Source organism: Priestia endophytica, assembly GCF_026790145.1.
GTDB classification, from domain to species: Bacteria; Bacillota; Bacilli; order Bacillales; family Bacillaceae_H; genus Bacillus_I; species Bacillus_I endophytica_A.
The window spans coordinates 437,658-495,328 of the sequence record NZ_JALAMS010000018.1 but is presented as its reverse complement, the minus strand read 5'-3'; the positions used below and the strand labels follow the sequence as shown (position 1 = coordinate 495,328).

Genomic DNA, 57,671 nt, shown 5'->3' with positions numbered 1-57,671 from the left:
GAATTTGGATTCTATTATGAAACCGAAATTTTCCGGAACTGATGCACAAAAAGTTAAACAAGAAATTCAAAAAGATGTAAGCGAAGGCCAAGGAGCAATAACTTCCCGAGAAGCAGGAGCAATGCGTGATTAAAAAATCACTCAGAGTGGTTTTGTTCTGTTTCAAGATTAAACACGTTACATCTCTCATTTAGATTTGAACGAGATGCTGCAAATTTAATAATTAGGCAAGGTTGGTTTGAAAGACCACCTCAAGCGATTGGCCGTAAATATCTAGAAACAATCTGTACCATTTTTATAAAGGTGTTACTCCACAAACTGGCCCGATTGTTGAATAAGAAGTTAAAGGGTGATACATATTAGTCACGTATAATATGCATCACCCTTTATTTTCTAAGACTTTTTTCAATTTAGATCTTGATAAAATTTTACCAGGTAGATTCTCTTCTTTTTAAATCCTATTTAAGTCTAAATTTACATATTTATCTTCTCTTTCATATAATTATTTGTTACTTCAACTATGGTTTACTCGAATAAAAAGGAGAAAGAAACAGAGAATAAGGGAGAATTTTTAATACAGGATAAGAAAGGAGATGCGAAATGATGAAAAACAATATTCAAGTGTTACCTATCATTGCTTCTGTTGGTATTGGAGCAGCTGCTTACAGTATGATGACAGGACGTGGTGGGCAACTTCAAAATGTAATGCCACATATGTTAAACATGAACCCTCAAGGAAGCAATCAAATGATGGGACAACAAACGGGGCAACAAACAAATCAACAAAACCAATAATACATCTTTTACGCTTCCAATCTCCCTCCAAAGTTCGACATTTCCCTTCTTTCCTAACGGGGAAAGAAGAGAAAAAATCCTCTATTCCCCCTGAATAGAGGATTTTTTGCCCATGGTCACATTCTTCTCATAATAAGTATCATTAGCTTAATGATGTTTTAATCTTTCTCAACGCATATTCTGAAATTCTTATTAATGACAAAGTGACCTAATGACAACTTTCTCCCCCTAAAAACGATATACGCCTATTACAGAATCATTTTCCTCATTATGCCCTATTCAATTATAAAAAAATACAAATTCTAAATTCTTTAGGGAGGAAATATCTATTCACTCTTTATGAATTAATATATAATTGAATGTATAATAATTCATAAAGGAGCTGTTTATATGGGCTTAGTTCTTCAATCTACTAACCCTCATGATTACTTAATTTCTACCCCTGAAGTGAATTTCACGCATCCTTCTCTTATGAAAAAAGCAGATGAAATTTATGCAAATTCCACGGATAAGCTCCATTATGCTAAAGAAGCTTATGAATTTGTAAGAGATCACATCGCTCACTCATGGGATATCCGAAGTCACCGTGTGACAAGAACCGCTTCTGAAGTATTGGCGTATGGGGAAGGAATTTGCTATGCAAAGTCTAACTTACTCGCTGCCCTTCTTCGTGTAAAAGGGATTCCAACAGGCTTTTGCTACCAAAGACTCACATTGTTTGATACACCTGAAGATGGGTATTGTATTCATGCTTTAAATGCTGTGTATATTGATGCTGAAAACAAATGGATTCGCCTTGATTCGCGTGGAAACAAGCCTGGAGTGAATGCGCAGTTTTCCCTTTATGAAGAAAAGCTCGCCTTCCCTGTTCGTCCCCATTTGGATGAATTGGATTACCCAACAATTTATGTACATCCTCATGAGAAGACAATGAACATTTTAAAAGAACATAGCGATGGTAGAGAAATATACATGAATGGTTTACCGAAAAACATTTAAAAAATACGGCAGAGAGACACTCGAGTTTTTAAACATTGACATATCGGTATACAACGATTAGTATAAAAGACATGAATTCAATCGATATTTTCAAAGCACTTTCAAATGAGATACGTCTAGACATCTTGACGTGGTTAAAGGATCCTGAGAAACACTTTAATACGCCTTCTGCGTACATCGAAGAAAAAGGAGGCGTATGTGTTGGAGATATTCAAGAAAAAGCTAATTTATCTCAATCGACAATATCTCATTATTTATCGATGATGCAGAAGGCAAAATTATTACAATCAGAGCGTCATGGAAAATGGACGTATTATCGTCGTAATGAAGAAACAATCAAAGAATTAGAGAAATATGTGAGAGAGAAACTATAAAAGTTTTTTTCTCCGCTTTTCATTTCTATAATTCTAGATATATAATTATTTAATTATTAGGAAGGAGTATTATTATGCGCTATGTCATCTACATCATTGCTTTACTAGCTGGCGCTTCACTAAGTCTTGAAGGAGCCATTTATGGAGAGCTTGGCAAAGTGATTGGAGAGCTAGAAAGCAGCTTTTATAACTTTGCTGGTGGTTCTATCATCATGGGACTATTATGGATTTTCTTTGGAAAAGGAAAATTATCATATACAAGAGAGGCGCCGAAATGGACACTCGTTGGCGGGCTTTTGGGCCTTATATATTTAACTTCGATTGTGATTAGCGTCCCTTTTGTTGGAGTTGGCATTACAATGGTAGCGATTGTTATTGGCCAAATGGTCATGAGTATGTTTATTGAACACTTTGGCTGGCTTGGAAGTCAAAAAATAGCGGTCAACAAAGAAAAAGTTTTCGCTCTTATTTCGATGGTTATTGCCCTTATTTTAATTTACTAGGAGGTTTAAGCTATGGCAATTGCAATGGTTATTTTTACGTTAATCGGCGGAATCGTTCTAAGTGCTCAATCCTCTGTGAACGGAACACTTAGTCGAAAAGCTGGAACAATTGAAACCACTCTTTTCACTTTTATTACAGGTTCTCTATTTCTTGCTCTTATTATTTTATTCTTTGGTCAAGGAAACATTTTAGCGATTATGGAAGCGCCAAAATGGCAGCTAAGTGCCGTCTTTTTAGGTGTTGCTTATCTTTTATTAACTGTCATTGCAGTACCTCGAATTGGCGTTATCGCAACAAACATCGGAACAATTATCGGTCAGCTTATCACAGGTATGATTATTGACCATTTCGGCTGGTTCGGCGGTCTTGAAATTCATATTGATGGCAAACGTTTAGCTGCTTTAGCGTTTATGTTGCTTGCTTTATACTTTGTGTATAAAAGCAATAAACGTGTGAAACAAGAAAGAGTATAAAAAAAGGAGCGAATGCTTAGAAAAGCGTTCGTTCCTTTTTTATTTTAGTATGATTTTAGATACTGCTCTTCTAACAGTGGAATGCTATGCTTTTTCTTATGGTACGCTAAGATTTCCTTCCGGAGATTCGGATATAAAACAATCGTATGAAGCTCATCTAACGGTACCCACCTTACTCCTGTTTGGTTTTGGTCCCGTTTCTCCGGTAGCTTAGGATTTTCTCCCTCTCGTACCGAGCAGTCAAAAATGGTTGTTACCGAATGCACAGGACCATATTTATTATGATTTAAATGTGGAGCATACTCATAAAGAAAAGCTATTTCCCCAACTTCAATATCTATAGAAGCCTCTTCCCTTGCTTCCCGTTTCACGGCTTGTAAGAGCGACTCACCATGTTCTACGCCTCCACCAGGTAAATTGTAGTGAAGACCGTTTTCATCATGAAACTCAATTCAGAGAACCGCTTCATTTTTAATAATCAATGCGCTTCCTCTCACTCTTAGTGGATACATTACCTTCCCCCTGCTATTTCAATCTTTTACTCATGTTATACCAAACCGCTCCACCGTGAGCAGAATCTGATACACCTATGTTGTTGTATCCGTGTTTTTCATAGAACGAAATTAAATCTTCTTTACACGTAAGCGTAACCGTCTCACGAGTCCGTTTACGCGCTTCCTTTTCCAAATGAGCTAACAGCTTTGCTGAGATTCCTCGACTTTGGAAATCTGGATGGACTGCTAATCCTAGAATTGTCTGATGACCACCGAATGGAGGATTTGCCGTAATATCTTCAAACAAATCGTCTGTAATGAACTTTTGTTGGATTACAGGTCCATTCACTAATCCTGCAATTGTTCCGTCTTCTTCAGCGACAAAGAAACTGTCACGGATATGTTGGAGGCGCTGTTTTGTTGCCCCTGGAGTTGCTGCTTCTTCTTTGGAGAAACAGAGTTTTTCAATTTCAATGAGTCTTGGGAGATCTGATAGAGCAGCGTTTCTGATTTTTAGCATGTAGTGGTTCCTCCTAAAAATGTTAAAAATGGATATTACTATTTTATAATAGGATATATTTCTTTTCTATACAGAAAAACAGAGACAACTATTGTGTCTCTGTTTTTCCAAACCAAAATGTCTATTCTCTTTGTTATACCTAATCCTCATTGTTTACTGTTTAACTGCGTCCATTTCCATCATTCTCGATGTAGTTCCTTCAAGGTTATAGCACTCTACATAAGTATTTAAAGACCGCTTGATTCGGTCCACTACAAACCGATCACCATCAATATTGTTTTCTTTCAAGTTATAAAAGAGTTGTTTAATTCCTTCCTTCACTTCTTCATTATTAAACGTATAGTGCCCCGCAATATCTAAGATTTCCTCAGCAAGGTTTTCATCTTTAAAAATCTCGTCTACTGTTGCATCCTTTTGTTCACCAACCATCCACTTTCTCCATCGTTCACTTTTAATCGCATGTTCTAACAGGATGTTTCGGATATTAGACGTTTTACTAAAAAGACCTTCTTCTTTTAACTTTTCTTCCACTTTACTTAACGACAAGTAAGCTCTCGTTTCTTCTGTACCATATTGAGGAGCAACATTTGTTGCTGTAATTTGAGCTGGTAGGTGTGCTAGAAGAACATCATCCTCAATGTAATCTCCGTTATGTTCCTTCAAACCAACTCCGTACTTTTTAGCCACTTCAGCTAAATCTTTTGCATTTGAAAAGTTAAACGTTCCAACGTTCTCTGTTTTCTTTACAAGCGTACCTGTCTGTCCAACAATAAATGTTGGCTTTGGCAATCCTTTTCGTTCTAATTCGTTTGTAAGTTCAATGATAAAGGATTCATATGTTTCAGTAGACGTTAACCCGCCGTTTGTTTCTTCTGTTCCAACCTCGTAGCCAATTTCAGGGAGGTTCCTTTTTTGCCTTTCTTGCTCACAATATTCAATAAGTTCAACTGTTCGTTTTAACACTGTCTCGAGTGGAATGACTTTTCCCATTTCAAAAGGATCTTTCGTAGGATCAATGTGAAGTAAATCAAAACCAGCTTCAATATCTGCTACGTATGATTTCTTCCCTAGTTCCATTGCTGTTTCTTCATCTAAATGATCGTTTCTTTCCTTATCTCGTTGCCATGGACCCCCATGATCTCGGCATACATAATATAGACCGTTAAAACCAACTTGTTCAGCTGTTGAACGGATAGCTTTCATAAACGTTTGTTGATTCCATCCGTTCACATATCCTCCTCCAAGTTCTTCAGCGTCTACTTGGTTTCGGCTTGCGATAAATAAAAGGGGAAAATCTTTTTCTTTAGCAAGTTCAAAACTTGCACGAAGCAGACGACCTGACATTGGCCCAATACCTAACAACGTAGACCCTTTTCCTTCTTCCTGTAAGTCTAGCAAAATATCTACCGCTTTTTTAATTGGTAATTTAGTCATCTTTTACACTCCCCATTTATTTATTATTGTTCCTGAAGCTTTTGTTCTAACTTTTTAACAATTAGGTCTGCTTTTCTAATGGCATTTCCTGCTGTAACGCGTACAATTTGTTTTCCACTAAATCGTTCCTCTCCTTTAATCGACACATCTTTGGTTAGAATCACAAAGTCTGCTCCTTCAATATCTGTCTGTGTGATCTCACCTTCAATCCCTACAGAGCCTTGCGTTTCAACAGAAATGGTGTGCCCTCCTTCTTTAAACGCTTTTTCTAACGCTTCAGCTGCAAGATATGTGTGAGCAACTCCCGTTGGACAAGATGTAACAGCAACAATTTTCATTTCTTAATCACTCCTTTTTATTAATCAAACTCTAATTCAAAATCATCATCTTCTTTATATACAGATTGCTTTGTTGTACTTTCGACGCTTTGTTTAAAGAGCCCAACCATACAAGTTGTAACAGCTGTTCCTACAATAATGGCGATAATATAGCTTAATCGTCCTTCAACTACAGGTAAAACAATAAGTCCACCCCATGGAGCGAAATTAGATGCCCCAAGAAGCAAAGAAGTGACAGCTCCTGCTGCTCCTCCTACCATAATGGAGGAAATCACTCTTAAAGGATCAGCTGCGGCAAATGGAATGGCTCCTTCTGTAATACCAATGGCGCCCATAATATAAGCTGCTTTTCCTGCTTCACGTTCTTCGACGTTAAATTTGTTTTTAAATAAAGTAGAAGCAAGCGCTAAGCCAAGCGGTGGTGTACACCCTGCAACAGCTACGGCTGCTAGGAGCTGTGGATACGTATCCATTACGGCTACGGCGAAAAAGAAAGCCGTCTTATTAAAAGGACCTCCCATATCAAATGCCATCATTGCTCCTAAAATAATCCCTAGCATAATTTTGGAGCTGTCTTGCATGCCAAGTAGCCATTCGCTCAAAGCTTCCATCAAGTTTGCAACAGGTTGACCAATAAACAGGACTACAATCATTCCTGAAATGAACGTTCCTAAAAGAGGAATAATAAAGATTGGAATAACAGTTGCAACTGTTTTTGGTCCTTTGATTTTCTTTAAATAGTAAACAACAATTCCTGCCACAATCCCCGCGACCATTCCACCGAGAAAGCCGCCTCCTAGCTCATACGCAAGATACGCAGAAATAATCCCAGGTCCTAATCCTGCTCTGTCTACCATCGAGTACGCGATGAACCCACCTAATATGGCCACATAAAGAGATAAACCTGCTGTACCAACTTGGGCGAGTGCTCCTAAAAATCCTTTCTCAGGTACAGAAGCTTGCCCTGAAAGCATTACAGAAATGGCTAGCAATACACCTCCTGCGACCGTAAACGGAATCATATAAGAAACGCCTGTCAAAAGATGTTTTTTCATATTTTTCATTAATTCCACCATAATCATCTGCCCCCATTGCTCTTAGTATCTCTTTAGCTTTGAACAGCTTCCGTTAATAAGTCGTATAGATCTTCTTTAGAAGATGCTTGCAGCAAACTTGAACGGAATTCTTCATCAATTAACTTTCGGCTAATGTTTGCTAAGATTTTCAAATGAACGGTTCCTTCCTGCTCTTTTGGAACACCTATAAGGAAGACTAACTTTATTTCTTCTTCATTGTTATCCCACTGAATAAACGGCTGTGGACGGGCAAAGGCAACAAAAGGCCTTTTCACACTTTCTGATTTGCCATGCGGAATAGCGACCGAAAAGCCAATTGCTGTTGAACATTCTTCCTCCCTTTTTAAAACAGATTGCATATAGTGAGAAACCTGACTTACTTTCCCTAATTCATTAGCTTTTTGAGACAGAGAATAAATTAACTCTTCTTTATCTTTAAATGCTTCATCTACAACAAGCAGCTCTTTTTCAATCATCCTCTTTTCCTCCTAAAATGTGCAAAATATCGTCTTTACACCTCGCACGTTCCATCATTTGTAATATCCTTTTAGAATCCAACACTTGATAAAGCTCCCGTAGGATTGGTCTCATACTTTGCTTGTTTTCTACTTTCAAGACGATAAAAAACACAATGGAAACTTTACTTTTCCCCCACCTAATTGGCTCTTTGAGGGTTACAACGGAAATACAGGACTTTTGTACAAACTGATTTTCTCCATGAGGAATGGCCACCTTATTTCCTAAATCTGTCGAAGCCTTCTGCTCCCTGTTGTTCACAGATTCATAGAATTGATCTGTCACATAGCCTCTTTTTTGTAGACTTGTTGAGACAAATTCAATCACTTCATCTTTATTTATCATGTCTAGGTTGGTAAAAATCAAGTTGCGGTCAATAGCTTGAAGGAGTTTTTCATGTCGATGTCTGATTTGGTTTTCGTTTTGAAAAATATAATCAAGATAAAAACTATTAAGCTTCTTAGCATCGTTAACATCCATCATCGGAGAAACTAACACAACTTTCTTATTTATATTTTGAAGAGGAATTGTGGAGATGATGAAATCAATATCCAATGCTTCTACATTTACATCTAAAAGCTCTCTATATGAATAGATAGCGGTTACATAAATTTGGGGAACCATTCGTTTAATTCGATTAGCAATCAGCTGTGATGTTCCAACTCCGCCAGGACATACGACAATTACCTTTTTAATGCTAACGTTTCGTTCAAGCGCAGCTTGAAAGTGAATCATGAGAAAACTGACTTCGTGATCATTGAGCTTTAAACCCGTTTCTTTTTCAATAAAAGATCCTAAAAACCATGTAAATCCAAACATTGCTGAATAATTTTCTTTAATATCATCCAAAAGTGGATTTTGTACAATTAATCCGTGTTTTAATCGATATAACATTGGTTTTAGATGAATAAGAAGCCCATTGTATAATGTTTCATCATGAATGTTAGTTTCAAATGCTTCATCTGCCATCGTGCATAACTCTGTCACAAGCTTCTTTAACATATCTTGATAGTAAAGTTCAACATTTGCTCCAACATGACTTAAGCGTGCTCCTAAAATACTGCTATTTAAATATTGAATTTCTGACTGAGGAATTTCTGTGATGGATAATGAACTAAAAAGATGAAGGGCTTTTTGTACAACTCCATACGTACGCAGGGCATGAAATTCTTCTAACCTCAAGTCTTCTGTAGAAGTGACTGTAAAGCCATTTGAGATTCGGCTCAGCATAACCCCAACAAGCCTTGTTAAATGCTCATAATATTCTTCGTTAAATTTATAGCCAAGTTCTTCTTCAATGTACTGAATGATACACTGCGATTCTTTCATATCAGGAACCTCTACGGCTGTTTCATCATTATGCCGTCTTTAAATAAGGAGCAAAGAGCTTTGCGAATATCTTCTTCATTCCCTTTAATTTCTGTCCCCACATTCGATTTAACAAGGGATAAATGAAATGGTGCTAACCACTCTTTAATACATACAAGATCATTCGTAATCGAGCTTATACTTACAAAATATTTCTCTGCTAACTTTCTATAGCTGGTAGCGGTTTCATTATAGAACAGAGAAAAAAGGATTTCTTGTCGTCTTCCTTCAACAGATTCTTCTCTAGTCTTTTCTCTCTCTAAGTCGTAAAGCAATTTTTCATTATCTTCTCCAACAAGTTTAATTCCAACGCCTGCTTTTTTTGTTACTTTTGAAGAAAACGATTCTAGAAATAGATCAATAGCTTTCAAATCATTATGAAGGGTACGGCTCGAAACTTCGAGCTCCTTAGCAAACGATCCAACAGAACGATACTTCTTGCTTACAATCAATTTCTTCAACAGTATTTTTTGACGAGAAACTAACTCACTCACTTTGATCAACCCCAATCCGGATTGGTTATTCTTATAATAGCACTGTTGAAGCCTGTTGCATGTACCAAACAATTGCAAGGTAGTTGTTGAAAAAATGAAACAGCAAAAAAGAGCCATGTTGAAAAATAACATGGCTCTTAAAATATTCTTAATGACAGCTATAAAGATAAGCTCGGCATCACAATCTTTCCTTATTATCCACCGTGGCGACGCTGATACCGCCCACCTTCTACAATTTTCCGGCGGCTTCGTTCTCCGAGCGCTTCTTCTTCTCTGTCATATTCATTTGCTCTTCTTTCTTCATCATAATCCATGTATCGTTCGTCTGCTCTTCTTCTCTCATCATAATTCATGTATCGTTCGTCTGCTCTTCTTCTCTCATCATAATCCATGTATCGTTCGTCTGCTCTTCTTCTCTCATCATAATCCATGTATTGTTCGTCTACTCTTCTTCTCTCATCATAAGCAGGGTATGGTTCCTTTGGTCTTCTTCCCTTATCGTAAGCAGGATATGGTTCCTTTGAAACAGCAGCTTCTCTTCTCAAACTTTTCAAAGGATTCCTGAATAGTTGCAGTTTCTCTTTCCATCCTTGACCTTTTGCTTCATAACTTTCTCGAGGATGATCATAAGAAGAATGTCTTTGAGAATCCTTTTCCCCTTTTTTCAAAAATAAGCTTGTTAGTCCCCCAATAATTAATGTAAACAGAGCAACAAGGAGAAGTAAAAGGGAAGTTTCTCTCCATATACTTGTCGAATAAATTGACAACAATTTATCCACCAATGAAAGATTTGTTTGAAAGCTTTCCTTAATATTTAAACACCATCCAATAGTTAGAATGGCTGTTGGATACGTAGAATTTACTTTATACTTATGAGCTACAAAACCAAACGCTAAACCTACAATTACACCTAATAAGATTCCTAAAAGAAAGTATCCTATCCCAAAGCCAAGCAATAGCCAAATTGCACTATTACGGCTAAGGTACTCTCTTTTTACTCTCCATTTCTTTTTTTCTCCTGATATCATAACCATTAACACCATATATCCGACAAAAAACCAAGCTGTTTCATTGATTGGATTATCTCTATTCATAAAGAAGGCTGCAGCTAACGTAAGAACGTACGGTAACCCAAGCCACAGTAACACTTTGTCCAGTGGTCTCATCCAACTTACAAACATTTTATTTTTCTCTCCCTTCACCAATTCACCAAGGGAAATCTCTTCCCTTGGATAGCGAAATTAATTCCTAGACATATTACGAATGAACACTCTCATTAGTTTCAATTTATTTGTTGAAAAATAAGTATTTTTGACTTTTCTTTGGTGTATTAAGAAGGTCGCGTTTTGAACGGGAATGCTAATGAAAAATGTTATCTTAGTTATACACCATTAATTTCTCTCCTGTGATCCATATTATCATAATAAAAGTCGAGATATCTATAGACCTCGACTTTTATCCTTTATATACAAAATTATGTATTAAAACCCTCGACTGTGCCAACCACCTCTATGCATTCCGTTAATAAATCCGTGTAAAAAATCAGGGAGTTCAAATATGGCAAGGTAAGCAATGATGGTTAGTGTGATGGATATTTTTAGAAAATCGTATTTCGTCAATGGTGTCACCTTTTCAGTTAGTCTAGTTCTTTTACCTTCTCAATACTGACCAGGTATTAATATATGATATATTTTCCATTTAATCAATACTTTTATATAGCTCCTATAGATTATTCATACAAAAAGAAGCCTTCCCTTTTCCGTTAACTATATTTTTATTACTAAATCAAATTGATTCCTTTCAAGTCTCTCCTCCTTTAAAATAAAAGAAGAAACTGAAGAAATGAGGAAACAGCATGAGATGCGGATCAAAATGTTTCATTGTTGAAATAGAAGTCGGAGGAGAAAAACAAACAAAGTCAGTAACGGCTAAAACACCAATAGAAGCTAGAAAAACGATTAGAGGAGCCTACGGAACAAAAGCTCATATTTTATCGGTTATTGAAGATAAAAAGAAGAACCTTTGATTAAAAATCAAAGGTTCTCATTCGTTCCGTACTCTATTATCTATGTAACTCTGAATTCCTATACCATAAAGCCAATTATTCTCTAACATACTAGAGAAAATTCCTATCAACTATAAACAGGTCCTCTTTCACTCAATCCAAGCGCCTTCGATGTTGAAGTATGAATCTCTTTGAAAAGCTTTGGATTGTCCGCTAATGATAGTCCATATGACGGAACCATTTCCTTAATCTTTGGTTCCCAAGCATTTATTTCATCTGGGAAGCATCTTTTAATAACCTCAAGCATAACATGAACAGCGGTAGAGGCTCCTGGTGAAGCACCAAGCAATGCCGCAATTGAGCCGTCCGAGGCACTAACAACTTCCGTACCGAACTGAAGGGTTCCTTTGCCACCTGCTTCAGTGTCTTTAATCACTTGAACGCGCTGACCTGCGACAACGAGTTCCCAGTCTTCGCTTCTTGCTTCTGGAATAAACTCACGTAGTGATTCCATGCGTTTTTCTTTTGATAACATAACTTGACCGATTAAATATTTTGTTAGCGACATTTCTTTTACGCCTGCTGCTAACATTGTTAGCACATTATTTGGTTTCACAGAAGTAATCAAATCAAACATTGAGCCATTTTTTAAGAACTTTGGTGAGAACCCAGCAAATGGTCCAAACAGCAATGACTTTTTATTGTTAATATAGCGTGTATCAAGATGTGGAACAGACATTGGAGGAGCGCCAACTGGAGCTTTTCCATATACTTTCGCATGATGCTTTTCCACAACTTCCGGGTTGTTACAGACCATAAATAGTCCGCTTACAGGGAATCCTCCGATGCCTTTTCCTTCAGGGATACCTGATTTTTGGAGTAAGTGAAGACTTCCTCCACCACCGCCGATAAAGACAAATTTAGCGTTATGGCGTTCTGTTTTACCGCTTTCCATATTTTGAACTTTTACTTCCCATGAACCGTCTTTTTTACGATTAATATCTTCTACACCATGTTTATACTTCACATGAACGTTTTGATTTTTTAAATGATCAAACAGAATGCGTGTTAATGCTCCAAAGTTTACATCTGTTCCAGAATCAATCTTTGTCGCTGCAATTGGATCTGTTGATGTACGGCCTTCCATAATTAACGGAATCCACTTTTCGAGCTCTTCAGGATTATCAGAAAATTCCATCCCTTCAAATAGAGGATTTTTCGTCATGGCGTCGAAACGTTTCTTTAAGAACTCAACGTTTCTTCCTCCTTGCACTAGACTCATATGAGGCAATGGCATGATAAATTCCTGTGGATTTTTAATTAAACTTTTTTTCACAAGATAAGACCAAAACTGTCTTGAAATTTGGAATTGTTCATTAATACGAATTGCTTTACTAATATCTATAGATCCATCCGGTTTTTCGGATGTGTAATTAAGCTCACAAAGTGCCGCATGCCCTGTGCCAGCATTATTCCATTCATTAGAACTTTCTTCCCCTGTTTTTGCGAGCTTTTCAAATACTTTAATATTCCAACCTGGCGCTAATTCTTTTAGTATTGACCCTAATGTTGCACTCATAATACCAGCACCAATTAAAATAACGTCTGTTTGTTCCTGTCTGTTATTCATAATACCCTTCCTTATCCCCTTGTATTTGCAAAAAAGATGTAGTGACTCCTATCCAGGGATCACCAAACCCAAGCGCGACCTCGGAATACATCTTTCTTGTCTCGATGAAAACTTCCCCATATTTTATTATAGTAATTAACAGGTTAAAATATCCACCGTTATCTGATAATTATAAACTATTTAAAGGTTTAAAAAAAGGGTGAAAATGTATTCACTATAACTATTATTTGATTCAACTCTCTAAATCTTTATCCCTATTACTTATCTAACAACCCTCATTTCCCTTATTATTAAGGTTTTAGATGTGTTTTTTATAAAGTCGATGATTATCTTATAAGTAATATTCCCATAACCCAAGCCGACCTTTTGCTGGAATAAAGTTGTCCAACATTTTCATCCCCTCCACTTCCCAAGCATAATAACCAACCTCAAAATCACCTAAGAAATAGTCGTCTTCTGATACAATTCTTCCGTCTTCTAAAATGGCCCACGTTTCGTTATTTTCAACAACCTTCAAACAGTCTTTAAACTCGCACACCGCAATAATCATTCCTGTAGGGAGATTTTTTGTTGTGTAGCCGTGCGTATCCAGAAGCGAATGGATGGCTATACGGTTACAGGCTTCCCTATTTATTTTCTTACTTGTGTGAATAGCTAAGGGGCCACGGTAATTTGTTTTCCATGATCTCGTCTCATATGTAGCCTCTCTAAGAACAAAAAGGTTTGCTCACGGTTGAATCATTGATAAAACTTTCATTGTAATTGTCCTCCAACGTCCGAAATTCTACTTTTTCTCTAGAGTTTCCTTATGAAGTTATATTATGAGTACATAAGATTTAAAAGAGAAGATGAAGAGGTTTTAAAAATGATTAGAAGGAATGACATGTAGTTAACATTCTTTTTAGACACATTAATCATCACTATAGCAAGGTTATAAAGTCTTTCTATGGACTGCACGCTATAGTTCACAGAGACCTCTTATTCCACCAATCTCAACCTTCTTATATACAGGAAGAAGAAACAAGAAAAGAAACCGAATTCGTTATTCCCCAAGCGTTGACGCCACATCTACTCTTTCTTATACTGAAGTAACCGATTAAAAAGAAACAAGGTGAACTAGATGGATTTTAAAATTAACTTTTTATCATTTTATGTAATACAAGTAGAAGGAAAAGAAGAACAAGCATCTAAACAGTACAAGCATTTTCAAACGCTTGATACGGAAGAATATGAAGAAAGCTCAATTAAAGATTTTTTAGACGGCGAATTCAAGAAAATTGTAAAGCGCAAAGTAGATCGTCATCCAAAAGCTGAACAAGTCCCAACAAAGCTTGGCTATTTTATTGTTGAGCCAGGACATGATCTTGATTCAAACCCGAATTACAATTTATTTCACCGCACTCGTTTCGCCGCTACGAAAGAGGAATTTGAAGAAAACAGCGAACAGTTTATCAATGCTTATCTTGATACAGCTGCCGTTCGCGGAGGCGCATTTCTAGTTGTATCTGCTGTTCCAAGAAAATATTTTGATCATGCTTTTGTGTTTATTTTAAAGTGTGACTTCGAGCCAAAAGTAGCTTCTATTTCAGATGAATCCACCCTTATTCGTCATGTTGAAATGGCGATTACGACAAAAAATATGAAGTCGATTCAATACCCGTACATGCCTGAAGAAGGTATGGTCGAGGAAGGCGAGCTTGTCATTCACCAAGCTTCACATGCCCGCTATTTTGAGGACTTCTTAAAGTTCATCGACTACAACGAGCCAATGCCTGAAGTGATGAAAACACAAGTGATGGATATGGTGCGGGAACATGTCAGTGAAACGTTTGAAGCTGAAAGTGAAGAACACCAGCAGTTTGAATCAGATATGGAACTGTGGGCTGCAAGTGAAAAGCGGGAGATACAAGAACGGTTAGATACGCATCAAGTGATGGAAGCAGCTGCTCATATTGTCGAGCATACGCCTGAAGCTGAGTTAAAAATGAAGCTTGGCGAAACAGAAATTAAGGGGTTGCTAGCGGATTTCGGAGAGAATATTCATTTAGCGAAAGTTAATGGCCGTTATGTAGCGATTGTGGAAGCAGAATCCATTCTGTTTGAAAAAGGCGCTTCTCCGATTGAGTTTCATAAGCCGGATGATTTGCATGGGATTATTGAGAAAATCAACAATAAGCGATGGGAAGATTAAGGTTTATAAATTGTAAAGCAAGTTAACAACACTGTGTTTATGGGGTTTGTGAACATTTTGGTTACCCCACATAAAAACATTTTTAACCCATTATATAAATAAAGAAGTTTCAAATCCACCACACAACTCACATGTTTGTAGATATGTTTTTCAAGGCCCTTACGCGTATTAAATAGTAAACTGTTCAAGATCCACTTGATAAAAAATCTTCTTTTATTTTTAAAAATATTTAGCGTCTATTACTTAATTTTCGTCTTTACTTGCAATACCTGATTGTTTCTGTTACATTTAATAAGAATTATTTTTGTTCGGCGAAGATTGACAAGTTAACAACTTTCGTCTGAAGATTTGAGCAGGAATAGTAACACAATGTGTGCATAGCACACGAGGAGGCAACAATAATGGAACAAGGTAAAGTAAAGTGGTTTAACGCAGACAAAGGTTTTGGATTTATCGAACGTGAAAATGGAGACGATGTATTCGTACATTTCTCAGCAATCCAAGGCGAAGGCTTCAAATCTTTAGACGAAGGTCAAGCTGTAACTTTTGAAGTAGAACAAGGCCAACGCGGACCTCAAGCTACTAACGTTCAAAAAGCGTAATTAACCCAAACATACAAACAGACTCTACTCGTAGAGTCTGTTTTTTATTCCCCTAAAAACTTAAAACCCATAATAAAAACCCTACTCACGAATGAATAGGGCATATCGAAACAAGAATAGTAATTGGTAAAGCAAATGGTAAACTCAGTATAGCATAGTATCCTTACAATACCTAATTTTTTTACTATTTAGTGTTTTTTTATATGCAATTCAATAAAACCATTCTTTCTTGAGCTTCTGTTTATAATAGCAAGAAGATATTCTATGTATGATTTATTAAATGACACATTCATCTTCTCCTTTAATAGCCTCCAACCTTTGAAATTCTACTTTTTGTATAGAGTTTCCTGAGAGGATAATATTATAAGCAAAATAAAAAAAGGAAAAATCATTTATGTATCTTCTAACTCTTAGATAAAAACAACCTGGAAAATCTACGTTTTTGCTATAAGAAAAGCCTATGCGTCTCAAGAACTTTTCCAAATAGATACGAAATTAACACAGACCCCTTCCTGAAAAAACTTCTTTTAATTCCTTCTCTCAGCTAGAATTTCCCTCTCCCTACTTGCGCTGACGCTGGTCAAACTCGAAAAGCAGCATAATCCCCACTTTTTTGTGTCCAACTTATTGAATCGAATCCATAACCCTTAACAAAACAAGATTTTTTGCCATTCGACCTTACCTCTTTAACCTCTTCAAAGTAAGCGGATCAATAACACTTCTAATTTTTATATCATTTCCTGAAGAATCATCTCAAATTGATATTGGTTTAATCTCAATTTGAGATGTATAATAAAAACAAGAAAAGGAAAACGCTTTCAAAATTTAAACACTTTGTTACTTTTCATACTATAAGGAGGATTTAAAATGAGCCAAGCTGAAAGAAATTCAAAAGCGCAGAAATTAATTGAGCAACAAAAATTCAATGAGAAAGAAATTTCCAATATGACTGATCCACAAATTGAATATTATCACTGGCTCTATTTTGATGATTCTGTTTATGATTATATGTAACTAGAATATAAAATGAAAAAAAGCGGGAAACCATTGATCATTCAAGGTTTCCCGCTTTTATTTTGATCACTTTTAGAAATCATTTCTTGCAAACTTGTTCTTTGGTCATAAGTTTAACATCCTACTTCGTTTTCACTTTGAATAGGGACACTTCTACTGTTGCCCTATCACATCAAGATTTTTTGACTCAAAGTTATCAAGCAATGCACGCACTTCATCTGTTGACGCTGTGCTCATTAATTGATTTCTTAATTCACTTGCCCCTCTGAATCCACGAACATATATCTTAAAAAAGCGATGAAGAGCCTTGAACGGACGTAGCCCTAAGCTTGAATATTTATCATGAAGATCCAGATGCAATCTTAAGAGATCAAGTAATTCCTTGCTACTATGATCTTTCGGCTCCTTTTCAAAGGCAAATGGATTGGTGAAAATACCACGCCCAATCATAACTCCATCAATACCGTATTGATGAGCGAGCTTTAAGCCAGTTTGACGGTCAGGGATATCCCCATTGATTGTCAAGAGTGTATCTGGTGCCACCTCGTCACGAAGTTTCTTAATCTCCGGGATTAGCTCCCAATGAGCATCTACTTTGCTCATTTCATTTCTTGTACGCAGATGAATGGAAAGATTAACAATATCTTGTTTCAAGATATGTGTTAGCCAATCGTGCCATTCATCTACCTCTGCGTAACCAAGCCTTGTCTTTACACTAACGGGCAATCCTCCTGCTTTTGCTGCTTGTATTAAATCTGCCGCAACTTCCGGACGAAGAATAAGGCCACTTCCCTTCCCGTTCTTTGTTACATTAGGCACAGGACAGCCCATATTGATATCTATACCCTTATAGCCTAGTTCCGCCATACCAATACTCATTTGGCGAAAGTATTCAGGCTTGTCTCCCCATATATGGGCTACAATTGGTTGTTCATCCTCTGTAAAAGTCAAGCGTCCACGCACACTTTGCATCCCATCTGGGTGACAATAACTCTCCGTGTTTGTAAACTCTGTAAAAAACACATCAGGTCTAGCTGCTTCACTCACTACATGACGGAAAACAACATCCGTCACCTCTTCCATTGGTGCCAGTATAAAGAAAGGTCGTGGTAAATCACGCCAAAAATTGTCTTTCATATTCAAATTCCAATCCTCTCACTACGGGATACGGGGCCAACCCGCTATCCTAAAATTAAAAAGCAAGATGTCCCTGCTTCTTTTACACTTATACCATATTTAATCACTTTTTATCAATCTGATTGAACTGTTTATCTTAACAAAATCGGGGTTTGGATAGGAAATGTTTATTTTAACTAGCAAGAGCATTTTTTAATTAGACGGCTGCAATTACGAATCCGTCACGATTTCAACATCGTCTACCCCAAACTTTTAATTATCGTTAAAAGATTTCGGTTCTCAACCTGTCCAAATAACTCCTCCATTGCTTGATACACTTCCTCTACATCTTCCCAATTATTTATGACTGTGCTGTCTGAAAAAATACGCGTATATCTAGCTGTAGGCTGTTTTGATTTCACAGAAAAACTTACTCCCATTTCTTCGAGCTGCTTCACAAGTAACAACCGTTTCTCTGCAACTAAAGGTCCTAATTCTAAAATTAATTTTAGGCGGCCATCCTTTAATCGTTCAAACCAGTAAGTGAAAGTACTGTCATGCCACCACCATTTCATGCGTGTTGGACCATATACTTCCTCAAGGTCTCTAAAGACTGGAACAAGAAATGAAGCGTTATGATTCTGTATTTTATAATATTCTTCAGAAATCCCTCGATTCAGCACAAATTTAATAAAAGCATCCCTTGGGATCATTCGTTGTTTTGACCTAGTATCTAGAATGCTTTCTTCTATAAAGTCAACTTCGTAACAATCTTGCTCTTTCTCCTTTAAGTTTTCTATAGCAGCTGCAATTTGTGCTAATAACTCATTAAAACTGTCATTGTTATATAACTTTTCCATTCCCTCTACAATCTTTTGTTTATCAGCCCAATCATTTATAGATATTAACTCAGTATAGATTCTAGTATATTTTTTCCCTTCTAATTTTGCAGAAGGACGGAAAGACACACCTTGATCTTCAAGGGCATTTAATAACTGCAAACGATTTTCATAAGGAACTGGACCTACCTCTACATTAATTCTTTAGGTAATCATTCCAAGTCCGCTCAAACCAAATGATTAAACCATATCCTAGCCAATATCCTGCTTCCGGCTTCCCTACTATATCCTCAAAATCTAGCCACTCTGGAAGAATAAAGTTAGGAACTTTTATATGGGCATTATAAACTTCTTCAGGGAGTTCTTCTATATGGGCAAATGTTAGAAATGCCTGACGTAAAACATTACTTCCAATAGTGAAAATATAATCTATCGTCTTTTTCTTTTTTTCATAAATACGTTTTAAAGCAGATTGTTCATTCACTGATAGCTCATCGATCTGAATGTATAATTCTCTAAACCGTGGTTGTTTTCGTGACTCCTGGTGTTGGCTCACAAATAAAAGATCAATAGCATTTTGATTCATTTGATACACTTTAAGTGCCATTTCTATTGATTCTCCATCTTCAACTAATTCTTCGCGTAAGATTGCTGTATAGTAGCTAAGGAAATCATGGATATTATCCGCTATTACTTCATGATTTAACTCTAGATGTTGAGTGATAATATCCATTACATCATGATAATCTAATGACCAATAATCGGGGTGTGAAGGTGCATAACTTGCTAGGGTAAGGTATATGGGTACTATTGTGTAATCACTATACTGAGTTTTTATGTAGTCCAAGTAATCCTTTAGCTGATTCTCTGACTCTGAAGCGTGGAACTTATTTTCTATAATAAGAACTACCTTAAGTGACAGAAGTTCTACTAAGAGATCGATAAATCTTCCTGTAGATGTTTTTACTTCACGATAAACTACTGCATCTGTTAAAGAAGAATAGAGAAATGATAAGTAATTTATAGTTTCTAACTTTTCTTCATTCTCACTTCTTGTAATTAAACGTGATAATAGTTTTTTATAAAAAAACTACCAAACTGATGATTTTCATCTGGATCTATTAACCACCTTAAAACATTTGAGTGGCGAATTTCAAAATGGCTCACCCTTAGTACCTTTAGAGGGTTAAATTGATGAAACTTCCTATGTAAATTTGCAAATTCCTTTGAGTGTTCAAGTTGTGCAATTGATTCGAATGTGTAACTCATATGTAATCCTCCGGTTAGAAACTCCCAAACTAAAGCTGTTTTATCGTTTTAATTTTTAATAATCTATTTATTATCCTCATTTATCATACCTTACAAAATAAAGTTTTGTACTCTTTTATAATTCAATATCTTTAAAAAATGTGTTTATAGCATAAAACTATAGAAATTTTTAACCTCTACGCTGGCAGCGTAGAAGTTAGTATAAAAGAGCTAGCTCTTATCTTTTTTAATCATTATATAAAAAGATTATCTACTCGATTAGCTGTCTCCATAATTATCCCTCCTTAAATATATAAGTGTTTTAATCTTAATAAATTTACTTCTTACATACAAAACTTCAATTTACATAAGGTAACAAAATCTATACTTTCTGTATAAGGATGACTCAAAAGGCTTTTTTTATTATCTCCCTCTATGGACCCTTGTTATTACTCACTTTATACAGGGAAGTATTGATAAATAATTAAGGGATAACAGCAGTGATTAGAAGGCACTATCATAAAGAAGAAAACAGTAAAAAGGATTTTCTTAGTTTTTTTTAGAAGAATAATGATAATAATTACACTTTATTGACGTTATTAATATAAGTTCATTACTTGTTCATTCGTGGTTCTGCTATCTATAATTGTAAATAATTTTCTATTAAAACATAAAAATGCTATTATCATGGGCTTTCTTGACTCTGTACATAAAAATTTAACATGTGCCTTTTAATCATTTATTCTATAAATGATCCTTATGTCCCTTCTCATATGGAGGAGCAAGTTTCTAAATAAGATATTTTACCCCTAAGCGATTTAACAGTCTCTACTATTGCAGAGAAATTCAGAATCGATATTTCTACTACCCCTACGCTTCTTTCAGTATCAAACGAAAAGGTCATCATTTTATGTTTCTAGATACTGAACTTCCAAAAATTCAGTTCAAATTACTTTTCTTCCACGAACTGTGTCATATTATCCGACACACAGAAGAATAAGATTCTATCCCTCCCTTAAAAAATTGTAGAAATGGGAAGCAAAAAACCGCTTAAAATATACCATAATCCCCCATCATATGGTACATTATGTTAAGAAGAGGGGTATTTATTATACCTCTAAATTATTTGATATTCCTATTGAAACATATAAGGAACGATTGTTAATTTATCTGAACGAAAGAATTACAAGCAGGGGCATATATTTACACAGTTATCCCCTGCCCTATCTTGTTATTAATTCTTTATCTTTTTACTGGTAAATTTAAAATTAAGTTCCTTTTGTATGCATTTTTATCTTTTTTATAAAAAAAGCAGTATACATAAGGTTGAGTTAGTTTAATAGATGAAATTTCTAGTGTTACCTTTAGATTTAAGGATATAGAACTTAAAGGAGAGATAAAGATGATTTTTGTAGGTGGTATACATGGTGTTGGGAAGACATACTTATGTACTCAATTAAGCCAAGAGCATCAACTCTTACACTATTCTGCTAGCACTATTATATCTAGAGAAAAAAATGAATGTTTTACAAGAGATAAGAGAATAAGTCGTATTTCCACTAATCAAGATTTCTTGAAAATAGGTTTAAATAAATTGGGGATCGCTAATAAAGACTTTCTTCTAGACGGTCATTTTTGTTTAATCGACAAAGATAGAAGTATAGTTAAAATTCCAGAGGCAACATTCTTTTCTTTATCCCCAAAAGCAATTGTTACTGTTACAAATTCTATAGACAAAGTAATCTCAAATTTAAAGAGTAGAGATGATCAGGATTATGATGCCCAATTCCTTAATGATTTTCAAAAAGAAGAGATTAATTATTCAAGAGAAATAGCATCAAAACTAGATGTCCCTTTTTATATTTATAATCCTTTAAAACCAACTCAAGAAATTTTTGATTTTATAAATAATGTTCTTATGGAGAACAAGATCGATAAATTCATTTTGAAAGGCAGGACTTGCTAATGAATATGGATAAGTTCTTAAAACATGATTATTTTAGAAATATTAATTTAAACGATCGTTTCTTCGATAGTCTAAAGAATGATTATAAAGAATTTGAGGATTGGTTTAATTCTAAAAAAGAGAATAAGGCTTACTATTTTGAAACAGAAGAAGGTATTCAGGCTTTTTTATATCTTAAAATTGAGGAAGAAGAATTATCGCTGTTTTCTCCACCTTTACCTAGAAAAAAGAGAATCAAGATAGGAACCTTAAAAATCAATCCGCATGGTACTAAACTTGGAGAAAGGTTCATTAAAAAAACCATTGATTATGCTGTTGCGAATAGTATTGATGAGTTATACGTAACAGTATTTCCCAAACATAAAGTTTTAGTTGATTTATTGGAAAAATACGGATTTAAGACTAGAGCTAATAATCACAGGGACAATGGTACTGAACAAGTAATGATAAAAGATTTATATAATCCTCAAGGTGGTTTACTCGAAAGGTATCCTTTGGTTAAGACGAACAATCAATCAAGTTGGTTATTAAGTATCTATCCGCGTTATCACACTCTACTATTTCCAGATTCAATATTAAATAATGAGAGCTATAATTTAATAGATGATGTGTCCCATACTAATAGCATTGAAAAAATATATATCTGTTATATGAAAGGTGCTTTGAAAATGCGTATTGGGGATGCTATTGTAATATATAGAACAAAAGACGAGAAGGGACCTGCTGAGTATAGATCAGTAGCAACGTCTGTATGTATATTACAAGAGAGAAAAACAAAAAAAGATTTTGTTGACTTTGATGACTATTATCAATATTGTAAAAGAAATACTGTATTTACAGATGAAGAATTACATAATTTATATAAAAAAGAGAACTTTATTGTTTTAAAGATGACTTATAACTTAGCCATGACGAAGAAACTTATAAGAAAATCTTTAATAGAGGATTGTGGTTTAGAGCGAAATATTCGCTGGGGGCTATTACCTTTATCTCAATTCCAGTTCAATAAGATTATGAAATTAGGTGGTATAAATGAAAGTCTTATTATCGATTAAGCCTGAGTATGCTGAAAAGATTTTTAATGGAGAGAAAATATATGAGTATAGAAGAAGTATTTTTAAAAGAAAAGATATTGATACAGTAGTAGTATACAGCACAAAGCCTGAAGGAAAAATAGTAGGTGAATTTCTAATCGATCAAATCATAACTGAAGAAATAGAGAGTCTATGGGAGAAAACAGAATCCCATTCAGGAATAAGCTATGACTTTTTCAGAAGCTATTTTCACGATAAAGAAAAAGGCTTTGCTATAAAAATAAAAAAAACTACAAAGTACGAAAAACCTTTATCCCCTTATGATTTTGATGAAAATTTTAGGGCTCCTCAATCTTTTTGTTATATAAATTAATTTTATTATTTTTTCTTAATAATAAAATTCAAGGGCTTGTTATTTTCTACGAGCTCTTCTTAAGCTTTATAAGCTATGATACGAACTCATCTCCCCTTTAGGAGTTAAACCCTTACAAGTATTGTAATAAAAGAGAATAAAGGCTTATCACTAATTTAAGGCCACACAATTAAGTTATTTTAAGGGGAACTTCTGATGGATTTTTTTAGAAAAGAAAAGTCCCAAAAAGCAAAATCAGGTTACACATGGTCTTTTATAACTGAAATCGGCATTGACGCAGCAACCAGAAAAAGGAAACAATCAACAAGGTAAGGCTTTGCTACAAAGAAAGATACAGAAAAATCCTACAATGAATTCATGAGTGAGTTTCAAAAGGCATTTATATGAATTTAAAAAATACGACCATAAAAGAATGGTTAGAATTAAGAAAAGAAATAAGGGAATACAGGTGTATAGGCGATAAAAAATTTAACCTTAAAGAACAATGTCTTGTAAATGTGGGAAGAACCATAAGAGTATTTTTTATTAAGAAAATATATAAATACTAAGGTTATCCGCCTTATCAGTCGTTATTCTGCTTAACATGTAGTTTTTTACGACCTCTCCCCCCTAATTAACAGGCACTTAAATCTATTATATCTAGTTCACTTTGACTTTGCACCTTGCAGGACCCTTAAATACCTCCCTAACATGCCACTCGATAAAATCTTCTTGCGGTTGATACAACGGATGAATTGGCCGTCTAATCTTTTGTCCATGAAACCTCATTAACCAATCTTCAAATCCATGGGTGCCATGTGCTTGAGCAGCAACCAATAACTCGTTATTCTTTGAAAAAGTAAACACCCCGCGATCAAATAGCTTATGATGCATCGAACATAATGCAATTCCATTGTTCTCCACATCAGGTCCGCCCGCTTGATGCCATTTAATATGAGCTGCTTCCACACCTACTAGGCTATGACCAAGGCGTACATTAAACCCACAAATGGCACAGCTATACTCATAAGCTTGAAGTATTTTCTCTCTGAATTTCGGATCCCTTTTTCTCTTTAAATAAGTCTCAAATTCTAGCCCAACCGCTCTTAATATATCTTCATGAATAGTGTCCGGAAAATGTTCATTGAGTAAAAATTGAGCAATTTCTTGAATCAATGTGCGGTCCGTTTTTAAAAGTTCATGGACGCTTTCCTTAAAGCCGCCAATTAAGTTAATCTGCAGCAAAGATTTGTCTGTAAAACTACGCTTATCAACTTCTTCACTCAATTCCCATATCTCATCTCCGGCCAAACGAACAAAAGGTTGCTCAGGATGATATGAATAGCGGGGAGGACCAAATTCTATAAGTAGTTCCTTTAAAGGTAACTTCACTTCACTATAAGGTAACTGCAATTGTTTCCGGGATTGCAATTGACCCAATGCATATAGAATGAGTAATGGCTTATGTGGAGCACGCTGATCTTCTTTTTTCCAAATCTTTAAATGTTTTATTTTCTCTAGAAGTTCTTCTCTAGTCATAATATCTTCCTATCTTTTGTTCGTATATTAAAACATAGTTTAGCCGAATATATATTAATGGTCGAAAGTATTTATAGATGCTATAGTCCACCTATTTTTTCAAATCTAATGTACTGTATAGTGGGACTCTGAGAATTTGTAATAGCCCCAATTATGTAATTTCTATTCAGTATATCTAAATTATCAAAATTACCTAATTTTACGTGTACAGTTTATATTATACAATAAAAAAGAGAGTCTCATTGGAGAGACCTCTTCTATTTATCATTGCCCGTGCTTCACCAACAGCTTTCTATTACTAAAAAACCTTGAAAGGCATATAGCCAACCAAGGTTTTAATTAATCACATTTTGTAAACTATTAACACTTTGATTAATATCCATTCTGTTTAATGCTCTTTCAACGACTTGGTTATAAATAGAATGGTATCCTCTATGCCTAGACATTGGACTTATATCGTCATCTGGTATTCTTAAGAAAATTCCATTTGATGCGTCATCAAAATTCATTCCGATTTTTTTTATAATCTCGTTCTTTTTCATTTCAGAAGGAATAATATGCTGTGCTTGATACCCACTCCATTTCCCTGAACGTTTAAGTCCCATCTCTTGCAACATATTTTTCCCTAACTTGGTAGAGTTTCCTCCAGTTACAACTCCAACTTTACCAGAAATCAGTCTATTAGCATTATCTATATTCTTATGCTTTTCCGATTCATACCGTTTTACCTCACCTGTTTCCTTGTTCCACTTCAAGTGAGTCTGTTCGCTTAATGGTTTACCTTTGAGAACCACTTTAGCACCTTTACCTGTCCATTTGACAAACCCTCCACCTAAAACACTAGCAGCTGCTATAGCACGATCCGATGTATCTAATTTCTTTCCAGTAAAGTATTGTTTTCCAGTACGGGCCTCATCAGCGGCTTTAGCACCACCTAAAAAGGGAATAAAATCAAATGCAAAAGAAGCTGCTTGTCCATTGGTTAAGTTTGTATCAATGAATTGCCGTTTCATAGGGTCCTTAATGTGTTTATCTTGAGCTAATCCCATTCCCCAACGCAAGGCATCAGGGCTAGGCACCTTATGATTTTTAACCGCTTCTAAGATCTCCGTCTCATAATTATTCTTAGCCTTTACCCTTACATTCTTCGACTTAGGGAACAATGTATCATAAGAGTACAATTCACCTTTTTTGTACCTAGCCATTAATTGACCGGTAGCAGGTGTGATCCTTCCTTGATAAGAAATGAATCGCTTAGATGTTACATCAAATCCTACTTTTGATAAAGCATGTAATACTATATTAGAAGGCATAAGGATGGCGTTCATTACCATATCCATTTCCTTTAAGCCTTGAGCGGTCTTCTGAATATGCTGGACGGTTTCTCCTAATCCTTCTGAATACTTCCTTATGTCATGCTCTAGTTCTTGTTGAAGAGCTTCCAACTCTCCTGTCCATACACCACTCAATTCTGATAAGGCACCAGATAAAGAGTAACTAAGCTGTCCAGGAATGACATCGATCTTAGACTTAGCCTGCATGGTTTTTTGCGCTAACTGTTCAAGGTCCTTAAAATTTGCCTTTATATCCACGATTGTATCGAATTCCTCCATTTCTGTCATCTATACTTTCCTTATTTTACATGAAATAGAATACTAAATTGGTATAAATTGAGCGATTTATAAAATATAGGAAAATAATCATATAGGAAAAAATACATAGCAAAAGTGCTCTTCAAAAGAGGAATCTCTATTCTTGATTTTTGTCACACTTGAAGTTTTCAAGTCCCTCCCTCAATTATTTCAAGTTTTTTTAACCTATAGTGATAATCTACTTTCATAAACGCATCCTCTTCAAAACTGACTCCACCAACTTTCAACCAAATATTCTTCTGGCATTTCGTTTCATTTCTTCTACTATAAACATTTTGTTTTCCTTCTCTTAGGCATAAAAAGGAGCAGGCTATACAGCATGCTCTTTGAAGTAACTTCTCATAATCTATCATTCTTCCCAGTTGTCAATTGCTTCTTGGAAGCTGTCTTGTAAATATTCATTAAAAGTTGTATATCTTTCTATTTCTTCTTTGGTTATACTGCTCCATCGAATAACCTTATGTTCATCTACTGTGCTGAGACAGTAGACAAACTCATCAACATTCTCTATCACAATATACTTTTTGGCTAAACCCTGTTTTCTACGCCGCTTTGTTTGTTCAATAACAGATGAACCGTCTGTTTCTCCCTCAACACCAAGTATATCAACTCCACAAATGCCTCCAGAACCATACTTTTTAACGTATTCTCTATATTGACGTGGAAAATTCACTCCTAGCCTATTTTCTGCCTCTGTTATAGCATCTTCTGAAACTTCTCCAAAAAAATCACTTTCTTTATCATATTCGTTTATCATTTGTAAAATTTTAAGATTCATAGATCATTTACCTCATGTGAGATTTTTCAAATGCCGTTTCGAGGTATTTATTTAAAATGCCCCTCTAGAAAATCAATATCAATTCTGTCAACCTTAATTTGTACTCTCTTATGATTGTACTGCCACATTTCATTAACTATTTCATCTTCCAGACCTAATTCAAATCCTATGTTAATCGTCTTCTTCTCACAATCTACAATACCTTTAATATGGTAGGCAAAGCTTTCCTCAATATTGAAAAGTCCATATTTCAAACTCCTATCCTCCTGGATGTCTAAATCATTCAAAATAATTAAGGAAAGAGATAGTGGATACAGCACGCCTTTTTTCGGTTCAAATGAAATACCAGACGGCATGAACCCTGTTATCTCTGCACTATTTATTTCTACTGTTACTTCTTCTTCGATATGTGGATTGAAGTTTTTTACTAATGCATTGTATAGCACTACATGGTCACCTTCTTGTTACTGAATTTTCACAAAGATAAGAAGCGCTCCTTCTAATGTAGAATTCATTAGTTATAATATAAAAAAGTGCATTTTTTTTATCATTTATAGTCATTCAACTACTCCTACAAACAGTAATAGGATGGCTATAATCTTATCAAGAATCAACAGAAACCGTTTCTTCAAACGATATCCCAAGATAACGATACTTTATGTAAACTTTATGGATTGCTTTATTATGCAGGGCACTGACTCCATAAAGTTTATCATTTTTGTTATCCGAATCCTTCTCTCGATCAGAGAAAGATGTTTTGGTTGGAATGGTTACATCCTTTATATTTGTGAATCCAAACTCTCTTGCTTCTTTACTATGGAAATCTTCAGTTATGACCAATCCTTTGAAATCGTTACTAACCTGCACCTTAGCTTCTATAGGTTTTTCATTATTGTTGACTGAGACATTTAATATCTTCATTTTGCTAAATCCTGTGTTGCCAATTCCGACAACAACCGATTTTTGACTTTGACTTATACCTAATGTATTTACTTCTATAGGCGGATTAAACTTTATAAAGCTATAGAAACCAACGGCAGCTATTACTATAACCAATGCGAAAATCCAACGTTTCTTTTTCAAGTCGTACTCTCCCTTCAAACTTATCTAGAATTTTATACATTAACTTGCTATCCAAGTTTTCTGTTCTCTATTTCTTGCCAGCAAGTCTCCTTATTAAGGTAACGTTCTTATAAAAAATATAAAAACAGCCACTCCATCGAGAAAAGGCTGTTTTTGTTATTTCATTAACCCCCAATAATTAAAGAAGGTAAAAGCTTCTATTAGCCCACTCACTTCAAAACTTCTATTCAATCAGAATACGTTTCTCCTTTTTCCAAGTCCAAAATATGATTGTTTATCGAGACCGTATGATTATTTATCCACTTCACATCAGCATGATCCATTCTATAATCGTCGTAAACTGTTTTCTCAAACCATAGTGGACCATCTAATTTTCCTAACACATCAAACGACGTTGTGGCTCCACCATTGATAAGGTAAAATTCTATTTTATAGTTGTGATCAGGAGAATGGGTTGTTTCAAACAAGTCCTCTGCGATAAACAACACACGAAGTACTCCAAGAAAGAGAATGAGGGAAAGCAATGATGAGAATATAAAAGTAAATATACTTCTTACTCTTGACCACTTATTTGTTTTATCTTCAAATCCGAAAAGCCCAAAAATAAAGGCTATTAGGGCAAATATCCAAAGAATATAAGTAGGAGGAGCTACTGACTAATTTGAAAAAACTAAGCTCAATGAAAATATTAAACATATTAAACATAAATAAAAAGACCATAAATTGTATCTTCTTGCCATAAAAACTTCCTTTCGTTATATTACCTTATTCAATACTCATTTTCCCTAGCTAAATAAACTTATATACATATAATACCATAAAAGTAAATTTTACCTTTCATTAATATAGTTATAGCCTTTACAATTAACCTCCTGCACTTTTTACTACAACCAGTCCCCCCTTTTTTTAAGCATAAAAAAGGAGCCGGCGTAATACCTTGCCTTGTAATTGAGAAAATGATTTTATTAGGGGTTTTACATTTTGCTAGAAACGACATCGTTAAAGCAGCTACTGTTTTTATTGGAGCGACATTGAATGCTACTGCTCTTGTATTGGCTGTAAAGCAGCAAAAACAGAAAGAGTCTGAACAAACTACATAACTCTTTTAAAAAGAGACTTCGGTCTCTTTTTTTATTCTCCTAGGTAAAGCTAACTTTACTTTATGTAAATATATATTTACTTTTTGTAATAAAATGGTATAATTTATTTATATGAAGAAAGCAGGAGGCCTGCCTGTGTTAATAAATAGAGTGAGAGAATATCGAGTAGTGCGCGATATTACACAAAAAGAGTTAGCCTCAGCTGTTTTAATCACTCGTCAATCTTTAATTGCGATTGAGAAACAGAAATTTAATCCAAGTTTAGAACTTGCTTTAAGACTTTGTAAATTCTTTGATTGTAAAGTAGAAGATCTTTTTGAGTTAGTTGATGTGGAGGAGGATCAATAATGAAGAAAGCATTCAACTTAATCGGAACTTTTGCAGCAATATTTATTTGTACCCAAATATTTACTTACTTCGAAATGAACGGATATACGTGGAACAAGAGTGATTTTATAGATTTACTTCTTTGGTTTTTTGGCGTTATGATTGCTTATAGTGCCCTTGTTTTTTTATTTCTAAGCATTAAAAAACCAAGCTCCAAACGGAAAGAACCTGATAGTGATGAGAGAACAGAAAAGATGCACTTTAAGTTCACTGGTTTTCTTTTTATTATTTCTAATGGTATCTTGTTAATTGGTTCAATGCTCATAAAATTCACAGGACAAAGCTCCATTCCGATAAATTATATTACTTTTTTTGCGTTTATTGTTCTATTCATTAATCTTTTTTTAGCTCCTATAGTCATTAAAAACTATAAAAAACAAGGAAGCGCCGCTCCCTTGTTTTTTATGTTCTTTTATAGGAGTAATTATTATGCTCTCCTCTCTATCCTATATCAAGATTTTCCCCATGTATCTCCATCACCATTTTTTTAAATTCTTCCTCTGTGATTTTTCCCGTAAATCTCCGACGAATGAGTTCAACTTCTTCCTCTGTAAACTCCAACCCTTCTACTGCAAAATTTGCTTTTACATTCCCCATTGCCCGATCAAAATCAAAGTCTTCATTTCTATCCATTACTCATTCCCCCCTTGTCAAAATATATGTATATGGTATCTCTTCTATATTCTAATATCTCCCATCTAAAAGGAAAAGGGCTATTCACAGCCGTTCTTTAATTTCATAAAGTTTTGCTTGAATTTTCATTTCCCTTCTTTCTCCAAGGAAGTAAACTTTCTTTATTATAAAACTTGTAACCAAGACACTTTTGCTGCATTCCCCCCACATTTCTAAGACCTTTCTCCTCCTTCCCAATCCAGACCTTGTTGAGAACGCAAGAAACAGGTATGATAGAGCCTGGAGTAAATACATATGATATAAGAAAAGCAGTTATTGTGGAGGGGTTTATTGTGGTTTTAGAGATACCAGAGAGAATTAATTTGTACAAAGAACTGAGGACACAGGCAAAGAAAAATCCGAAAAAAGTCATTTTAGAGGATTTAAACGGTGCTTTAACATATAAGAAAGTTTTATTAAGCGTAAATGTTTTAAGCCAGAAAATCTTACAAGCAACAAATGGGGAAGAAAGAGTTGGTCTTTTCCTACCGAATGTTACAGGGCAAGCCATTGCGCTATTTTCCCTGTTTAAAAACGGGCAAGTCCCGTGTATCTTGAATTTTTCAATGGGCGCACAAAGCTTATTGGATTGTATTGAGACAACTTCTTTGAAAACGGTAATTACCTCAAAAACGTTTATCAAAGTGGCGGGACTTAGTATGGTCATTGAGGAAATGGAGAAGAAAGTACATATTGTTTATGTAGAAGATTTAAAAGACAATCTTGCCCTTTCACATAAAATCAAAGGGTTTCTCGAAACAAAAATATCTTGCCCTGTAAAAGCTTCCAAAGAAGAAGTGATTCTGTTTACGTCAGGGACCGAAAGCAAGCCAAAAGGCGTTGTTTTGTCGCACCGCAATGTATACGCCAACATTAAGCAAGCGCTTGAAGTGATTGATATTACGGAAGACGATAAGATTTTCAATCCGCTTCCACTCTTTCATTCTTTCGGAATGACGGTGTGCATTATTTTGCCGCTTATTTTTAATATAAAAGCGTTTCTTTATCCGTCACCGCTTCATTATAAAGAAATTCCGAAAATGATTAAGAAGCATAAGAGCACGATTACGATTGCGACAAATACGTTCTTTGATCAGTATGCCAAATATGCGGAGCCGGACGATTTTGCATCATTAAAATATGTAATTGCTGGTGGAGAGAAATTAAAAGAAGACGTGTTCGAAACGTATAAAAAGAAATTCTCGATTGAAATTCTGCAAGGCTACGGGGCAACCGAAACGTCTCCCATTATTGCGCTAAACACGCCAACGTACAATAAATTCGGCAGCGTTGGAAAGATTCTTCCTTTAATGGATGCCAAAATTGAGAAAGTTGAAGGCATTACAGAAGGCGGAAACTTGCTTGTGAAAGGGCCTAACGTTATGAAAGGCTATATGATTCATAATGAAGGATTCATTCCAAGTAGTGAATGGTACAACACAGGTGATATTGCGAAAATTGATGAGGAAGGCTATCTCCATATCCTCTCTCGCTTAAAACGTTTCTCCAAAATCGCTGGTGAAATGGTGTCACTTAACGGAGTTGAGGATCTAGCTTTCCAATGTTTTGGTGACTCCAATTTCTATGCGGTCAGCGTTCAGGATAAGCGAAAGGGAGAGAAAATCATTCTCTTTACTACAGTTCAAAATGTCGATAGCAAAGAGCTGCGGAAATTTATTAAGAGTAAAAAAGTCTCTTCTCTCTATATCCCGACTCAAGTTCATACGATTGATTCAGTACCGTTGCTTGGAAGCGGGAAAGCGGATTATCGGCAGTTGGAAGAGATGGCGGCTAAGCTGTAAGACAATGTAAAGAAGTTGAATAAAACCCCTCACTAGCTGTTTTTTGATTAGTGAGGGATTTTTCAATTGATTTAGCTTTATTCTCGTTGACTTATGTAGAAATTTTTTAGGTCTTAAAGAGAAAAGGGACTCTAATTTAGAGTCCCTTTTCTCTTTAGTTCATTAATGTGCTGCTCTCTTCTGTTGAAATCCAAGGAATAAGAAGCAAGTCATCAACGCTACCGCAGCAACAATCATAACCCCCATAAAGCCTAAAGCAGCCATAAATACATCTTCTCCAGGGTAAGAAGGTTTTAAAGTAATGAATTCATATAACCCATACATACCTAATAGGACATAGAAGCTACTTCCGATACTAGCCATTGTGAGTCGACTTTTCTTAGAACCAACCCAAGCTGCACTAAACGTTGCCCACGCTAAAATGCATGCTAAGGTCCCTAATCCAAAAATCACAAGATGAAGATAAGGAATATAGATTTCTGTAATCATAAGGGTAAAAATCAACAAAGCTACAATAGCTGTCATCAAAGTATTCCATAGAAACAATACAATACCGCTTGAATATGGATTATGAAACCAAGATTTTCGTTGTAGACTTTTTACCAATCTGCTTTCTTGTTTTACCAAAGAAAGTACTTTTCCTCTAAAGACTAATAAAAACATGATTCCAATCATGCCTAGTAAAAAAATCGAGCTAATACCCAATTTCATCACCGTCCTAAATATAATTTGATGATACTTGGTATATGTACTAACTAACACTACAGGAATTAACTTGGCCCTTCGTAATCAAAGCGGGGTAAAGCATTATAGTTTATGTTAAAATGTACCACAAATGTATAATACCACAAAAAAATATTTAATGTATTATTCATTTGTTCCTTAATTCAAGGAAATTATCCGTTTTTTTACAGTAATTTGATAATAACAACTTTTGTCTTATGCTTAAGAACAGGTAAATTATATCTCCTATTTCCTAAGTTTGATAATTAGTTCTAGTCTCTCAAAAATTCTATACTTATTCTATCAACTTTAATTTCAACATTTTTCCCTTGTAACTCCGGATAATCCAAGAAATATTCATCTTCATCGCTTAAAACTATTCCTGCATCAATTGAGTCTTCGTTTAGAGTCCCTCTGATACAGTATTCATAACCTGAATTTATACGCTTTAATCCTTTTTCCTTATCTTCAATTTCATTTATTACTAATTCATCCAAGATAGTGAACCCTATTAATACGGGGTATACCTTCCCTTCTTCAATTTGATAGGGACAAATGAAAGAGAAACCTGTAAATTCAACTCCTTCAACCTGTAATGTTACTTCCTCTTCAATTATTGGATCTAATTTCTTAACAAGAGCCATGTATCTCATTTTAAAAACCTCTTTTCTAATCTACTGGATTTATCAATGGAATATTTTTCTATTAATAGTCTTCCAGATTTTTTTACCACTTTGAGTGTGGTATGTAGTAATATCCCCTTTATTGTTAGTACCTACAAACTCGAATTTCGCTCTACCACTCTTACTACTATTCCCCATAAACCTAACATATCCTGTACGTACTTCACCTTTATAGTTATACTCTACCTTTATTCCTTTATCAATTACTTCTCTGGCACCTTTCAGATATTCATCAGCATTCCTATAAAGATCTCCAAACTCTCCTCCATGCTTATCAAAGTGACCCTCGAGTTTCTCCCTATCCCCAAATTTTGATGGAATCTTAGATACGCTTTTTCCATTAGTATCCTTTTTATCTCTTTGTTTTTTTCTTGTAATTCTTTATTTAATTTGTTCCTAATTACAGTGCCATCCTTCTTGTTAACTTTGAAATAATTCTGATTCTCCCACCCTTTATCCCCTGTTTTTTTCCATATCTTTTTAGTCAAAGCCGGCGCTTTCTCTAACCCTTTTTTTATAGCTGACTTAACTACTTTTTTCACGCCTGAAGCAGGATTCACGATAAAAGTACCGACTATCGCCGCTGTTTCTATGGGAGTACCATCAAGAGCCTCATCAATATCAAGTTCCGTTACTCCACCTATCCTATCTTTCGGAACCTCATCAACTTCTGTAAAAACTTGTTTACCTGTTTTAGTTATATGCTCCCAAATAATTTGTCCATTAGCATATACATGGTATTTTCCACTTTGCTTCGCTTCTATCTCATCATAAACTTGAACAGTTTTTACAGGTTTTAAGTTTCCAGGATTATTGATCTTATTGTTTACAATATCAATAGTCCAATTCTCAGAATTATAACGCCCTATAAGCTCGTCTGTTCTAGGAGCAACAACTCCTCCATAAGACATCTTACGAGTTGGCTTATCTATAAGACCAGCCCATGCAAAAGCTTTCTGAACCAAATAAGATGGGAAGAGGATAGCATTCATAGCTTCGTCCGCTTTTTTTAGATCTTGAGAAGTTTTAGAAACATGATTATATACTTTTCCTAGTTCTTCCCCATAATCTCGAATACTTTTCTCTAATTCTTGCTGCAGACCCTCTAGCTCTCCATTCCATACTCCGCTTAGTTCAGAAAGGGCTCCTGACAAAGAAAAACTAAGCTGGCCTGGAATTGCATCTATTTTAGCCTTAGCATTTTTTGTTTTTTGTATAATTTTCTGTAGATCTTCAAAATTCGCCTGTATGTTTCCCATAACAGAACTCCCTTTTCCATTTTTACCATACTATAACATTTTACATAAACATAAATGGAAATAGGGACCAAAACGGGAATTTCATAAAAAACGAATAAAGTTTACCAGTCCAAAAGTTCCTGTTATCTCGTCATCATAGAAATCCAACGTAACTTTAGAACTACAAGAGAAGAAATTATGTATAGAGATTATTTTTATTTTAAAAGTTGAACATCTAAGATAGATACATCTCATTCGATATGTGATCAAGGATTCACATATCTCTTCTTCCTACTCCTCTGTCCTATTGTGGAGCTTTCTCAACCAATCTTACAACAGGCTTATATGTTTTCCCTGCCACTTCAATATCTTCTCGAAAAGCTTCCATAACAAGAATTGTACATACCCTGTTCTCAGGTCCTGCACATGCTCGTACAATATCTCCTGGTTGAATATCTAAATGGCGCAATGCTTTTGGAATGTGCCAATTATATTTTTTAGGATGTACTTTTATTGTATTTTCTGTCCTATGTTTAATATGAAAACCGCTAATTGTATTATTATCCTTCAATGCCAAATCTCCTTTGAATATTGTTTCTATGCCTTATTTTAGCATAAACTTGTAGTTTTGAACTAAAAGCAACATTGATTTTTTTCCATATCATTAAATAATTAAAAAATTTATAAATCTAAAAAACTAGGAACAAAGGATGTCTAATGACATCTTTGTCCCTAGTTTCTGTTCACTCTTTAACCACATGTGTTATCAGTTATTTTTTACTGGTGGATATACATTTTAAAAATCAAATGTTACATTTTCAATTTCTCTGTTAACTTTAATTAAACTTTCAACTTGGATTTCACTTAACTTTACGTGTTCGTTCGCACTAATTGTTTCTAGAATACTAAATAGACCTTTTCCAATTTTTTTTATTGTTTCTTCCTTAAATAACGCTTTCGAATACTCAATTTCAAACAAAATCTCTTCTTTTTCACACGTTACAAAAAGAGAAAAGTCGAATTTAGATATATTATTATGATATTCTATCGGAATTAATTGAATATCACCCATCATTTGTCTATCTTTCGGCGTTTCTTGAACAGCTATCACTGTAGAAAAAATAGGTGTTGTTCCTTTTTCCCGCTTTATATTTAAGTCTTCTAGCAACATATCAAATTGATAATCCTGATGGTCATAAATTTCTAATAAATTATCCTTTACTTCATTCAAGAAAGACTCAAAAGTCATATGGTCTTTTGGAAAACTTCTGACTGGTAAAGTATTAACAAACATACCTATAACTTGTTTGGTATCAGCATGTGTTCTACCTAATATTGGCATACCTATAATATTTTCCTGTTGGTTAGTATACTTGGACAATAAAATACTATAAGATGCTATCATTAACATATTTATGGTTACATTGTATTTTTGACATAAGTCTTCTAGTTTTTGTTTTAAATCTACTCCGCTTGAAATAGAGTAACTATCGCCTTCAAAATTTTGAAATTCCGGTCTAGGATAGTCTGTAGGCATACTCAAAGTAGGAATTTTCCCACTAAGTGCCTTCTTCCAATATTCTTTTTGTTTAGATATCTCATCAGAATTGAGAAATTTATTTTGCCAATCAGCAAAATCCTTATACTGAATTTTTTGATTTTCTAGATTCTGACCTTCATATAACTTCGTAAGTTCATTTATCAAAATATTAATTGAATAACCATCAGAAATTATGTGATGCATATCAAGTAGAAAAACATGTTCATTAGGAGCAACTTTGATCAGCTTCATTCTTACCAATGGCGCAGTGTCTAGGTCAAATGGTTTTATAAAGTCTTTTAGCAATCTTTTTACCGTAGAATCCTCGTCATATTCATCAAAGGTTATATCTTCCTCTAGAACAGAGTAATTTATATCAACTTTGGAGTCTTCATGGATAATTTGTTTTGGTTCATCATCTACTATTTCAAAAGAAGTCCTTAGTGATTCATGGCGTTTTATCACTTTATCTACTGCTAGTTTAAACTTCTCAATTTCAATATCGCCTACTAATAAAGTTGCCCTAGGCATGTTGTAAGCAGTTCCTGACTTGTCCATTTGATTTATTGTAAATATTCGTTTTTGTGCTGCAGAAAGATCATAGTACGGTCTTTTTTTGATCTGCTCTAGAGGAGTATAAAGATTTTGAGCGATATTTTTAACATACGATCCCATTGCTTTAATGGTTGGTGCTTTGAAAGACTCTCTTAAAGGAATATCTACACCAAATTTTTTATAAATCCCTACAGTTACTTCCATTAATTTCAAAGAGTTACCACCTAATTCGAAAAACACATCATTTATACCTATTGAATTTAATTTAAGTATGTCAGCCCATATCTCTAATATTCCTTGTTCTACATCATCAGTAGGGGAATAAGAATCGTTAGAAATCATAATCTCCTTACTTATTTTCGGCAATTTCTTCACATCTAATTTCCCGTTAGGTGTTAGTGGAATATTATCCAATTTAACATAAACTGCTGGAAGCATATAGTAAGGAACTTTACGAGTAATATACTCTCTAATACCTGCTTCATTCCCCTTATCTTCCAATACGATATAAGCAAAAAGTTCATTTTCACCATCTTGTTTACTATTCGGTATTACTACTGCATCTTTTACTGAATGATACTGCTTCAACACCTGTTCAATCTCATTCAACTCTACACGATATCCACGAATTTTGACCTGAGTATCACTTCTCCCTAGATATTCAATAGTACCTTCATTTGTTACTCTACCTAAATCTCCTGTTCTATATATCCTTTTTCCCTCTCCAAGTAAAGGAATCCTTATGAACTTCTCTTTATTTAATTGTTCATTATTTAGATAACCTTCTGTTAAACCTTCACCTGCAATACATATTTCTCCCCAAACTCCAATCGGTAAATTCCGATTATTATGATTTAAAATAAATACTTGGGTATTATCAATAGGGACACCAATAATAGATTCAGTAGCGGCAAAATTATCTCCCTCTAAGTCCATTACTTTGGCTATTGAACCTATCGTACTTTCTGTTGGTCCATAATGGTTCATTATTTTAGTCTTAGGGTAGACATGATGGAATTGTTTAATATCATTAAGCTGAATCTTTTCTCCACCTAACACTAGTAATCTCAAACTTAAAAAGTTCTTACTTTTCTCCAACAAACTATCACTAACTAGTTGTCTGAACAAAGAGGGTGTAATTTTTATATAATCAATCTTATTATTCGCTAGGTAATTATATAAGTTAATCGGGATTGAATAACATTCTCGTGATATTAAATGAAGTTCTGCTCCATTTAATATTGAAGAATATAAACTCGTATATCCTAAATCAAAAGCAAAAGAAGAGAGCAATGCTGTTTTATCGTTCTGTGTTATTGAACCCGCTCTTGTAAACCAAGAGATATAATTCATAATACTTCTATTTTTAACAGGTACTCCTTTAGGTATCCCAGTAGTTCCAGATGTATAGATTATATATAAGTTATCATTAGACTCACATCTGTTTGGAGGGTTAGACTTGTCCTTAGAATATAAATTTTCATCTTCTAAGAGCCAAACTAAGTAAGGCATATTGTGAGATTTCAATATATGAGATTGTGCTAGAAGGCCTATTGAATTACTTGATTTCACAATTGTATGGACACGCTCATCTGGAAAATGTGGATCAATAGGAACATAAGTAGCACCCGCTTTTATTATTCCTAGGATACCAACAATCATCTCTATAGATGGTTCAGCCATAATACTTACAACTTTATTTGGGCCTGCTCCCATTTCAGTAAGACTATGTGCTAATTGGTTTGCCCTCTCATTTAATTCTTCATAGGAAAGTGTGCCTTGTGTCGTAACTACCGCTGTATTGTCACCATAATCCCTCACTTTTTCCTCAAAAACTTGTTTCACGGTTTTGCCATGAGGAAACGACAGCTGAGTATGATTCATAATTTTCATTACGTTTATTTCACGATCAGTAAGTACTTCTATATCGCCAATTTTCATTGAACTATCCATTGATATACATTCTAAAATATTTAAAAAGTGATCCACCATATTGTTGATAGTTTCTAAATAAAATAAATCCTGACTATACTCCAATGTACAATATAGTTCTGCCCCACTTTCCGTTACTTTTAGTTCTAAATCAAATTTCGTAGTATCTGACACAGAATCGTAAGGCTTTATTATAAAATTATCAATGTTTACTTTTGCTGCATCTACATTTTCAAATGCAAACATAACATCAAACAATGGATTACGATTCAAACTGTGCTCAATATTTAATTCGTCTACTAACATTTCAAACGGGAAATCTTGATTCTCCAACCCATTTAGAGTCTGTTCAGCAACTTGGCTTATAAATTGATCTATCGTTAAATCTTTCTTAGGTCTATTTCGTAGCGGCAGTGTATTAACAAACATTCCTACAATATGCTCTAGTTGAAAATGCGACCTTCCAGCCACTGGTGTGCCTATTACAATATCTTCTCGCCCACTATGTTTAGATAGCATAATATTTAGTGCAGATAGTAGTATCGAGTATATTGTTACATTTTTCTTTTTTGCAAAACGATCTAACTTATCTCTTAGCTCATTCTCTAATGTAAAGGTTACATGTCCACCTTTAGAAGTAAATTCTTCCGGTCTGGCTTTATCTGTAGGTAGATTCAGTAATGGCACTTCATCTAAATATTGACTGAGCCAGTAATTCCGTTGATTATTTAATGCTCCTCTATTTATAATACGATTCTGCCAATTAGCAAAATCTTTATACTGTACACTTAATTCAGGTAGAATATTTCCTTTATATAGTTCAGAGAACTCCCTCATTAATATGGCGACGGAAACCCCGTCTGAGATAATATGGTGCATATCATAAATTAAAACATGCTTTTGAGACGTTATTTCCATAATTGCTGCCCTAAATAAGGATGAACTACTCAAATCAAATGGTCTAATAAAATCATGAATGGCTTGGTCAATTTCCTCTTCACTTAAGTAAAAGTGTTCTAAACTCCAATTCACGTTTTTGTGGATTTTTTGTACAATATGACCGTTCATTTGTAGAAACGATGTTCTTAAGCTTTCATGGCGCTCTATTAGTTGTTTAAACGATTTTTCGATTAATTTCTTATCTATTGTTCCTTCTAATATGAAAGCTCCATAAATGTTATATTTGGTACTACTTCTATTTAAATAATCTAATATATACATTCTTTTTTGGGATGAAGAAACCTCATAGTACTCCCTTTTTTCAAGAACTTTTAACGTTTCTGGTGAGCTGTAATCACTAATATAATTGTTGATGTATGCTGATAGTTCTAAGATTGTCGGTTTTTCAAAAATTTGTTTTAATGGAACCTCTACTCCAAATTCTCTTTGTATCTCTGAAACAAGTGTAATAGCTTTAAGTGACTGACCTCCAATTTCAAAAAAGTTTTGATTAATCCCAACATTATCAAATCCTAGGATACTTCTCCAAATTTCAACTAATTTACGTTCATTAGCGTTAGTAGGTTCAACAATCTTATTTACATCCTCAAACTCAATCTCCATATTAGCAAGCATTTTACGATCTATTTTTCCATTAGGATTTAACGGAAATCTTTCTAATTTTACAAAGAATGACGGAACCATGAATTCCGGAAGTTTTGTTTGTAACCACGTTTGTATATCTGTTTTCGGTATATTTTGGCTACCATTGTTAACGTAATACATGACAAGGTAATTCTCGTTGTTAACAGATTGTTTTTTTACAATAACTGAATCTATAGCTTCTTTGAAAGAACTCATTGTAGCTTCAATCTCTTCGATATTAACACGATGCCCTCGAATTTTGGTTTGATCATCTTTTCTTCCTAGTACCTCAATATTACCATCTGGAAGAATTCGACCTAGATCGCCTGTTTTATATAATTTTTCACTTCTTTTTGAATAATAAGGATCTTGAATAAACTTTTCCTTTGTCATCTCAGGTTTGTTTAAGTAACCTCTTGCTAATGGGATACCTCCAATATAAATTTCACCCTTCACACCCCGAGGCAATAGATGTAGGTGGTTATCAAGTATATAGATTCGTCTATTTGCTAGTGGTTTACCAACGGGAATAAAACTCAATGCTCCGCTCCTACTTCCTTTACCAGATACTTTGTACAAAGTACTAGTCATGGCCGTTTCAGCTGGCCCGTAAGCATTTAACAAAACAACATCTTCTAAAGGAAGTTCTTCCCACAACCTCACTTTTTCAGCTGTCATTTGTTCTCCTCCAACAATGACTATCTTTAAGTTACATGTAGGAATTATTTTTGGATTTCCGTTCCATGCTTTCGTTACTTCTCCCCAATAAGAAGTTGGCAAATTCACTACTGACAAATCTAATTCTGCGCATTTCTGAGAAAATTCAATAGGTGTCCATATTTCCTTATCACGAAAAACTAGACAACTTCCACTCGCTAATGTCGAAAATATTTGTTCTAATGAAATATCAAAACTAATAGACGAAAATTGTAAAACACGATCATTTGTTGTGAGAGTAAGTCTTTTAATCATATCTAATGAATGACTTACTACAGCTTCATGAGGCATCATAACACCTTTTGGTTTCCCTGAAGATCCCGATGTATAAATGACATATGCTAGATTAGAAGGTTTAACCTTAGTAGCTGGGAGATGCTCAGATTCTTGTATTATATCCTTCCATTCCATATCTATATACACTATCTCACCGCTAAAGTCTGATATCTTTTGCTTGAGGCTTACTTCACTCAACAAGACTGGCACATTGGCATCGGCTAACATCAAATCAACTCTACTACTAGGATAATCTGAATCTATTGGTAGAAATGCTCCTCCGGCTTTTAATATCCCTAAAATACATACAGCCATCTTAGTTGATCTCTCAATGTATATTCCTACTGGCTTATCAGGTTCTATTCCCATTTCAACTAATTTGTGGGCAAGTTTATTTGAAAGTATATCCAATTCCTTATAGGTTAAGCTTTCCCCATTTTGAATAACTGCTGTAGCATCTGGCCGTTCCGTAGCTTGAATGGCAAACAAATCATGATAACAATAGTTTTTGGGATATTCCATATCTGTCTGATTATAAGCAGTAAGTATATGAGATTGTTCATCATGATTAATCATCGAAATATCATTTATTTTTTGTACATTAGCTTCTATTAACATTGATAAAATATTAACGAGATGAGTGAGTATTTGATTTGCCTCTTGTTCATTTAGAAAATGACGATTATAAAGCAACTTCAAATGTAATTCTGGTTGTAGATTGCAATAAACCACTATAGGATAATCCATTTGTTCTTCCACACGTACTGATTCAACATTTAAAGATCCAACGCCCTCTTTTAACATCTCATCAAAAGGATAGTTTTCAACAATTACAATACTCTCATATAAGTCAAACAGTGCAGAGTTCCTTGGTAGATCCACCCAACTACGTATATCAGCAAGTGATGAATATTCGTACTCCCGCATCTCTGCTTGGCTTTTTTGTAATTTCTTCAACCAAGTTACCGTATCTGAGTTAGCATCCAAAAGCACCCTAAAAGGAAGAGTATTCATAAAACAACCTATGATATTTTCTGAACCTTTGAGATCAGCAGGTCTACCGGAAGACGTAATTCCAAACGCAATATCAGTTTCTTCAGAATATCGATTTAACAGAATAGCCCATGATCCTTGAATAACGGTATTTAAGGTTACTCCATTACGCTTTGAAAAGTCTTTGATCTTTTGTGCTATCTCGTCAGATAAATTGTGTCGTACTGTTCCAAATGAAGGTGAGGTCTCAGATATATCTTTACTAGGAAAAATATTATTAAAACGAACGGGTGTATTAAAACCCTTTAAAGTATTTTCCCAATATTCTTTTGCCTTAGTGTTATCCTGTTGACGCAACCACTTTATATATTCACCATAAGGTAGCGCTTCTCCTAAATCTATTTTCTCGCCCTTACAATAAGATTCATACAGCTGGCCTATTTCTGTAAAAAGAATGCTATTGCACCATCCGTCTAGCTGAAGATGATGATGTGTCCATACTACATCATAGAGGGAATCTCCCCGTTTAATTACAGTGATTCTCATAAGTGGTGGTTTATCTAAATCAAACCCTTTTTTTCGGTCATCTTCAATCACGGTTTCTAGTCTTATATTAGTATCTTTATGTGCACTTTCTGACCAATCTATGAATTCAAAAGGAACTTCTAAGTTGTTATGAATTACCTGCAAAGGCTCCTCTACATCTTCCCAATGATAAGAAGTCCTTAAACTTTCATGGCGATTAAGTATCGTCTTCCATACATCTTTGAAAACCGAAACATTCAAATGAGAATTAATCGTAAATACAGTTTGCTCTAATGTTACTGTCGATTCTGGAGTGTAAAGATGATGAAATACCATACTCTTCTGAACTGGAGATAATGGATAAACATTATCTAAAGGACCAAATTTTTCATTTAGTACATCAATTTTTTCTTGTCTTAGGGATACTAACGGAAAATCAGATGGTGTGTTCTGTATATTTCCTTTTTCTTTGCTATGGCTAATGAATTTTCCCAAATGCAAAATATAACTATTTAATAAATCTTCAATTGTTTCTTTTTGATGAAAATTAGTACTATATTTCCACTCAATCTTCAATCTACCATCTATAACCATACACTCAATGTCAAGAAGGTGACTTCGACTGCCGTTTGCCTCTCGGTTATTTCCAATATTCACATTATCTATCTCGAATAAGTCTTGCTTTTTAAAAATTTGTTCAGACTGTCCTAAATAATTAAAACTGATTTGTGCTCTATTACGTGAAATAAGTTGGTCACGTATGAGAGATTCGCCAAGATAGTAAAGAACTTCGTATCCTATACCACCATTTGGAACACTGCGATAACGTTCTTTTATTTGTTTCATTACTTGATTTAAGTTTGTTCCTTTATCCAAATCACCTAATATGATTGGATATACACATGTGAACCAACCCACTGTACGCGATAAATCATGCTCCTGTAACAACTTATTTCTCCCGTGTCCCTCTAAATCAACTAAAGTTTTTCCACACCATTTATGAAGGGTTTGAGATAAGGTTATTAATAAAATATCATCTATTCTTGTATTAAATGATTGTATTGAACCGCGGAGCAAATAATCGGTATCTTTCTTGGACAACAAAGTTGATACTGTCCTTGAAGACGCTTCAGTATTAGAACCAATGTTCATATCTGTCGGAATATCATTTATTTCTTGTGATATTTGACTATTCCAATAATTGAATTCATTTTCTAACTCCTGAGATTGAGCATATTCTGTTAGTTTGGTTGACCAATACTTATAAGATGCGCTTTTTGGAGGCAACACGACTGTACTATTAGATTTTAACTGTTCATAAATGTCCTGCAAATCTTCTAATAATACTCTCCATGAATAACCGTCTACAATTAAATGATGGGAAGTTATAAATAATTTACTTTTTTGTTTTTTCCCAAAATCGAAAAAAGCTGCTTTTAATAAAGGGCCCTCTGTAATATTAAGACTTGACTGTAAGTTATTAACGATTTCATCCATGTCTAAGTTATGGTTATTCATATCGTACACATGAAATGAAATAGAAAGTTCTGTATCATCTGTATAAACCTGCTTCCACTTTTCACCATTCTTTTCGTATCGAAGTCTCAAACTATCATGATAAGCAGCAAGTTGTGCAAAACTCTTCTCTAAATAAGAAATATTTATGGGGGCTTTTACATCTAATACGATCGATTGATTCCAATGATTATAGTTTTCCAACGGCTGATTGAAAAACCATTCTTGGATAGGAGTAAGCGGAACTTCTCCTGAAATTAGTTCTGTATTCTCGTCTTGCTCCTTATTAAGTACATGAATAACTTTTGCCAATTCAGAAATTGTCTGATGTTGAAATATTTGATTCACTGTCATTTCTATGCTCTTTTGCCGTGCCCTGCCTACAACTTGAATGCTTAAAATGGAATCGCCACCAAGTTCAAAGAAACTCTTTTTTGTACTTATATCACTTTGACTAATTCCAAGGACTGAAGACCATATTTCCACTAAATCCTCTTCTACTTCATTGATGGGAGAGGTGTATTCACAGCTAGCATCTATTAAAGGGTAAGGTAATTTTGTACGATCAATCTTACCTACAGATGTTAATGGTAATTTTTCTAAATTAATAAAATGTAAAGGTATCATATAGTCTGGTAGCCATTCTGATAAGTAAGCAACTATATCCTCTTTCACTACATAATCGTTTGAAACAATGTAAGCACACAGTTCCTTGTTACCTCTTAAATTATTAATGTCTACAACGAGTGAATTTTCAATTTGCTCATGTTGCAAAAGCAAACTATTTATTTCATTCAATTCAACTCTATAACCTCTAATCTTCACCTGATGATCTGCTCTGCCGAGAAACTCAACTTTCCCATTTGGTAACCATCTTGCTATATCTCCTGTTTTATACATTAATCCATCTGGTTGGAACGGATTCTGCAAAAAATTTTGCTCTGTTTTGCTTAATAAGTTTAAGTACCCCATTGAAACACCAAAGCCCGAAATATACAACTCTCCAGGGATTCCTACAGGGTTAAGATTCATATCTTTATCCATTATATAACATTTAACATTCGATATAGGGCTACCTAGTGTAACGTCGTCTTCTGTACACTTTTCACTTAATGCATCTACTGTAGTCTCGACTGGCCCATAGTTATTATAAACCTCATATCCTTTTTGAAGCAGTTCATTTTTAAGAGCATTTTCTAATTTCTCTCCACCAAGGATAACCGTTTTTAAACTTGGTAATTTACAATCATTAAGTAGTAATTCTTTCACCATTGTTGGGATAAAATTAATAATATTTATCTCGTTATCATTCACATATTTGCAGAAATCAACCGGATTCATAATTAAATCTTTTTCAGCTATATATAACGTAGAGCCAAATGATAATGATCCAAAAATATCTTCAATACTCGGATCAAATATATAATTGGTTAATTGCAGTAAATTCTTCCCGTCATCCATCTCGTATGTTTTCCCAAACCACTCAATTACGTTAATTACATTTTTATTACTTACCATAACACCTTTTGGATTTCCCGTTGTTCCAGATGTATACAACACGGTAAATAGATCTGACAAGCTATAGGTTAGTTTTGGGCTGGATGTATCTTCAGAAAAGTTGTTCTTATCATTCATTGATATTACATTCATGTGGTTAAAAGTGTGTAAATATTTCACTTTTTGTAAGGTCTCTTCATTAGTAAGGAGCATAGTAGAATTGCTATCGTTTAACATATACGATATTCTTTCAGAAGGAAAATCAGGGTCTATTGGCATGTAGGCTGCTCCTGCCTTAATTATAGCAAGTATCCCCACTATCATATCTAAAGAAGGCGTTGTCATAATACTAACAACATCACCATTTTGTACTCCATTTCTAATAAGAGTATGTGATAAGGCATTTGATAAATGATTTAATTCTGCATAAGTAAGGGAGTGGTCTTTATAAACTGCAGCTATTTGATGAGGTGTCTTCGTTGTTTGCTGTTCAATTAACTGACTAATAGTTAGCTCAGATTTCAACGGTCTGTCCGTATTGTTGAATTTATGGAGAATTTCCCTTTTTTCGGCAGTAGAAATAATTTCAATTTGATCGAGAATTTTATCCTGTACTACTTGTTCTGCAATTAATAAAAAGTAGTTTGCTAATTGTGCTATAAAAGACGACTCAAACTTTCGTTCATCATAAGTAAAATCTATCTCAATATCCTCTTTGCTAATTGTAACGCTGATTGTCAATCCATAATTCGTCATTTCAAAAGAAGAATAAGAATTAAAGCTTATATTTTTTTGTTGACTCATAACAATATCGTCAAGAGGATAATTTTCTACAACAATAATCGAATCAAACAAATTTGGTACGTCTTTCAACTCGGAACATTTTTTTATTTCCGTTAAGGGGTATTTACTATATCTTTCCCATTCAAAAAGATTTTTGTTAACTGATTTAACGAGATTTACAGCCCTTTCCCCACTTGATCTCTTTACTCTTAATGGTAAAGTATTAATAAACAGTCCTACAATCTCTTCAACTCCTGAAAAAGTATCTGCTCTTCCAGATAAAGTTGTCCCAAAAACTACATCGTTGGTATTGTTATATTTTTGTAGTACTAACCCCCACGTTGTATATATAAATGATGCTAATGTTACCTCATGTTTCTTTGTAAACTCCTCGATTTTACTTTTAGAAAGTTTAATACTTTGATGGTAATCGTTTCTGACAATATTACTTCCTGTTTTTTCCGCACCCATTATAATGGGTGTATTATAACCTTTAAGGTATTCTTCCCAAAATGATTTTTGTTCCTCAACATCTTGTTTTTTTAAATACTTCAGAAAATCTTTATATTTCTTTTTGATAGGAAAATTAGTTTGTCCTGATGTACTTAGATTTTGATAAGCTTGTAAAAATTCTTTCAAAATAATTCCATTGCTCCACCCATCATATAATATGTGGTGGTGACTTATAATCATTTTATAAGCACTGGATTCAATTCGGCACAAATGAATTCTAAATGGAACATCTGTAAGTTCAAACTTATTTTGTATATCTTCATTTTTTATATTTTCAATTAGCTTATTTTCATCCTCAACATCACACTTTTGAAAGTTGTGAAAAATAATTTCAGGTTTATGTTCCTTTAAGACGATTTGAACAGGCTCTTGGACGTTTTCCCATCTAAATATCGTACGCAGTTGCTCATTAGTTTTAACAACAATATCCCATGCTTCCTGAAAAATTGACAAGTCTATTTCACCTGAAATATCTAAAGTAATTTGTTCAAAATATTCTTCGCTTTCCGGGTCTTTAATAGCATGAAACAGGATTCCCCTTTGTGTTGGTGTCAAACTAAGAATATCTTCCACGTTTTTCTTTTCTAATTTTGTCACTAGTCAATTCCCCCTAATAACTAAATTTACTTTTGCTCCTTGACTCTTCCTCTTGCATGATTTGGCCTCTTTCCATCTTTATAAGCTGATCAGCAACATTAAAATAGCGGTCATCATGTGTAATGGCTATAATACATTTCCCTTTCTTTTTTAATTCGGGAAGAAGGTTCGTATAAAAAAAGTGCCTAAATCCAGGATCTTGATCGGCTGCCCACTCATCGAACAAATAAATTTCTTTGTCCTCAAGATAGCTAATAAGTAGAGCAATTCGCTTTCTTTGTCCTGTTGAAAGCTTTGTAGTACTGAGCTTTCCACCTCTAACATCAACCTTTTCTTCTATATCTAATATGTTCAAGTATTCCTTAATAGCGGCTTCTTCTTTACTACAATCAATCCCATAAATCCTTTGAAATAAATAGTAGTCACTGAATATTGCAGCGTATAACGCACTCAATTCCTCTGTATCAACCTCTTGATTATTCACCTTTATCTTTCCTCTTGTAGGAGAATAAAGACCTGAGATAAGTTTTGCTAAAGTAGACTTACCGCTTCCATTCCCTCCTGTAATAAAGGTTATCTGTCCTGATTTAAACTCACAGGTTATGGGCCCTACTTCAAATGAGTCTCCGTCACTACTTTCATACGTATATTCAACACTATCAACATTCAACTTCACATTGGAAGCACTTTGAAATTTATCTATTGATCTACTAACTCGACTTTCCGGGTTGTCCAACTGGTTAGAAAAGTTGTTAATACGTTTCCAGTTAATTTTCATTTGAATTGCGTTAGGTATAGCGTTAAGTATGCTGTGTATAGGTCCTGTCATATAAAGAAATACAAAAACATAGCTTCTAAGGAGTTCACTTTGCACATTACTAAATAGGAGTGGAAATAAGAAAGTAATAGCTCCAATTACTACAACAAATAACAGCTCTCCTATAATAAAAACATTAGCAAACTTAAGGCCTCCCTTTGTTCGCTTAATGTTGTATTGATGACAAGTACCTTCCATATCGTTTCTAAACGCAATTCTTTTATTTTTATCGATATTTAACTCTTTAAATCCCCCTGTTAGATCATTAATAAATTTAAAGAATATGTTCTGTATGTTCCTTGTTTGCTCCCACAATTTATTTGCAGATTGTCCGGCAAAGTAATAGAAAGTTGCTGCAACAAGTATGACTCCTATTGATAATAGTAATCCATAGATGTTAATGACCCCGAGGTATACTAAACAACAAACTAACGTAATTGAATCTGTAATACCAGTAATAATAGATGGAGCATGATTACTTATTGATTCAGTATCATTATTTAATGTTGATTGGATTTTTTCTGTTTCCATCTTTTCTACTGTCTCGTAGGGAGTGTTTAGAATCTTATCTAACAATTCAGTTCTTTTTTGATAAATGAAATGGTTTGTAAGAGTTATTAAATGGGTTCGAACAACCTTCTGAGTCAAAACATACACAAAGATTCCCAAGCCAAAATAGATAGCTAATTTAGTTCTAGAGTGATCGGTTTGGTTTAATGATTCATTTATTATGAATATAACTACCGCATTTCCAAAACCACTTATAACACTTAATATCAAAAGAGAAAAGAAATTTTTATTGTTCTTTTTTGAAGGAAATATGATTGTTAAAGATAAATATAGACAAAATAGAACACTTCCTATAAAGATAGCAATAGTAGCAAATTTCATTGTGACAGGTGCCCAAACATCGATAAATCCCCAATCAACCCCATTAAAGAAAACTGAAGGAAAAGCCATAATTGCATAGATTTCTAAGAGCAAGAATACTAATGTAGCAGAAGGAACACCAAGCCTCTTCATTCTGGATGCTTCAAGAACTCTCTCTTTTCTTATCAATTGCATAATAAAAGTAAATAAGAAGTAACAGGTGCTAACTATAAAAGGAATAAGGAATAATAGAAGCGTAAATGAGAAAGCATCTACTGTTTTATAAATATCTTTAGTTTCCATTACTGCTTCTTTTTCTAAAAGTATATCTAGTGATCCTTGTCCTATATTTTGTACTATATCTGAGTTTATATTAGCCATTACAGCTACACCTAATTCTTCACCAGGACGGAATACTGCAAATGAGGAGAAGTTAGGATTACTACCTGTATGCGAAAACTCACCACTACCTTTTTGAGCAACCTCCCATCCCCCAGCATAAGAAGTTCCATCACTTGAAGGAGGGATAGACCTATTCGGTATATGTGTTTCTTTTATTGATTGCTCAATGTTCGGTGTTGTATCAAGAGTCCCTAATTGTAACTTTAACCATTTAGCCATATCTACTCCATTAGAGGTAAAGTATCCTGCTGGAGTGTTCCCTCTATAAGTAGGTGCATCAAACTTAAGTGGCTTTAGAAAACCCATTTTGTAGCCTTGCGCCATCTCTTTTTCGTGTACTTTATTTCCAACTAAAAAAGTATTATCTAATCCAAGAGTCCCCAAAATACTGTTATCCATATACGTTTCAAATGACTGCCCTGTAACCTCTTGAATGACTAACCCTAAAATATTATAGTTCATACTAGCATACTCAAAACTTTCACCTGGATATGTGTTAAGTTTTTGATTCCTTAGATGTTTAACTGTAGTTTCCAGAGCTGTATCCTTCGTAGATTCAGGTATGTCTTTCACAGTAGGAAAAGGTATGCCACTTGTATGAAATAGAAGTTGATTTATAGTTATGTCCACTTCTCTATCAACCTTTTCCCCCTTATATTCACCTTCATATTTCATATCAAACCATGGTAGATACTTCTTTACAGGATCATCTAATTTAATTTTCCCCTGCTCGGCTAGTTGATGTACAGCTAAAGAGGTAAAGGCTTTACTGTTTGATCCAATTTCAAATAACGTATTTTTTGTAACAGGCGTTTTTGTTTCCACATTCGCATAACCAAAACCTTTTTGATAAATTACGTTCTTACCATGAACAATTACTATAGACAAACCCGGAATCTTACCTTCATCCATTTGCTCCTCTATAAAAGAATCCAGACGTTTCTCATGTATTGCATAATTATCAGCAGCCTTAACTCCCTGATATGGAACAATTGATAAGGTATGAAAAAGAAAAACGAGAAAGATTATAAACACCTTTAACTTCATTATTATCTATCCTTTCTCATTCCATATTGAATATACTTTCAAGATCCTTATTAGAAAGGTCAATAGTATCGAAGTCAGATGGTGTAAAATCTCTATTATCAATAGAGCAACAGTGTGAAATTATCTCATTCAATTCCTTTACGTATTTTTCAATGAATTTACGAATTGATGTAGATTTGAACTTTTTACGACTATAAGTAAACAAGAATATAAGCTTTTTATTGAATACATAGCTATTAATGTCTATTAAACTATCGAGCTCGTTAATCTTACTATTTTCTGCGCCCGATTCTTCCTCTGTAAAATTAAATAACTTATTAGAGAAGATAGAATCAAAATCACCAAGATAATTGAAACGAATTAACTTTTTAGGATGAAAGTTCATTTCTTCAGATAAATATTTTAGTACCCCATGACTCATTCCTTTATTTGGAACATTGCGGAGTTGTTCTTTTAAGTTCTTAATGTTATCTCGTAAATTATCTTCTTTAACGTTTAATACAACCGGATAGAGGCTAGTAAACCATCCTACTGTATTAGACACATCAATCTTTTCTGAAATTTCTTCACGACCATGCCCCTCTATTTCTATTACTACATCTTCTTCACGTATATATTTCGATAAAGCAGTTGATAGGGCAATTATCATTAATTCAGAAGCTTTCGTATTGTAGGTTTCATTTGCCCTATTTAATAATTGAAAAGTAGTACTCTCTGCTAAACTCTCGGTTACGATCTCACAATCCTCTAATAAATCTTTACCTAGGTTAAAATCATTTATTTGTTGATTGTATGCTTTACTTGTGTAAACTCCACTCCAGTATGCTTTTTCTTCTTGCGATACGTTTTCACTATATAATTTTAAATGTGAAGCCCACTCTTGAATATTATTACTAACTTGCGGTAAAAAAGCTTTTTTACCACTTTCAAGTTGCTTATGAACTTTATAAATCTCTTCCAGAATGATCCTCCATGAAACTCCATCAACAGCTATATGATGTGCTATAAGAAGAATCTTCACGTTCTGGTTTCCTAATTGAAAGATGAGCACTTTAAACAGAAAGTCTTTCGTAATATCTATAGTTTTTTTCGCTATTTCTCCAATTTCTACTACTCTTTTCATTTGCATATCCACAGACAAATCTTTTAAATTATGAGTTTCAATATCTAGTTTTTGTTCTATATAATTATCATTAAAATAGAAGGTGTTTTTTTTCTCATCATAATTTAATCGGAAGGAATCATGTCTATTTGCAACATATTGTATAGCTGGTATTAATAATTGCATGTTTTCTGTACTTGTTAAGTTTAATAGTACAGATTGTGTATAGTGATTAATGTTGTCTAATTGTCTCTCAAGAAACCAAGAATGAGCTGGAAGTGGTAACAACTCTCCATAACATGGGGAAGAATTATAATTTAAACTCTTCTTAGTTTTTTCTAAATGTAATAACATATCTTTCATAATTGGGTTTGCTAAAATGTCCTTTATTTTTATTGCTAACCCTTTTTCACTTAACTTAGAAGATAGTTGTATGGCTTTGATAGAATCTCCACCTAAGTAGTAAAAATTATCTGTCATTTCAACATTTTCTACATTTAATATGTCGCAGACAGTATTTAAAAAGGCCTCACTACTCTCTATATTATTAGAGGTATTGTTACTGTAGTTCTTAACCTTTGGCAATGCTTGTCTATCTACCTTTCCATTTACAGTGAGCGGTATTTCGTCTAGTTGTATATAATAAGAAGGAATCATATACGTAGGTAAACGTGTCTCTAAAAACTCAACTAAATCAGCAGAGGATAACTGAGACTTTGCAGTAAAATAGGCACACAGATATCTATAATGGTTTTGATCTTCAAAATCGATCACTACAGTATCTTTTATTTCGGGATACTGTAGTAGTAGGTTTTCTATTTCAGCTCTTTCAATTCTAAATCCTTGAAGTTTAATTTGATCATCTTCTCTGCCCAAATACTCTACTGTGTATAAATCAATGAATTTAGCTAAATCACCTGTTTTATACATACGATTGTTATCAGAAAAAGGATTATTTATAAAACGTTCTTCTGTTAATTCACTCCTATTTAAGTATCCTTTAGAGACTCCAACACCTGATATATATATTTCTCCTTTCTCTCCCATTGGCACAGGCTGAAGGTTAGAATCTAGGAGGTATATTTGAGTATTTTGTATTGGTTTTCCAATGGGGACAGAAGTTCCTTTATCTTGAACAACGTTAAATTCATGAATCATACATCCTACTACAGTTTCACTTGGTCCATATTCGTTAAATATTTTAGCAGAGGGTCCGAACTTTTTTTGAATTGCTATTGCCAAACTTGTAGAAAAATTTTCTCCTCCTACAATCATTGTTTTTATAGTTGAGTAGTTTGTATCTAAATCTAATAAAAGTGTCAAATGTGAGGGTGTTAATTTAATTATGGTTGCTTTTTTATCTTTAATAACCTGATGTAATACATATTCATCCTCATTTTGTGGATAAATAACAATTTGATTACCAGATATCAGCGGAGGAAATATTGATGTTATTGTAAGGTCAAACGAAATAGAAGAGTACAAAGGAAAAACCTCTTTATTAAACCCAATATACTCTTTTACAGCCCAAGTAGTATAGTTAACCAAACCTTGGTGAGTCACCATAGTTCCTTTTGGTTTCCCAGTAGATCCAGAAGTGTAAATGATATATGCAAGATCCTGAGAATCCACACTTACATGTAAATTTTCAGCGTTTCCTATGTAAATTTCTTTTGAATTTACATTAACTATATTGATTTGTTCAGAAATGTCCAATTTATCTACATTTAGGTTAGTTAGTATAAAAGATAACTTAGAATCTTCTATCATATAGTTAATCCGTTTAGACGGAAATGTAAAATCGATGGGTAGATAAGCGCTCCCTGTTTTAAGGACAGCTATAATTCCTATGATGGTTTCTATTGAATGTTTCATTAGAATACCTATTATATTGTTACGGGTAACACCTGACTTAATCAAATATCTCGCGAGTTGATTTGATTTACAATTTAATTCTCTATAAGTGATTTTCTCTCCTTTCATATCTAATGCTACTTCTTCTGGAGAGGCCTTAACTTGTCTTTCAAACAGCTCATAAATTGTTTTACTTTGTGGATATTTCACTACCGTCTCATTATATTCATGCAACATTTTATTCTTTATCAAATGTGGAATAACTTCAATGTCATTAATAGTTTTTTGAGGTGAATCAATTATTTGATCTATAATAAAGAGTATAGATTTGAACATCATATCTATCTGAGTATCACTATATTTATGAACTTTATAATCTAAATCCAAATTAAATATGCCCTCAGACCATGATCTAATAACCATTTGTAAATCATATATTTGTTTACCATTATAAAGTTCTTTATTTTCTATCTGTAATCCGTCTAAGTTCGTTGGAAGGTTTGTGTTATAGTAATTAATGCATGTCCCGAAAAGGTCACCATATGCTTTTTTCTTAAGTTCCAAATCTTGAACGAGTAAATCATATGGGTACTTTTGGTTAAAGTAGCAATGAGTCAAATTTCTATTTATATCTATGAAAAACTCTTCAATAGATAAGTAATCTTCTATTGTGTATCTAAAAGGCATAGTACTAGCTACCATTCCCACAATATCCTTCTCTTTCTTACCAAAACGATTTAATACAGGCATTCCTATCGTTATATCACGTTCTCTCGCTGTTTTATGCATATATATATAATAAAGGGCTACAAAGAAAGAGTATTCAGAAACACCTATTTTTTGTACGAATCTCTTTATCTTTTCAGATTGATTATATGAGAGCTCGTATGACCGCCTCCTTCCTTCAGCGCTACTTAATTCTATTTTTTCATTTCTGTCTGGTAGCGGAGTAAACTTGTTATTCCAAAATTTTTTATTTCTAAAAAAAAGTTTAGATGAGATATATTCTTTTTCCTTTTCTAAAAAATAGTTATATTCCGTTCGATTTGGCGGAGAGACGATCACATTGTTAGTAAGATTCACATAATGTTCTGCTATATCTTTAGTCATTATATTCATTGACCATCCATCGGAAACTATATGATGAACCTTTATAAAGTATCCGCTCTCCTTACTATCTTTAAGAGTAAATATATGAAATTCGTATAAATCACTATCATATAAATTAAAGGGAATACTAGATTGCTGCTTGACCCACTGATCTAATTCTTCATCATTATTAAACTCATGAAGTGGAAAAGAAGAATGTTGATATTCTTTAATGTATTGATTTATATTGTCTTCTTTTTCTATAAAACGATGACGTATCCCACTGTTAGTTTCTATAAAAAAATTTATTGAGGAGCTAAGGGAAGTAAAATCTACTTTCCCTTTAATTTTAACTACTCCTCCAATATTGTGAACTGATTGACCTGGATTAATTTTCTCTATATACCATATCCTTTTTTGAGGATGTGATAGGTGAAAAAGTTCTCGTTCTTTCATATCATCACCACATTTCTAAAATTAGTTAGGGGACAAGTTGATTTTTTTATTCGTATTCATCATTTTTTCTATTAGGTAACTCTCTATTCCCTTCCATTTAAATCCATTCATTTCTAATAACATATTATTTTTTTTAGAAGTAATGTGAAATATTGTTTCATTTATATCCTCGTTAAAAGATAAGTCACTTCCAATACCATGTAATTGTAGATTGTCAAGGTGGAATCTATATTTTGCTTCGTTTTCTTTATCAAATATATAGTCAATAAAATTTTCAAGAGACGTTTCTTTAACGTCAAAATTCGAATCGAGTGCCGTTAATATATCCGAAAAGCTAATATGTTCAGGATTATATAGGTGGAATGTTTCATTCATTTAAATTTTTCCAAAAGGAATCTATATCATCCCCTCCGGGAAATCTACAAGACATTCCTATAATTGCAATCTCCAATCCATTCTCATTCCCTCTTTCTTGATCTTCTTTTCAGTAATCTATCTCTAGAACTTTCACGTATAAGTGCTCTATTTGGTTCGTCTCCTCTTTCTTTTTCCTCCTCCTGTTCATACAGCTCCTTTGCTAACGAGTAAATGGTATCGTATCGGAAAAGAGTAACGATATTTATCTCCATATTTAACTCTTCCTTCAATTTTTCATTTACTTGGACTACATTTAAGGAGTTCCCACCCAATTCGAAGAAATGATCATGCCGGCTGATTTCTTCAAGACATAATACTTCCCTCCATACTCTAGAAATAATTTTCTCAATTTCTGTAGAAGGAGATTCATATTCTAGTTCTGAAGCAAGGTATTTTTCATCCTTTCTCTCCATCAAGTATTTTAAATCCAACTTATCGTTACTCATCAAGGGCATTTTATCTAGTCTTACAAAATACGCAGGAATCATATAATCGGGTAAATTCTCCTTTAAAAATGTTCGGAGAGTTGTACTAGATATATTTTCTTTTGACGTTACATACGCACATAAAAAATAATCGTTTTGATTTGAATTTTTTTTGGCTACGACTGCTGCTTCAACAATATTAGGATGTTCAAGTAAGACCGTTCTAACTTCGTTTGGCTCAATTCGTATGCCTTTTATTTTAACTTGCTGATCTAACCGTCCAACATACTCAATATCTCCATTCGGAAGCCATTTCGCTAGATCCCCAGTACGATACATTCTTTCTTCTACAGGATTGAATGGATTTAGAATGAATTTATTCTTTGTCAGATCTTCTTTACCAATATATCCTCTACCAACTCCACTACCTGCAATACATAACTCTCCTATTACACCGATAGGTACCGGAGAAAAATTTTTATCAACAATATAGGTTTTATAATTTCTCAAAGGCTTTCCAATAGGAATGGAGGCTTCGTTATCTTTTTTGCAAGTATAATAGGTTGCATTGACGGCTGTTTCTGTTGGTCCATAAATATTTATTAAATCTCCGATGTTGCAATTTTCCAACAACTCATAGCATGTTTTCTTTGGTAGTACTTCTCCTCCTAGTATTACCAATTTCAAAAAGTAGTGAGCATCGATCCATTTCATAAAAACACTTATATGACTAGGAACTGTATCTAAAACGTCTATTTTATTTTGGACAATATAATTCCATAGTTCTTCTGGATGAGCTATTACCTGATTCTCTGGTATAAATAATATCCCCCCTGATACCAACGGAAGGAAAATTTGCTGAACAGCGGCATCAAAATTAAACTTTGCTAATAACAGATGATGTAAACCAGGTTCTATAGGTAAACTATCTTTTAATCCCTCTAGTTGATTAACAATATTTTGATGTTCTATCATTACACCTTTTGGATTACCTGTTGTTCCTGATGTATATATCACATAGGCTAAATCACTAGGTTCGTTCATAAAGTTTAATCTACTGTTATCTTCAGCTACATAAGTTTTAGGATTTAATTCTAAAACCTTAGTATCTATTAAAAACTGTTTA

General features: G+C 34.1%; 46 protein-coding genes and 2 pseudogenes (2 of these 48 cut by a window edge). 16 read left to right on the top strand and 32 right to left on the bottom strand.

All coding sequences use genetic code 11. The features are described from left to right. The 6 genes from MOC86_RS16165 to MOC86_RS16140 all read left to right on the top strand — a co-directional run. Positions 1 to 133, top strand: partial view of a hypothetical protein gene (locus MOC86_RS16165; RefSeq protein WP_268585072.1) — the 3' portion only. The gene continues 26 nt to the left of window position 1, outside the view; 133 of the gene's 159 nt are visible here — the last part of the coding sequence; its start codon lies beyond the left edge, outside the window; it ends in the stop codon at positions 131 to 133. A 470-nt stretch (positions 134 to 603) separates the two neighbouring features. Continuing rightward, positions 604 to 795: a hypothetical protein gene (locus MOC86_RS16160; RefSeq protein WP_268585071.1), complete on the top strand. Its 192-nt coding sequence runs from the start codon at positions 604 to 606 to the stop codon at positions 793 to 795. A 390-nt stretch (positions 796 to 1,185) separates the two neighbouring features. Further along, positions 1,186 to 1,794: a transglutaminase-like domain-containing protein gene (locus MOC86_RS16155; RefSeq protein WP_268585070.1), complete on the top strand. Its 609-nt coding sequence runs from the start codon at positions 1,186 to 1,188 to the stop codon at positions 1,792 to 1,794. A 71-nt stretch (positions 1,795 to 1,865) separates the two neighbouring features. Then, positions 1,866 to 2,168 (top strand): ArsR/SmtB family transcription factor, encoded by a 303-nt coding sequence (locus MOC86_RS16150; protein WP_268585094.1) that lies wholly within the window; start codon positions 1,866 to 1,868, stop codon positions 2,166 to 2,168. A 74-nt stretch (positions 2,169 to 2,242) separates the two neighbouring features. Further along, a complete protein-coding gene (locus MOC86_RS16145; protein WP_085118165.1) occupies positions 2,243 to 2,671 on the top strand; it encodes a DMT family transporter in 429 nt (142 codons plus the stop codon). 12 nt (positions 2,672 to 2,683) lie between these two features. Next, positions 2,684 to 3,145, top strand: coding sequence for a DMT family transporter (locus MOC86_RS16140; RefSeq protein WP_243509965.1), 462 nt, complete (start codon positions 2,684 to 2,686; stop codon positions 3,143 to 3,145). 44 nt (positions 3,146 to 3,189) lie between these two features. Here the strand turns inward: MOC86_RS16140 and MOC86_RS16135 are convergent, their stop codons facing one another. The 10 genes from MOC86_RS16135 to MOC86_RS16090 form a co-directional block, all read right to left on the bottom strand. After that, the gene (locus MOC86_RS16135) at positions 3,190 to 3,597 is read right to left on the bottom strand and encodes an NUDIX domain-containing protein (protein WP_268585093.1); all 408 of its coding nucleotides are present in this window, start codon (positions 3,595 to 3,597) and stop codon (positions 3,190 to 3,192) included. A 73-nt stretch (positions 3,598 to 3,670) separates the two neighbouring features. Next, positions 3,671 to 4,159, bottom strand: coding sequence for a GNAT family N-acetyltransferase (locus MOC86_RS16130; protein WP_268585069.1), 489 nt, complete (start codon positions 4,157 to 4,159; stop codon positions 3,671 to 3,673). A gap of 153 nt (positions 4,160 to 4,312) precedes the next feature. Further along, positions 4,313 to 5,593 carry a class II D-tagatose-bisphosphate aldolase non-catalytic subunit gene (locus MOC86_RS16125; RefSeq protein WP_268585068.1) on the bottom strand — a complete coding sequence of 427 codons (1,281 nt, stop codon included), beginning with the start codon at positions 5,591 to 5,593 and terminating at the stop codon, positions 4,313 to 4,315. 23 nt (positions 5,594 to 5,616) lie between these two features. Continuing rightward, entirely contained in the window at positions 5,617 to 5,931 is a 315-nt protein-coding gene (locus MOC86_RS16120; protein ID WP_040057753.1) for a PTS fructose-like transporter subunit IIB, read from the bottom strand. A gap of 20 nt (positions 5,932 to 5,951) precedes the next feature. After that, the gene (locus MOC86_RS16115; protein ID WP_268585067.1) at positions 5,952 to 7,007 is read right to left on the bottom strand and encodes a PTS fructose transporter subunit EIIC; all 1,056 of its coding nucleotides are present in this window, start codon (positions 7,005 to 7,007) and stop codon (positions 5,952 to 5,954) included. A 32-nt stretch (positions 7,008 to 7,039) separates the two neighbouring features. Further along, positions 7,040 to 7,483 (bottom strand): PTS sugar transporter subunit IIA, encoded by a 444-nt coding sequence (locus tag MOC86_RS16110; protein ID WP_268585066.1) that lies wholly within the window; start codon positions 7,481 to 7,483, stop codon positions 7,040 to 7,042. After that, the gene (locus tag MOC86_RS16105; RefSeq protein ID WP_268585065.1) at positions 7,476 to 8,852 is read right to left on the bottom strand and encodes a BglG family transcription antiterminator; all 1,377 of its coding nucleotides are present in this window, start codon (positions 8,850 to 8,852) and stop codon (positions 7,476 to 7,478) included. The genes MOC86_RS16110 and MOC86_RS16105 overlap by 8 nt, the downstream gene beginning before the upstream one ends. A gap of 11 nt (positions 8,853 to 8,863) precedes the next feature. Next, the gene (locus tag MOC86_RS16100) at positions 8,864 to 9,385 is read right to left on the bottom strand and encodes a helix-turn-helix domain-containing protein (RefSeq protein WP_268585064.1); all 522 of its coding nucleotides are present in this window, start codon (positions 9,383 to 9,385) and stop codon (positions 8,864 to 8,866) included. Between the two features lie 194 nt (positions 9,386 to 9,579). Continuing rightward, on the bottom strand, positions 9,580 to 10,566 hold the full coding sequence (locus MOC86_RS16095) for a hypothetical protein (RefSeq protein WP_268585063.1): 987 nt from the start codon (positions 10,564 to 10,566) through the stop codon (positions 9,580 to 9,582). A 300-nt stretch (positions 10,567 to 10,866) separates the two neighbouring features. After that, a complete protein-coding gene (locus MOC86_RS16090; protein WP_268585062.1) occupies positions 10,867 to 11,004 on the bottom strand; it encodes a hypothetical protein in 138 nt (45 codons plus the stop codon). A 236-nt stretch (positions 11,005 to 11,240) separates the two neighbouring features. Here MOC86_RS16090 and MOC86_RS16085 point away from each other — a divergent pair, with 236 nt between their 5' ends. Further along, complete coding sequence (locus tag MOC86_RS16085) at positions 11,241 to 11,411, top strand: hypothetical protein (protein WP_268585061.1); 171 nt, start codon at positions 11,241 to 11,243, stop codon at positions 11,409 to 11,411. A 106-nt stretch (positions 11,412 to 11,517) separates the two neighbouring features. Here MOC86_RS16085 and MOC86_RS16080 read toward each other — a convergent pair whose 3' ends face one another. Next, positions 11,518 to 13,020 (bottom strand): malate:quinone oxidoreductase, encoded by a 1,503-nt coding sequence (locus MOC86_RS16080; protein WP_268585060.1) that lies wholly within the window; start codon positions 13,018 to 13,020, stop codon positions 11,518 to 11,520. Between the two features lie 331 nt (positions 13,021 to 13,351). Beyond that, positions 13,352 to 13,777 (bottom strand): annotated as a pseudogene (locus MOC86_RS16075) (2-oxoglutarate dehydrogenase E1). Positions 13,778 to 14,140: 363 nt separating this feature from the next. Between MOC86_RS16075 and MOC86_RS16070 the strand changes: the two are divergent. From MOC86_RS16070 to MOC86_RS16060, 3 genes are all read left to right on the top strand, one after another. Next, entirely contained in the window at positions 14,141 to 15,211 is a 1,071-nt protein-coding gene (locus tag MOC86_RS16070; RefSeq protein WP_268585059.1) for a DUF3900 domain-containing protein, read from the top strand. A 401-nt stretch (positions 15,212 to 15,612) separates the two neighbouring features. Next, positions 15,613 to 15,813: a cold-shock protein gene (locus MOC86_RS16065; RefSeq protein ID WP_019394549.1), complete on the top strand. Its 201-nt coding sequence runs from the start codon at positions 15,613 to 15,615 to the stop codon at positions 15,811 to 15,813. Positions 15,814 to 16,680: 867 nt separating this feature from the next. Next, positions 16,681 to 16,827 (top strand): BH0509 family protein, encoded by a 147-nt coding sequence (locus MOC86_RS16060; RefSeq protein ID WP_113714284.1) that lies wholly within the window; start codon positions 16,681 to 16,683, stop codon positions 16,825 to 16,827. 153 nt (positions 16,828 to 16,980) lie between these two features. Here the strand turns inward: MOC86_RS16060 and MOC86_RS16055 are convergent, their stop codons facing one another. The 3 genes and pseudogenes from MOC86_RS16055 to MOC86_RS16045 form a co-directional block, all read right to left on the bottom strand. After that, positions 16,981 to 17,964, bottom strand: a complete 984-nt coding sequence (locus MOC86_RS16055) for a tRNA dihydrouridine synthase (protein WP_268585092.1) — start codon at positions 17,962 to 17,964, stop codon at positions 16,981 to 16,983. A 239-nt stretch (positions 17,965 to 18,203) separates the two neighbouring features. Beyond that, on the bottom strand, positions 18,204 to 18,944 hold the full coding sequence (locus tag MOC86_RS16050) for a hypothetical protein (RefSeq protein WP_268585058.1): 741 nt from the start codon (positions 18,942 to 18,944) through the stop codon (positions 18,204 to 18,206). A 34-nt stretch (positions 18,945 to 18,978) separates the two neighbouring features. Further along, positions 18,979 to 20,051 (bottom strand): annotated as a pseudogene (locus tag MOC86_RS16045) (PD-(D/E)XK nuclease family protein). Between the two features lie 1,381 nt (positions 20,052 to 21,432). On the opposite strand from MOC86_RS16045, the gene MOC86_RS16035 reads away from it, so the two are divergent. From MOC86_RS16035 to MOC86_RS16025, 3 genes are read left to right on the top strand one after another with little or no spacing between them, the layout of a single operon-like run. Continuing rightward, the gene (locus MOC86_RS16035) at positions 21,433 to 21,996 is read left to right on the top strand and encodes an ATP-binding protein (RefSeq protein WP_268585056.1); all 564 of its coding nucleotides are present in this window, start codon (positions 21,433 to 21,435) and stop codon (positions 21,994 to 21,996) included. Beyond that, positions 21,996 to 23,051, top strand: coding sequence for an N-acetyltransferase (locus MOC86_RS16030; RefSeq protein WP_268585055.1), 1,056 nt, complete (start codon positions 21,996 to 21,998; stop codon positions 23,049 to 23,051). The genes MOC86_RS16035 and MOC86_RS16030 overlap by 1 nt, the downstream gene beginning before the upstream one ends. Continuing rightward, entirely contained in the window at positions 23,029 to 23,403 is a 375-nt protein-coding gene (locus tag MOC86_RS16025; RefSeq protein ID WP_268585054.1) for an ASCH domain-containing protein, read from the top strand. Before MOC86_RS16030 ends, MOC86_RS16025 begins: the two co-directional genes overlap by 23 nt. A gap of 639 nt (positions 23,404 to 24,042) precedes the next feature. On the opposite strand, the gene MOC86_RS16020 is transcribed toward MOC86_RS16025, so the two are convergent. The 6 genes from MOC86_RS16020 to MOC86_RS15995 form a co-directional block, all read right to left on the bottom strand. Next, positions 24,043 to 24,921 carry a phosphorothioated DNA-binding restriction endonuclease gene (locus MOC86_RS16020; RefSeq protein ID WP_268585053.1) on the bottom strand — a complete coding sequence of 293 codons (879 nt, stop codon included), beginning with the start codon at positions 24,919 to 24,921 and terminating at the stop codon, positions 24,043 to 24,045. 335 nt (positions 24,922 to 25,256) lie between these two features. Beyond that, complete coding sequence (locus tag MOC86_RS16015) at positions 25,257 to 26,543, bottom strand: AHH domain-containing protein (RefSeq protein WP_268585052.1); 1,287 nt, start codon at positions 26,541 to 26,543, stop codon at positions 25,257 to 25,259. Between the two features lie 379 nt (positions 26,544 to 26,922). Beyond that, the gene (locus MOC86_RS16010) at positions 26,923 to 27,351 is read right to left on the bottom strand and encodes an SMI1/KNR4 family protein (RefSeq protein WP_268585051.1); all 429 of its coding nucleotides are present in this window, start codon (positions 27,349 to 27,351) and stop codon (positions 26,923 to 26,925) included. 47 nt (positions 27,352 to 27,398) lie between these two features. Further along, positions 27,399 to 27,797: a hypothetical protein gene (locus MOC86_RS16005; protein WP_268585050.1), complete on the bottom strand. Its 399-nt coding sequence runs from the start codon at positions 27,795 to 27,797 to the stop codon at positions 27,399 to 27,401. A gap of 157 nt (positions 27,798 to 27,954) precedes the next feature. Then, positions 27,955 to 28,434, bottom strand: a complete 480-nt coding sequence (locus MOC86_RS16000; protein ID WP_268585049.1) for a hypothetical protein — start codon at positions 28,432 to 28,434, stop codon at positions 27,955 to 27,957. Between the two features lie 227 nt (positions 28,435 to 28,661). Beyond that, positions 28,662 to 28,982 carry a DUF5412 family protein gene (locus MOC86_RS15995; protein WP_268585090.1) on the bottom strand — a complete coding sequence of 107 codons (321 nt, stop codon included), beginning with the start codon at positions 28,980 to 28,982 and terminating at the stop codon, positions 28,662 to 28,664. A gap of 663 nt (positions 28,983 to 29,645) precedes the next feature. On the opposite strand from MOC86_RS15995, the gene MOC86_RS15990 reads away from it, so the two are divergent. Beyond that, positions 29,646 to 29,882: a helix-turn-helix transcriptional regulator gene (locus tag MOC86_RS15990; RefSeq protein ID WP_419146645.1), complete on the top strand. Its 237-nt coding sequence runs from the start codon at positions 29,646 to 29,648 to the stop codon at positions 29,880 to 29,882. Next, positions 29,882 to 30,412, top strand: coding sequence for a hypothetical protein (locus MOC86_RS15985; RefSeq protein ID WP_268585047.1), 531 nt, complete (start codon positions 29,882 to 29,884; stop codon positions 30,410 to 30,412). Before MOC86_RS15990 ends, MOC86_RS15985 begins: the two co-directional genes overlap by 1 nt. Here MOC86_RS15985 and MOC86_RS15980 read toward each other — a convergent pair. Beyond that, complete coding sequence (locus tag MOC86_RS15980) at positions 30,363 to 30,554, bottom strand: antitoxin VbhA family protein (RefSeq protein ID WP_268585046.1); 192 nt, start codon at positions 30,552 to 30,554, stop codon at positions 30,363 to 30,365. The genes MOC86_RS15985 and MOC86_RS15980 overlap by 50 nt on opposite strands. 332 nt (positions 30,555 to 30,886) lie before the next feature. On the opposite strand from MOC86_RS15980, the gene MOC86_RS15975 reads away from it, so the two are divergent. Beyond that, positions 30,887 to 32,395, top strand: coding sequence for an AMP-binding protein (locus MOC86_RS15975; protein WP_268585045.1), 1,509 nt, complete (start codon positions 30,887 to 30,889; stop codon positions 32,393 to 32,395). Positions 32,396 to 32,557: 162 nt separating this feature from the next. Here the strand turns inward: MOC86_RS15975 and MOC86_RS15970 are convergent, their stop codons facing one another. The 10 genes from MOC86_RS15970 to MOC86_RS15930 form a co-directional block, all read right to left on the bottom strand. Beyond that, the gene (locus MOC86_RS15970; RefSeq protein ID WP_268585089.1) at positions 32,558 to 33,106 is read right to left on the bottom strand and encodes a hypothetical protein; all 549 of its coding nucleotides are present in this window, start codon (positions 33,104 to 33,106) and stop codon (positions 32,558 to 32,560) included. Positions 33,107 to 33,390: 284 nt separating this feature from the next. Further along, positions 33,391 to 33,771: a hypothetical protein gene (locus tag MOC86_RS15965; protein ID WP_268585044.1), complete on the bottom strand. Its 381-nt coding sequence runs from the start codon at positions 33,769 to 33,771 to the stop codon at positions 33,391 to 33,393. 251 nt (positions 33,772 to 34,022) lie between these two features. After that, positions 34,023 to 35,060 carry a hypothetical protein gene (locus tag MOC86_RS15960; protein WP_268585043.1) on the bottom strand — a complete coding sequence of 346 codons (1,038 nt, stop codon included), beginning with the start codon at positions 35,058 to 35,060 and terminating at the stop codon, positions 34,023 to 34,025. 283 nt (positions 35,061 to 35,343) lie between these two features. Continuing rightward, positions 35,344 to 35,610 (bottom strand): DUF5839 family protein, encoded by a 267-nt coding sequence (locus MOC86_RS15955; protein ID WP_268585042.1) that lies wholly within the window; start codon positions 35,608 to 35,610, stop codon positions 35,344 to 35,346. A 225-nt stretch (positions 35,611 to 35,835) separates the two neighbouring features. Continuing rightward, positions 35,836 to 48,066, bottom strand: a complete 12,231-nt coding sequence (locus MOC86_RS15950) for an amino acid adenylation domain-containing protein (RefSeq protein WP_268585041.1) — start codon at positions 48,064 to 48,066, stop codon at positions 35,836 to 35,838. A 13-nt stretch (positions 48,067 to 48,079) separates the two neighbouring features. Then, positions 48,080 to 51,202: a cyclic peptide export ABC transporter gene (locus MOC86_RS15945; protein WP_268585040.1), complete on the bottom strand. Its 3,123-nt coding sequence runs from the start codon at positions 51,200 to 51,202 to the stop codon at positions 48,080 to 48,082. A gap of 16 nt (positions 51,203 to 51,218) precedes the next feature. After that, the gene (locus tag MOC86_RS15940; RefSeq protein ID WP_268585039.1) at positions 51,219 to 55,703 is read right to left on the bottom strand and encodes an amino acid adenylation domain-containing protein; all 4,485 of its coding nucleotides are present in this window, start codon (positions 55,701 to 55,703) and stop codon (positions 51,219 to 51,221) included. A 21-nt stretch (positions 55,704 to 55,724) separates the two neighbouring features. Beyond that, positions 55,725 to 56,078 carry a hypothetical protein gene (locus MOC86_RS15935; RefSeq protein ID WP_268585038.1) on the bottom strand — a complete coding sequence of 118 codons (354 nt, stop codon included), beginning with the start codon at positions 56,076 to 56,078 and terminating at the stop codon, positions 55,725 to 55,727. Further along, positions 56,071 to 56,133, bottom strand: a complete 63-nt coding sequence (locus MOC86_RS27500; RefSeq protein ID WP_419146650.1) for a hypothetical protein — start codon at positions 56,131 to 56,133, stop codon at positions 56,071 to 56,073. Before MOC86_RS27500 ends, MOC86_RS15935 begins: the two co-directional genes overlap by 8 nt. A 28-nt stretch (positions 56,134 to 56,161) precedes the next feature. Then, positions 56,162 to 57,671 carry the final stretch of a non-ribosomal peptide synthetase gene (locus MOC86_RS15930; RefSeq protein WP_268585037.1) on the bottom strand. Its footprint extends 4,232 nt past the window's final position, so only the last 1,510 of its 5,742 coding nucleotides appear in the window; the start codon falls outside the window, past its right edge; it ends in the stop codon at positions 56,162 to 56,164.

Excerpts from the sequence above, each read along its gene's own strand:
- MOC86_RS16160 (WP_268585071.1), top strand. The coding sequence starts at position 604 with ATGAAAAACAATATTCAAGTGTTACCTATCATTGCTTCTGTTGGTATT.
- MOC86_RS16155 (WP_268585070.1), top strand. The coding sequence starts at position 1,186 with ATGGGCTTAGTTCTTCAATCTACTAACCCTCATGATTACTTAATTTCT.
- MOC86_RS16150 (WP_268585094.1), top strand. The coding sequence starts at position 1,866 with ATGAATTCAATCGATATTTTCAAAGCACTTTCAAATGAGATACGTCTA.
- MOC86_RS16145 (WP_085118165.1), top strand. The coding sequence starts at position 2,243 with ATGCGCTATGTCATCTACATCATTGCTTTACTAGCTGGCGCTTCACTA.
- MOC86_RS16140 (WP_243509965.1), top strand. The coding sequence starts at position 2,684 with ATGGCAATTGCAATGGTTATTTTTACGTTAATCGGCGGAATCGTTCTA.
- MOC86_RS16130 (WP_268585069.1), bottom strand. The coding sequence starts at position 4,159 with ATGCTAAAAATCAGAAACGCTGCTCTATCAGATCTCCCAAGACTCATT.
- MOC86_RS16125 (WP_268585068.1), bottom strand. The coding sequence starts at position 5,593 with ATGACTAAATTACCAATTAAAAAAGCGGTAGATATTTTGCTAGACTTA.
- MOC86_RS16120 (WP_040057753.1), bottom strand. The coding sequence starts at position 5,931 with ATGAAAATTGTTGCTGTTACATCTTGTCCAACGGGAGTTGCTCACACA.
- MOC86_RS16115 (WP_268585067.1), bottom strand. The coding sequence starts at position 7,007 with ATGGTGGAATTAATGAAAAATATGAAAAAACATCTTTTGACAGGCGTT.
- MOC86_RS16110 (WP_268585066.1), bottom strand. The coding sequence starts at position 7,483 with ATGATTGAAAAAGAGCTGCTTGTTGTAGATGAAGCATTTAAAGATAAA.
- MOC86_RS16105 (WP_268585065.1), bottom strand. The coding sequence starts at position 8,852 with ATGAAAGAATCGCAGTGTATCATTCAGTACATTGAAGAAGAACTTGGC.
- MOC86_RS16095 (WP_268585063.1), bottom strand. The coding sequence starts at position 10,566 with ATGTTTGTAAGTTGGATGAGACCACTGGACAAAGTGTTACTGTGGCTT.
- MOC86_RS16085 (WP_268585061.1), top strand. The coding sequence starts at position 11,241 with ATGAGATGCGGATCAAAATGTTTCATTGTTGAAATAGAAGTCGGAGGA.
- MOC86_RS16080 (WP_268585060.1), bottom strand. The coding sequence starts at position 13,020 with ATGAATAACAGACAGGAACAAACAGACGTTATTTTAATTGGTGCTGGT.
- MOC86_RS16070 (WP_268585059.1), top strand. The coding sequence starts at position 14,141 with ATGGATTTTAAAATTAACTTTTTATCATTTTATGTAATACAAGTAGAA.
- MOC86_RS16065 (WP_019394549.1), top strand. The coding sequence starts at position 15,613 with ATGGAACAAGGTAAAGTAAAGTGGTTTAACGCAGACAAAGGTTTTGGA.
- MOC86_RS16060 (WP_113714284.1), top strand. The coding sequence starts at position 16,681 with ATGAGCCAAGCTGAAAGAAATTCAAAAGCGCAGAAATTAATTGAGCAA.
- MOC86_RS16055 (WP_268585092.1), bottom strand. The coding sequence starts at position 17,964 with ATGAAAGACAATTTTTGGCGTGATTTACCACGACCTTTCTTTATACTG.
- MOC86_RS16035 (WP_268585056.1), top strand. The coding sequence starts at position 21,433 with ATGATTTTTGTAGGTGGTATACATGGTGTTGGGAAGACATACTTATGT.
- MOC86_RS16030 (WP_268585055.1), top strand. The coding sequence starts at position 21,996 with ATGAATATGGATAAGTTCTTAAAACATGATTATTTTAGAAATATTAAT.
- MOC86_RS16025 (WP_268585054.1), top strand. The coding sequence starts at position 23,029 with ATGAAAGTCTTATTATCGATTAAGCCTGAGTATGCTGAAAAGATTTTT.
- MOC86_RS16020 (WP_268585053.1), bottom strand. The coding sequence starts at position 24,921 with ATGACTAGAGAAGAACTTCTAGAGAAAATAAAACATTTAAAGATTTGG.
- MOC86_RS16015 (WP_268585052.1), bottom strand. The coding sequence starts at position 26,543 with ATGACAGAAATGGAGGAATTCGATACAATCGTGGATATAAAGGCAAAT.
- MOC86_RS16010 (WP_268585051.1), bottom strand. The coding sequence starts at position 27,351 with ATGAATCTTAAAATTTTACAAATGATAAACGAATATGATAAAGAAAGT.
- MOC86_RS15990 (WP_419146645.1), top strand. The coding sequence starts at position 29,646 with ATGAAGAAAGCAGGAGGCCTGCCTGTGTTAATAAATAGAGTGAGAGAA.
- MOC86_RS15985 (WP_268585047.1), top strand. The coding sequence starts at position 29,882 with ATGAAGAAAGCATTCAACTTAATCGGAACTTTTGCAGCAATATTTATT.
- MOC86_RS15980 (WP_268585046.1), bottom strand. The coding sequence starts at position 30,554 with ATGGATAGAAATGAAGACTTTGATTTTGATCGGGCAATGGGGAATGTA.
- MOC86_RS15970 (WP_268585089.1), bottom strand. The coding sequence starts at position 33,106 with ATGAAATTGGGTATTAGCTCGATTTTTTTACTAGGCATGATTGGAATC.
- MOC86_RS15965 (WP_268585044.1), bottom strand. The coding sequence starts at position 33,771 with ATGAGATACATGGCTCTTGTTAAGAAATTAGATCCAATAATTGAAGAG.
- MOC86_RS15960 (WP_268585043.1), bottom strand. The coding sequence starts at position 35,060 with ATGGGAAACATACAGGCGAATTTTGAAGATCTACAGAAAATTATACAA.
- MOC86_RS15945 (WP_268585040.1), bottom strand. The coding sequence starts at position 51,202 with ATGAAGTTAAAGGTGTTTATAATCTTTCTCGTTTTTCTTTTTCATACC.
- MOC86_RS15940 (WP_268585039.1), bottom strand. The coding sequence starts at position 55,703 with ATGAAAGAACGAGAACTTTTTCACCTATCACATCCTCAAAAAAGGATA.
- MOC86_RS15935 (WP_268585038.1), bottom strand. The coding sequence starts at position 56,078 with ATGAATGAAACATTCCACCTATATAATCCTGAACATATTAGCTTTTCG.